A 57,671-nucleotide genomic window follows, 5' to 3' on the forward strand; every position below is an offset into this window, starting at 1 on the left:
CCAGTGTCACCAGTAGGCCCCGTAGGTCCAGTAGCCCCAGTGTCACCAGTAGGCCCCGTAGGTCCAGTAGGTCCAGTAGCCCCAGTGTCACCAGTTGGTCCAGTAGGTCCAGTTGGCCCCGTAGGTACAGTCGGCCCTGTAGGTCCGGTCGGTCCAGTCGGCCCGGTCGGCCCAGTCGGAAGGGTAAACGGTGGTATCGGTGGTAATGTAGGTCCTACAAGATTAGGGTCAAATGCACTAGCTGATAAAGATTCATCGGGATTTAATCCATTTGAATAATTATTATTTGACATAAATTCACCTCCATAAAGCGTTCATTATATAGTAGATGCAAAACCGAAAGAAAATGACACGGACATTTGAATTATTGAAAAGAAATCTTAAACTACTTGAACAATTTAAAAAAATGGAAAGTTTAGTATAGGTATAACATATGATTGATTTGGAAGAGGGTGATTATGTTGAACAAGCAAGGAATTACAATTAGTTTATGTATGATTGTTCGAGATGAAGAGGAGACAATAGCCCGTTGTTTAGACACAGTTGAAAAAATTGTGGATGAAATTATAGTAGTTGATACAGGTTCCGTCGATCGAACGAAAGAAATCGTAGAGAAATACACTTCTAACATATATGATTTCCAGTGGATTGATGATTTTGCAGCAGCAAGAAATTTTTCTTTTTCAAAAGCGACGCAAGAGTATATATTGTGGCTAGATGCAGATGACGTATTATTAGAAGATGCTCAAGAAGCGTTGAAACTTTTAAAAAGAGAATTAGATCCTAAAATTGATGCCGTTTCGATGTCTTATCACCTTGCAATGGATTCTAACGGGAAACCTTTATATTGTACAAAAAGAAATCGACTTGTAAAACGTGAAAAACAATTTCAATGGTTTGGAAAGGTTCACGAGTATTTAGCTATTTCTGGTGAGGTTTTTAGTAGTAATGTTGCTATTACGCATAAAAAAGAAAAAAAAGTAACAGATCGTAATTTGAGAATTTTTCAAAACACTGTAGCTGCAGGGGAAGAATTGAGTCCGAGGGATTTATTTTATTACGCAAATGAATCTATGGATAACCAAAAATATGATGATGCAGTTCTTCTTTATGAAACATTTCTTAATCAGGACGAAGGATGGTATGAAGAAAAAATTTATGCATGTGGTAAGTTAGGAGATTGCTATGCGAAGCTCGGAATGTGGGAGAAGGCAATTGAATCTTGTGTGAAGTCGTTTCGGTATGACGTCCCTAGAGGAGAGAATTGTACAAGAATAGGATATATATATATGGAACAAGAAAAATATAATGAAGCGATATTTTGGTTTAAACTTGCAACGGAAGTACCAATGGCAACGGAAAGTCCTTTCCATAGTCCAGCTAGCTACACATGGCTACCCTATTTACAAATGTGTATTTGTTATAGCAGGTTAGGAGAGCAGGATAAAGCATATTATTACAATGAATTAGCAGCTTCTTATGTTCCGAATAATGCTGCAATTGAATATAACCGTAAATATTTTCGGGGAGTTTTTGATAAACCATATAAAGCGTAATAGGTTTCGTTTTTTTAGAAATGATTTATCGTTATTCTAACTCTAATAGATTGGTTATATATTAGAGTATCAGTAACGTAACCAATATAGATAAAAATTTTTATACTGCTATTTGCGGGCTAATAATCAGTGGGGGATGAACAAAAACTACACTTTATAGAATTCATATGAGATTTATATTTCTAATTCAATTTGCATAAGGAGTGTGTGAAATGAATCGCGAAAAAAGTTCTTTATATGAAGAAAAATCCGAGCATTATTATAATGCAGCGAATCCGAATTTATTAAAGCATATAAAAAAGGAATGGAAAGAAGTTCTTGATATTGGTTGCTCGAGCGGTGCATTGGGAGCAGCTATTAAAGAAAACGGTACACGTGTATCAGGAATTGAGGCATTTCCAGAGGCTGCAGAAAAAGCGAAAGAAATACTAGATCATGTTATTTTAGGGGATATAGAAAAAATAGATCTTCCTTATGAGGAGGGGCAATTTGATTGCATCCTATTTGGAGATGTATTAGAGCATTTATTTGATCCGTGGGCTGTGATTGAAAAGGTTAAGCCATATATAAAGCAAAATGGTGTGATTTTAGCAAGTATACCAAACGTTGCTCATATTTCAGTATTAGCGCCCTTACTTGCCGGAAATTGGACGTATACAGAATATGGTTTATTAGATAAAACACATATTCGTTTCTTTACATTTAATGAAATGCTAAGAATGTTTTTAAAAGCAGGATATGTTATTAGTAAAGTAGATCGTGTATATGTTGATCATAAAATGTATGAGCCGCTTATTGAGGAGTTGTATGGAATTTGTAAAAAATATCGTCTTGGAAGTGGCTTCATGGCTGAGACAGTTGTATTTCAGTATATTATTGAAGCTGAAAAATCACAATTATGAGTGCTGCAGACAAAACAATATTATTTGTTACATGTATAAATGATCGGAAATTGTATGCAAACTGCGTGCGACATATATTGCAATTGTTAGTACCTCCAGGGTATATTGTTCAATTTATGCCGATTCGAAATGCGAAAAGTATGACGAGTGGATACAATCAAGCTATTTCGCATCCAGCGAAGTATAAAGTGTATTTACATCAAGATGTTTTTATTATAAATAGAGCTTTTTTATATGGATTACTTCAATTATTTGAGGAACATGAACACCTTGGTATGATTGGGATGGTTGGAGCGCAATATGTTCCTCCAACTGGTGTATGGAACGAAGGGCGTGGAATTGTAGGAAAGGTCATTGGTTATATGAATGATTTGTTTTATATGGCAAGTTTAGAACAACCGTATCATGAATCAAAAACATTTATTCCTGTAGAATGTATTGACGGTTTATTAATGGCGACACAATATGATGTTCCGTGGCGAGAAGACTTATTTGACGGATTTGATTTTTATGATGTATCTCAATCATTTGAATTTAAAAAAGCAGGATATACAGTCGGTGTACCTGTACAGCGCGATGCTTGGTGCATCCATTATCATTTTGATGTGAATATGACGAACTATGAAAAGTATCGAAAAATATTTGTAGAACACTATATGGCAGATGTAAATAAGGAAGAATAAAGGGGGGACAAAAATGAAAGATCATACAATATTAGTCGTTGTTTGTGTAAATAATGAGGAGCTTTTTAAACAATGTGAGAGCCAAATAAGAAACATTTTTGTTCCCCCTGGTTACGCTGTACAAATTTTTCCGATACGAGATGCACAAAGTATGGCAAGTGCATATAACCGAGCCCTTTCATATCCAGCGAAATACAAAGTGTATATACATCAAGATACATATCTTATTAATCGAGATATGTTTTATACACTTATATCTCTTTTTGAAGAAAATGAAAAGCTTGGTTTAATAGGGGTCGCTGGGGCTCAGTTTTTACCGAATAACGGGATATGGTGGGAAGGGAAAAATTTAGTAGGGAAAGTGATTGAATATAGAAGACGGAATTATCAATTATTAAATTTGGATCAGGTTTTTTATGGTAATCAACCATTTTTGTCAGTTCAGGCAATTGATGGTTTATTTATGGCAACGCAGTATGATATTCCGTGGCGAGAAGATTTATTTCAAGGGTTTCACTTTTATGATGTGTCACAGTCTTTAGAATTTCAAAGGGCTGGTTATTTAATCGGTATCCCAAATCAAGCAAATTTATGGTGTATTCATTACAACGGGGATGAGTTTGATGCGGATACATATGAGAAGTACCGGAAAGTGTTTGTAGAACATTACAAAGATATATTATCTCCATCATAAAGGAGAGATGCAGAGTGAAAGGAATTATTTTAGCAGGTGGTACTGGGTCGAGATTATATCCAATAACGAAAGTAACGAATAAACATTTACTTCCTGTTGGGCGGTATCCGATGATTTATCATGCGGTATATAAACTAAAACAATGCGATATTACAGATATTATGATTATTACAGGTAAAGAGCATATGGGGGATGTTGTTAGCTTTTTAGGAAGTGGTCATGAATTTGGCGTGTCCTTTACGTATCGTGTGCAAGATAAAGCGGGCGGGATCGCACAGGCGTTAGGGCTTTGTGAAGATTTCGTCGGGAATGATCGTATGGTAGTTATATTAGGAGATAATATTTTCTCAGATGATATTCTTCCGTATGTTGAAGAGTTTGCAAATCAAAAAGAAGGTGCGAAAGTACTATTGCAATCTGTAGAAGATCCCGAAAGATTTGGCGTAGCACATATTCAAAACCGAAAAATAGTTGAAATTGAAGAAAAGCCGAAAGAGCCGAAAAGTTCTTATGCTGTTACGGGAATTTATTTGTATGATTCGAAAGTCTTTTCTTATATAAAAGAATTAAAACCTTCTGCACGGGGAGAACTTGAAATTACAGATATAAATAATTGGTATTTAAAACGAGGGGTACTTACTTATAATGAAATGAGCGGTTGGTGGACTGATGCTGGAACTCATGCTTCTCTTCAAAAGGCGAATACGTTAGCACAGGATATTAACTTTGGGAAACAGTTTAACGGAGAATAGGTGAGAATATGAAAGTTATAGAAACAAATTTTACCGATGCAAAATTGTTAGAACCGAGGTTATTTGGAGATGAGCGTGGCTTTTTTTCAGAGAGCTATAATAAGCAGGTGCTAGAAACATTAGGGATTACGTATTCATTTGTACAGGATAACGTATCTTATTCGGTTAAGGCAGGAACGATACGGGGGCTACACTTTCAAAAAAAACCGAAAGCACAAACGAAACTCATTCAAGTTATGCAAGGAGCAATTTATGATGTTATCGTTGATTTGCGAAAAAAATCACCAACATTTAAACAATGGAAAGGGTATATTTTAAGTGCAGATAACCATCGGCAATTACTAGTGCCAAAAGGATTTGCCCATGGTTTTTGCACGCTTGTCCCGCATACTATCGTTATGTATAAAGTAGATGAATATTATAGTGCAGAGCATGACTCTGGATTACTTTGGGAAGATAAAGATTTAGCAATTCCTTGGCCGGTAACAGATCCCATATTGTCCGATAAGGACCGGATATTGCCATTACTAGAGGAATATGAAGATAGTTTTTAAGTAGGAGAGTTGTTTATGAATATATTAGTAACAGGTGGGGCTGGATTTATTGGAAGTAATTTCGTTCATTACATGCTACAAAGTTATGAAACATATAAAATTATTAATTACGATGCATTAACATATAGCGGGAATTTAAATAATGTAAAATCTCTTCAGGATCACCCGAATTACTCTTTTGTAAAAGGAGAAATTCAAAATGGAGAGCTATTAGAACACATCATAAAAGAGCGAGACGTACAAGTGATTGTAAATTTTGCAGCTGAATCACATGTGGACCGTAGTATTGAAAATCCGATTCCTTTTTATGATACAAATGTAATTGGGACGGTCACTTTATTAGAACTAGTTAAAAAATATTCGCATATAAAACTTGTGCAAGTGTCAACAGATGAAGTGTATGGTTCTTTAGGAAAAACAGGGAAGTTCATAGAGACAACGCCGTTAGCTCCAAATAGTCCATATTCTTCAAGTAAGGCGAGCGCGGACATGATAGCTCTATCTTACTATAAAACATATCAATTACCAGTTATAGTAACGCGTTGTTCTAACAATTATGGGCCGTACCAGTACCCCGAAAAATTAATTCCATTAATGGTTACGAATGCACTGGAAGGAAAAAAATTACCGTTATATGGTGATGGTTTAAATGTAAGAGATTGGTTACATGTAACGGATCATTGCAGTGCGATTGACGTTGTTCTGCATAAGGGACGTGTAGGAGAAGTATATAATATAGGTGGAAATAATGAAAAAACAAATGTAGAAGTTGTGGAACAAATTATTACTCTTTTAGGAAAAACAAAAAAAGATATTGAATATGTTACAGATCGTTTAGGGCACGATCGTCGTTATGCGATTGATGCAGAGAAAATGAAGAATGAATTTGATTGGGAACCGAAATATACATTTCAACAAGGATTACAAGAGACGGTGAAATGGTATGAAAAGAATAAGGAATGGTGGAAACCACTAAAAGATTAGTAAGGGGCATGTTAAATGAAAGAGAGGGTTATCATAACAGGAGCAAACGGCCAATTAGGAAAGCAACTATTTGAAGAGTTAAACTCTGAAGAATATGATATATATGCATTTGATAAAAAGTTACTAGATGTCACAAATATATCCCGAATACAACAAGTGGTACAAGAAATAAAACCACATATAATTATTCATTGTGCTGCCTATACGAAAGTAGATCATGCAGAGAAAGAACAGGATCTTGCATATAGAATAAATGCAATTGGAGCTCGAAATGTAGCGGTCGCTTCACAATTAGTAGGGGCGAAGCTAGTTTATATTAGTACTGATTATGTATTTCAAGGCGCCAGACCAGAGGGGTACGATGAATTTCATAGTCCTGCTCCGGTAAATATATATGGAGCCTCTAAGTATGCGGGGGAGCAGTTCGTCAAAGAGTTACATAATAAATATTTTATCGTTCGCACATCGTGGCTATATGGTAAATATGGAAATAATTTCGTAAAAACGATGATACGATTAGGAAAAGAAAGAGATGAAATATCTGTTGTAGCGGATCAAGTTGGCTCTCCTACGTATGTGGCGGATTTAAATATGGTTATTAATAAGCTCATTCATACTTCTTTATACGGTACATACCACGTATCAAACAGAGGTTCATGCTCTTGGTTTGAATTTGCACAAAAAATATTTTCGTACGCCAATATGAAAGTGAATGTATTACCTGTTTCAACGGAAGAATTCGGAGCTGCGGCTGCAAGGCCCAAATATTCTATCTTTCAACATAACATGCTACGATTAAATGGTTTTTTACAAATGCCGTCTTGGGAAGAAGGATTAGAGCGCTTTTTTATAGAAACCAAAAGTCATTAACAAATTTCTGTTAATGACTTTTTTGTTTGCCTTTAAGCGGTTTTATGTTACTATAATTATAGTATCAGGTACTAATAACAAGTATAAGTATTTCTGGGAGGATATATCATGGAACTATTACAAGGGAAAACATTTGTTGTTATGGGCGTTGCGAACCAAAGAAGTATTGCATGGGGAATTGCTCGCTCTTTGCATAATGCAGGTGCAAAATTAATCTTCACATATGCAGGAGAACGTTTAGAAAGAAACGTTCGTGAATTAGCGGACACATTAGAAGGGCAAGAATCACTTGTATTACCTTGTGATGTAACGAATGATGAGGAACTTACAGCTTGTTTTGAAACAATTAAACAAGAAGTAGGTACTATTCACGGTGTAGCACATTGTATTGCTTTTGCAAATCGCGATGACTTAAAAGGTGAATTTGTAGATACTTCTCGCGATGGATTTTTACTTGCACAAAATATTAGTGCATTCTCTTTAACAGCTGTAGCAAGAGAAGCGAAGAAAGTAATGACAGAAGGCGGAAATATTTTAACGTTAACATATCTTGGCGGCGAGCGCGTTGTGAAAAATTATAACGTTATGGGTGTTGCGAAAGCTTCATTAGAAGCGAGCGTGAAATATTTAGCGAACGATTTAGGTCAACATGGTATTCGCGTCAACGCTATTTCTGCAGGACCAATTCGTACGTTATCTGCAAAAGGTGTAGGCGATTTCAACTCAATCTTAAGAGAAATTGAGGAGCGCGCACCACTTCGTCGTACAACAACGCAAGAAGAAGTTGGCGATACAGCAGTATTCCTATTCAGTGATTTAGCACGCGGTGTAACAGGAGAAAACATTCACGTTGATTCAGGGTATCATATCCTAGGATAAATATAATATTAATTTTTAAAGGACAATCTCTAAATGCTGAGATTGTCCTTTTTATTTGTTCTTAGAAAGAACGATTTTTAACGAAAGTTCTTGCCACGTGATGAATATAACTATAATAGTACACGATTTATTCAGCTACGTATGGAAGTGGGAGGGACGAGTGTGAAGAATAAAAATAAAAGTTCAACAGTTGGAAAACCGTTGTTATATATTACGCAAGTAAGTTTAGAACTTGCTGCACCGAAAATAAAAAGGATTATCCTGACAAACTTTGAAAATGAAGATCAAAAAGAAAAAAGTAATAGACAAGAAAATATTGTAAGTAGTGCTGTGGAAGAGGTAATAGAACAAGAACAACAAGAAGAGAAGCAAGTGGAAGGAAAAATAGAAGAAGAGGAAAAAGAAGAACAAGAAGAACAAGAAGAACAAGAAGAGCAAGAGCAGGTAAGAACCGTCCCGTATAATAAATCATTTAAGGATATGAATAATGATGAAAAAATTCATTTTTTATTAAACCGCCCTCATTACATTCCGAAAGTAAGGTGTAGAATAAAAACAGCTACAGTTTCTTATGTTGGATCAATCATATCGTATCGTAATGGCATCGTATCTATTATGCCGCAAAATAGTATGAGAGATATTAGGTTGTCTATAGATGATATCCAATCGATTAGTATGGCCGGCTTTTAAATATGTAAAGGTGGTAGAAAGCTTCTACCACCCCAATAGTTTTTTAGTTCACTTCACATTAGATAGTAACGTCGCGTAAGCACTGAATCGCACAGAAACAGCTTAAATCAACAGTAATGCAAGTAGATGTCGATACTAGTCTTGCATTTGGTACAGCTAAAAACGTACAAATTGGGTCATCAGTAGGTGGTACAGGAGAGCTATCACCTAATACTACACTTAATACACGTAGTACAGCACAGCTATCATCATCTACACTTTCCACACGGAAAATTGGAGATCGGCAGCCAACAAGGCTTGCAGATGGTGCAAATGCTTCAAAAGGTTCTCCAGTTTTTGTGTATAAAATAAAAGGACGTGTATTTGCTACTGATGCAGTATTGTGTGCACCTAAAAATGGAATTTCACAACCAGATCCACACGTTGTTGTAGAACAATCTTGTAATTCATTGATGAATTTTACAACGTCAACTACACAATGAGAAGAGCCATGGTGTTTATTTTCGTTACAACTCATTAATGTCACTCCTTATCTTCTTGTTTGTATTTACATTAATAAGATATTGGAGTCGAGGAGATTTGGTCACAATCTCAAGACCTTTTTTTTTAAATAGGCGAAAGAGGATAAGGGAAGGTGGAATTATGCTGTTTACAAGCTGGCTTTTATTTTTTATTTTCGCGTTAGCAGCCTTTAGGCTCACTCGTTTAATTGTTTATGATAAAATTACAGCCTTTTTGCGAAGACCATTTATTGATGAATTAGAGATTACGGAGCCAGATGGAAGTGTATCAACGTTTACAAAAGTGAAAGGTAAAGGATTAAGAAAGTGGATTGGCGAATTATTAAGCTGTTATTGGTGTACAGGTGTATGGGTTAGTGCTTTTTTATTAGTTTTATATAATTGGATTCCTATTGTTGCGGAGCCGTTACTTGCATTATTGGCTATTGCAGGAGCAGCAGCAATCATTGAAACGATTACAGGATATTTTATGGGAGAATAATATATTTTCATAATAAGAGAAAAAGCGGAGTTTAAAAGAATGAGGGAACGGAAATAAAGAGTTGTTCATATAGTAAATAGACAGAATTGACAGTAGAGGAGATGTTTGCTGTGAGCAATAATCCAAGGCAAAATTCATATGACCTGCAGCAGTGGTATCAAATACAGCAACAGCACCATGCACAACAACAGGCATATCAAGAACAATTGCAACAACAAGGATTTGTGAAGAAAAAGGGATGTAATTGTGGGAAAAAGAAGAACACAATAAAACAATATGAAGAATGAAACACTCATGTTACTGTGAGTGTTTTTTATTATACATATAAAAAGCGGTATTTCTGTATTAGAAATACCGCTTTTTACTAGCTAATTTGTGCAACTGTTAATGCTGCTGCACGGACGTCTACAGTTCCAATTAACTCAACTGGTACAATTTGAATTAAGTCACCAGGATTTAAGTTAATAAGAATAACACCGCTGGATACGTCTACTTCACCAGTACCAATAACGTTAGAACGAACCGCTGTACCTGATCCAGGAATAATGTTAGCTGGCGTATTTAATGATAAGAAGAAACGACCAGCTTCTGGTGCTACAGGTGCGTTATCAAGACTAATCGTTAATGTATAACTGATTTGATAAATACCAGCTCGTAGAATTCGAATGCCATCTCCAACACTTACTGTATCATTTATTACTGGAACAGTAATATTTGGGTTTGGACTTACGCTAGGTAATAGTAGTGGTGTAAATAGTGAAGCGAACTGAGGTGCAGACGCGTTGAAAGCAAAACCGAAGGCAGGTAGTGTACTAGCTGGCTTTGCCTCACAATCAATTTTAGTAAATTCGCAATCAGAAGAGAACATGTTTTTCACTCCTTTATCTGTTTCTACTTTCAGTTAATGAAAAGGACAGGTTCTATGTTCTAGACAAGTTCCCAATTTTAAGAAATTTACATAATAATACTCTTTAAGCATGGATTGGGTGGCAGAATTATCTGCCACCCAATCCATACTTAACTCATTATTTAGTTTTAAATTGTAACATCGCGTAAGCATTGAATAGCACAGAAGCAACTTAAATCAACAGTAATGCAAGTAGAGGTTGATACTAATCTTGCATTTGGTACAGCTAAAAACGTACAAATTGGGTCATCAGTAGGTGGTACGGGTGAGTTATCACCTAATACTACAGTTAATACACGTAATACAGCACAGTCATCATCATCTATACTTTCTACGCGGAAAATTGGAGATCGGCAACTAGTAAGGCTTGAAGATGGTGCAAATGCTTCAAAAGGTGCTCCGGCTTTTGTGTATAAAATAAAAGGACGTGTATTCGCTACTGATGCAGTGTTATGTGCTCCTAAAAATGGAACTTCGCAACCAGATCCACATGTTGTCGTTGCACATTCTTGCAGTTCATGTATAAAGCGAACGACATTAGATACACAGTTGAAATCACAATCATGTTCATGATGGTCTTCGTTACAATTGCAGCTCATTATGTTCACTCCTTCTCGTGAGTTCTGACATACACTATTACAATATGAGTGGGATATGGCTGATATTACGTTAATTCTCACGATAAAAACAGGGAATTTATATAGGAGGGATGTACATAACGTGATATAAAAAAAGACATCCTTATTTAGTGGATGTCTTTTCAGGTAAATCTTTTCGCACAGTATATAAAAAACGAGATATATCTAATTTCTTTCCTCTGAAAAATTGCGGAGAAGAAATGTAAAGTTCTTCTTTTGCACGTGTAATGGCGACATACAGTAATCGGCGTTCTTCTTCTAACGCTTCAGAAGTTTCCGTAATACGATCATTTGCATCTTTTAAAGAAGAAGTATGGGGCAGGATTCCATCACTCGCTCCAAGTAAAAAGACACATGGAAATTCAAGGCCTTTTGCGTTATGGATTGACATAAGTGAAACGGCATCTTTTTGCGGCATTGTTTTTAATGCTTCCATTTCTTTTTGACCTTGAATCGCCTCGTCGATAAATTGTAAATAAGCTGGAATATCGGTGAAACGAGTTGCAGACTCCATTAATTCTTCCAACATTTCTTCTTGTATGTCTTTATGCATCGTAAAGGAAGAACGATCGTTACTTTGTAAGTACTCTAAATATTTTCCTTTACCATGAATAATTTCTTTTAATGCTTTTTTCGGTTCTAATTCTTTAATAAACTTAATAAAATCGATGCGCTCATTTACCTTTTTCACTTGAAAAGGTTTTAAGCTTGGATTTAATAGTAAGAAATGAAGAAGAGAAGGGAAGCGTCCCTCACCATATTTCCATTGTTCACGTTCAATAAATGAAATACAATCATCACGTCCGATATACATCGTCGGCAATATGTTTGAAAGTGATTCTAGCCGAAACGGCTCAATCACGAGTCTTAAATGATCTAATACAGGCTTAATTAAAGAATGTTCATAAAATGATTGGCTCGCCCCGTGTTTAATAAACGGGATTTTATGAATGGTAAGCTGATCAAGTAACGAACGACTTACAGAATGTGTGCGATACAGTAAACAAAAATCTTTATAGTTTCGGTCACCGCTATCTACTTTTTCTTGAATGAGCTGTAAAATTTGATTTGCTTCATCAAGAGTCGTAGCAGGTCGTGCATAAAAAGGTTGTACACCTTCCTCGCGAACGGAGTATAGCTCTTTATCAAAACGTTCTTGATTTAATTTTATAACTTCATTTCCAAGCCCGACGATAAAGGGATTGGATCGATAATTCGTATTTAGTGCAATAATTGTTGTGTTATCAAATTCTTTTGGAAAAGATAAAATAATTTGGTGACTTGCCCCTCGCCAGCCATAAATTGCTTGATCATCATCACCTGCGATGAACAAATTATTTCTTGGCGTGGCTAACAATTTTACAATTTCATATTGTGCATAGGATGTATCTTGAAACTCATCTACTTCAATGTAGTGAAAACGTTGTTGTAATTGAGTTAGTAAAGGAGCATTATTTTCTAACATATAATATGTTTCCAATAAGATGTCATCGAAATCAATATAATTGTATCGTTGTTTTACCTCTTCAAAACGTTCATATACTTCTTTAAATTCTTGTTCCACTGGTGTTTTCGCTTTTACATCTTTCGGACGATTTAATTTGTTTTTTTCAAGTGAAATCATCGCGAGCATCGTTTCAGCATCGTAATCGTCTTTTAAACGCAATTCTTTTAAGATTTTCTTTATCATAATTTGTTTATGTTTTTCATTTGCTAAAATTTGTTGATTATACCCTTGACTACGAAGCAATTTTAAGAAAACAGAGTGGAATGTACCAGCAACTACGTAGCTACTTGCTGCATGATTCATACCTGGTAACTTCGCAACACGACTTCGGATTTCTTCAGCAGCTTTTTGTGTAAATGTAAGTAATAAAATATTTCGTGGATGAACTTGTTTTACATTTACTAAATAACCAACGCGAGTTGTTAAAACAGATGTTTTCCCGCTTCCGGCACCAGCTAGTGTAAGAACAGGACCTTCTGTTGTGCGCACAGCTTCTAATTGTTTTTCGTTTAAAAAAACATTTTGTTGTTCTAGAGCGCGGAAATAAGCCGCATCTACATCTTCTTCCATAATTAAATGGGTAGATGTTTTCGGAATATGATATGTCGCACGCGGAATATCAGCGTGTGTTAACGATTTTTGTGAAAATTTTTCTTGTGTCATATGTTCACCTTCAAAACTATAGCATCAACATTTAACTTTAGCGGAAGAAAAAGAAAATAGCAATGTAAAAAAACAGGAGGGGTCACCTCCTGCTTTCAAATTACAATTCTTTTATCATTACGACGTGCGGGATATTTGCTTCCATAAATACATCAGAACTTGTTACATATCCAAGTTTTTTATAGAAATCTTCAGCATGTGTTTGAGCATGAAGTTTCAATTTCGGTAACGAATTTTCCTTTGCATACGCTTCAAGCGCATCCATAACAATTTTTCCGATACCTTTTTTCCGATGGGAACCTAACACGCAAATGCGTTCCATTTTTCCTATACCATCAAGGGTGCGAAAACGTCCAGCACCAACTGGAACATCATTGTCATATATAACAACGTGTGTGGAAGTTTCTTCAAACTCATCGTACTCTTCTTCAGCAGAGACACGTTGTTCATTTACAAACACTTGTTTACGTACAGAGAATGCATCTCTTAGTTGTTCGTCCGTTTGTACAATCTGTGCGTGCAAATTAGTTGTTCCCCTTTCCAAGACGGAATGTTTCGTGTACAGTCCATGTTCCATTTTCTAATTGATATAGAAGATGGAAACGATCAATTGGCTGTTCGTAATAGAAATCTTTCATACGTAATCGGCCCAAAACATCAGCATGCTCTGCATCTGATAAGCCTTGTCCGATTGTTAAATGAGGTACGAAAGCATATTCGCGTTCTTGCGTGAATAACCCGCTATGCATTTCTTCATTTAAGAAAGTAAGTTCAGGTGTTTTTTCTACTTTAAAGTAAAGGACGTTATTAACAGGTGCGAATGAACCAACTTTCCCAACATGAAGGGTGAAAGGGTTCGTTTTACTTGCGATTGTATGTAATTCGTTTACAATCGACTCTAATTGTTCATCTTGCGCCTCAAAGGGTGTTTTCAATGTAATATGTGGTGGAACTAATGCGTAGTGCGGGTCATAACGTTTACGCAATCCGTTCGCTTTATCTTGAATCATTTTAGATGGAAAAATTACAATGCCTAATTTCATGTTCCAATTCCTCCCTTTGTAAGTCTAGTTAGATTTTGAGATAAATAAATCTCTTTATCTATTATATCAAATTATTCTGAATACTGCTCTCTATTATTTCATTGCTAGAATATGAGAGAAGGCTTTCGGTAAATCAGTTTGCCAATATTTCCAAGTATGATTGCCTTCAAACTCCTCGTAATGCGTGATGAAATTTCTATCTGTAAGAAGCTTATTTAACTCACGGTTCGGCCCTACGAAATCCGATACTTGTCCATCAGTACGCTTTACAGCCGTTTCTTCTGTACCGATGACGTGATACAGTTCTAACGCCTGTGGATCTGTGAATTCTTTTGCTAAGTTCATCACTGTCTCATCCACAAATGGTGATTGCATAACGACTTTACCGAATGTATGCGGATACATAAGTGCAGTCATAAAGGAAACTGTTCCGCCAAGAGAATCACCAATTAAAACACGACCTTTTCCCATTTGGTACGTTGGATAATTTTCATCAATGTATGGTGCAAGTTCATGAGCAAGGAAACGAATATATGCAGCATTTTTCACTTCATTTGGGAAATATTTTTCTTTACGATCATGTACATTTTTATATGGAATACCGACAATAATTGTACGGTCAATTTCTTCGGTTTCACGAAGGCGCTCAATTACACGGTGCGCTTTACCGAGCTGAAAATAATCTCTACCATCTTGTGCAATTACAACTGTATGTTTGTGCAGTGGTGTGTAATTTACAGGTAAATAAACGAGAAGTGTAACGTCTTCTTGAAGTGATGCGCTATAAAATGAAATTTCTTCAATTCTCCCTATTGTTTGACTCATGTAGATCCCCCTAAATAAAAATTTACTGTAACGATTGTAAGAGCGACGCTTGTAGTGAAAAGGAAAGAAATATTCACTAATTGGCGCCTTAATTTCTATTTTACCATAATGGTACGAAGAATCTAAAAAATTAGTATTTAAGTTACGAAAGAAAACGGATATAATGAAGTGGGATTTTTGACAGGTGAGAGGGGAGACAGGATTTGAAACAAGAAAAATCAATCGCACTACCATTGGCTATTTCTATAATTGCCATTTCCTTTGCAGCAGTTTTTGTAAAGATGTCCTCAGCACCATCTTCAATATTAAGTATGTACCGCTTATGGATTATCGTACTTATTATGCTGCCTATCGTATGGAAAAAAAGAGAGGAATTTAATAGGATTCAAATGAAAGATTGGGGCTTTTTAATTGGATCTGGTTTCTTTTTAGCACTTCATTTTCTTTTATGGTTTGAATCTTTAAAGCATACAACAGTTGCTAGTTCAACAATTATTTTGGCACTTCAACCGATCGTATCTTTAGTTGGAGGTTTTTTTCTGTTTAAAGAAAGAACAACATATTCAGCCATTGCAACGATGGGAATCGCTATTTTAGGGGTAATGTGCATTGGTTGGGGAGATTTAGGGTTAAGTAAGCAAGCAATTTATGGAGACATATTATCCTTTCTAAGTGTAATAGCAGTTGTCGGTTATTTATTTATCGGGCAAACGACAGTAAAGAAAGTATCACACTGGATTTATAGTTTTACAGTCTTTGCGTTCGCAGGTTTTTTTATGGGGATTTATAATGTCATATTACAAGTACCTTTTACAGGTTATACGAAATGGGATTGGACCGTTTTTCTTTTACTTGCGGTTGTGCCGACAGTGTCACATGTAATTAATAATTGGCTGTTAAATTATGTAAATGCAACGACAATTTCAATGAGTATTTTAGGAGAACCTGTTGGAGCATCTATACTTGCGTTCTTCTTACTTGGAGAAAAATTAAATGCAATGCAAATTATCGGTAGCATGCTCGTATTGTTTGGTGTATCTGTTTTCTTACTGCAGCAACAAAAACGTACAGCAAAAAACGTCGTAAACGAGCCGGTGTATACACAGGAATTATAGTGTTAGGGGAGAAAAGAGAAGTTGTGATACTTCTCTTTTTGTTTTATAGAAATATGGGCATAGAAGGGGGATGGAAATCGAATTTCCATCAAAAAAAGATACATGGTTATATCCACTTGTTTTCATTGTTTTTGGTGCTTATTTTGCGACAATTTTTGTAGGGAGAGAATATTTTCTTTTGCTTTTTACAATTCCATTAGCAATGTTGTTTAGCTGGAGTTGGTTTTTGGCAAAATATATTGCCGGGGAAGAAATAATTACAATTAGATCGGGTCTCGTTACAAAACGTATATTTATAAGAGATATAAAACAAATTTCAAATACGAAAAATCCAATAGCAGCTCATGCATTATCATTTGACCGACTTGAAATTGTTTACGATACACATAAAACAGAAATTATTTCTCCAAGAAATAAAGAATAATTTATTAACCTTGTAAAAAGTAAAAACTTAAATATTGAAATCAAGTAAAAGAGTGGCTATGAAGCCACTCTTTTACTTTGGATTTGTCATATAAGGTTGTACATGAATGACACATAGGTCACGGAATTTGCCTTCAGCAGTTGTGACAATTACGACTGCTTTACCTGCACTTTTTCCAGTAATCGTCACGGTGTCACCTTTTGGATATATGGTGATGATATCAGAATTCATATTTGACCAAATAAGCTCTTTATTCGTTGCTTGTATTGGCAAAATGGAAGCTGCTAACACAATGTTTTGTCCCGTTTTTATTTTTAATTTATGTTTTTCCATATGAACACCGATGACTGAAATAACAGAAGGAGCAATTGAAATTTTAGGCGGGTTAGGTTGCATGTTTAAACAAGACGCAGAAGTATTTGTGATAGGTGAAAATTTTCGTGTTTGTTGTTGCTGGAAAGCTGCTAACATGTTGGAGTCCCCTTTCTGTATAAGTGCTGATACTCATACTATAAAGGAGTAGTGTTATGTTAAATTTAACGAAACATAAAGAATTTGTTAAATTTGATAAGAAGATTGTCGAACTGTAAAAAATCTCTGCTGTTACGATAACAGCAGAGATTTTTTTATAAATTATGACGATGTTGTTTTTCGAAATCCTCAAATTGCTCTTCAACTTCTTTTGAAGGTTGTGTTAGTAAACTAACAATTACGATGGCTAGTAAACTAATGGCAAAACCTGGAATCATTTCATATAAGAAATCTTTTAAGAATTTGAATTGAGTCCAAATAATGACTGTAGCGGCACCAGAAATCATACCAGCAAGCGCGCCCCATTTCGTCATACGTTTCCAATATAAGCTTAATAAAATAGCAGGTCCGAATGAAGAACCAAAACCAGCCCAAGCGTATCCAACAAGAGCTAAAATCGTATCATTTTGTTTAAACGCTAAAGCGCACCCAACTAATGCAATAACAAGTACAGCCATACGACCGACAAATACAAGTTCTTTATCAGATGCAGAACGTTTGAAGAATGTACGATATAAGTCTTCCGTTACGGCACTAGAAGTAACGAGTAACTGAGATGAGATTGTACTCATAATCGCTGCTAAAATAGCGGCTAATAAAAATCCAGTAATAAGTGGGTGGAATAAAATTTTCCCAAGTTCAAGGAAAATTGTTTCTGGGTTAGATAATGTTAACTCTTGTTGTGAATAGTAAGCAATACCAATAAGACCAGTAAACATAGCTCCAACAACAGAGAAAATCATCCAGCTCATACCAATTCTTCGTGCGCTTTTAAGTTCTTTTACAGAAGAAATTGCCATAAAGCGTACGATAATATGAGGTTGTCCGACATAACCAAGGCCCCATGCGAATAGAGAAATCATTCCTAAAGTAGAGGCACCTTTAAAAATATCTAGACGTGTTGGATCTACAGATCGAATTGTATCAAATGCAGGTCCAAGTCCGTTCGAATTCATAATTGTTACGATAGGAACAAGAATAAGAGCAACTACCATAATGATTCCTTGCACGAAGTCTGTCCAACTTACTGCTAAGAAACCACCAAATAATGTGTAAGCTACAACAACGCCTGCTACAATGAATAATCCAACATGATAGTTCATGCCAAATGAATTTTCAAATAATACAGCGCCTGAAACTAATCCTGAAGCTACATAGAAAGTAAAGAAAATCATAATAACAAGTCCAGATACTAAACGTAGCATATGAGATTTGTCGTGGAAACGGTGTTCCAAAAATTCTGGAATAGTAATAGAGTTATTTGCAATTTCTGAGTAGGTACGTAAGCGAGGAGCAACATAAAGCCAGTTTGCGTATGCGCCTAGTGTTAGGCCGATCGCAATCCAACTACTACTTAATCCAACGCTAAACATTGCACCTGGTAATCCCATTAAAAGCCAACCACTCATATCGGATGCTCCAGCACTTAATGCCGTTACTGCGGGTCCTAGTGTACGCCCGCCAAGCATATAATCTGTTAAGTTGGACGTTCGTTTATAGGCGAAATAGCCAATTACTAACATCCCGAGCATGTAGATAGAGATTGAAGTTAAAGTTAACATCTGCGTACTCATATAGTTCCCCTTCCTTTTGTCATGTCTTTTGATGCGTTATGCATATTTATCCCGCATTAACGGGTAGTAAAACTCCCACCTTAAAATTGGCTGTGCAAGGAAGTTAGGTGGGAGATCAACTGCCCGTAAATGCCCGATTGGTTCAACTAATAATCAGTGGGGATGAACACCCCCCACTGATTAAAGTTTCACTTTATAATCTATCATGATTATTCTGAAAAATCCATATAGAAATACGAATTTTCAGAAATGTAAGCGTTTTTTGGCGTCATTTTACTTTTTTAATATATAATATTCATACAAAAAACCTTATTTTTAATAGAGTATTTATTATATTTACATAAAAAGAGGTTGTTTTGTCAATATAATATTGAAAGGAAAGAAAAATAAAATTTTTAAAAAAGTATTGACTTGTGAAAAAAGTCAGGTCTATAATGAGTGCAACTTAAAAAAATGCAAGCGTTGATGAAGAAGAGTACACATGATGAACATGTCAGAGAGCTGATGGTTGGTGCGAATCAGTATGGAATTGATGTGGAATGGGCTTCGGAGCTTCCAAACCGAAACGAAAGAAGTAGGCTTTGGCGACATGATCTCATCGATACAAGAGACACGTATTGTTTTTGATACGGTAAAGTGCGTTACATTTGTAACGAATTAAGGTGGCACCACGGGAGTACCCGTCCTTTCTATAGGATGAGTACTCCCTTTTTGTGTATAAAAAATTAAATAAATGAAATCGTTTAAGTAAGAAGAGTACGTATATTGGAGACGTTACAGAGAGCCGGGAATAGGTGGGAGCCCGGTACGGTGCCATATACGGAATGGGCTTACGAGAGGTATGCTGAACAATTATATTCAGTAGGCAACCCGGGTTCCGCCGTTACAAGGATAAGGTATAAATTTTGTACCTGAACAAAGCGGGATGCTTTTGCATCCAACACGAGGTGGTACCGCGGTATATTTATCGTCCTCTACATATTTTCGATATGTAGAGGACTTTTTTATTTTTCAGGGCGAGGTGAAGGACATGATGACGAAAGAAGAATTTATAAAACAAAAAAGAGAGAGAAAGACATTTTTAGTAATCACTGAAGAAGAAGGAGATAGCATTACGCCAATTTCTTTATATAGACGTATGAAAGGGAAGAAGAAATTCTTATTAGAAAGTTCACAGCTTCATCAAGATAAAGGGCGTTATTCTTACTTAGGATGTAATCCTTATGGAGAAGTGAAAAGCGTTGGTACGGAAGTGGAACGAACGATTTTCGACCGCGCAGAAAAGTTACAAGGTAACGTACTACAAGTGTTAGAAGAAGTAGTTGCACCATCACAAGTAGACAGTCCATTTCCATTTTGCGGAGGAGCAGTTGGTTATATTGGATATGATGTCATTCGGCAGTATGAAAACATTGGAGCGGATTTACACGACCCATTAAATATTCCGGAAGTACACCTTTTACTATATCGTGAGTTTATCGTTTACGATCATTTACGCCAAAAGTTGTCGTTTGTATATGTATGCAGGGAAGATGATTCAGCAAATTATGAGGAAGTATACGAAAGACTACGAGTATACAAAGAAGAAGTGCTACAAGGAGAAGAAGCTGAAGTAAATGCAATACCATCCACATTATCATTCACTTCTTCTATAACGGAAAAAGAGTTTTGTGAGATGGTAGAAATGGCCAAAGAATATGTAAGAGCGGGAGATATATTCCAAGTCGTACTGTCACAGCGTTTACAAAGTGAATGTATTGGTGATCCATTCGCGTTATATCGAAAACTTCGAATTGCAAATCCATCACCATATATGTTTTATATCGATTTCCAAGATTATGTTGTACTCGGTTCTTCGCCGGAAAGTTTACTATCAGTAAGGGAGGATAAAGTGATGACGAATCCAATTGCTGGTACGAGACCAAGAGGGAAAACGAAGAGGGAAGATGAGGAAATCGCAAAAGAACTGTTAGGCAATGAGAAAGAGCGAGCAGAGCATATGATGCTTGTAGATCTTGGGCGAAACGATATTGGTAGAGTGAGCGAAATTGGCTCGGTTACGATAGATAAATATATGAAAGTAGAAAAATACTCTCACGTTATGCACATTGTATCTGAAGTTTACGGAACATTGCGAAAACAAATGAGCGGATTTGATGCGTTAGCGTATTGCTTACCAGCAGGGACGGTTTCTGGAGCTCCGAAAATTAGAGCGATGGAAATTATAAATGAACTAGAGAATGAAAAAAGAAATGTATACGCTGGTGCAGTTGGATACGTTAGTTTTTCAGGAAATCTTGATATGGCGCTCGCCATCCGAACGATGGTCGTAAAGGATGAAAAAGCATACGTTCAGGCAGGAGCAGGAGTCGTTTACGATTCAGATCCAGTAGCTGAATATGAAGAAACATTAAATAAAGCGAGAGCGCTTTTGGAGGTAATGAAATGATTGTACTTATCGATAATTACGATTCGTTCACATATAACTTGTACCAACTGTTAGGCGAACATGAAGAAGAAATTGTAGTTGTAAGAAATGATGAAATAACGATAGAACATTTAGAAGAGATGAATCCAAGAGGAATTGTACTTTCACCAGGACCAGGAAAACCAGAGGATGCTGGCATTTGTATCGACGTCATCGGTCATTTTTATAAGAACGTTCCTATATTAGGGATTTGTCTTGGTCACCAAGCGATCATAGCTGCATTTGGAGGAGACATTGTTAGAGCAGAACGTATTAGACACGGAAAAACATCGCGTGTGAAACATAACGGAACGTCAATCTTTTCATATGTGATGCAGCCGCTAACAGCAATGCGCTATCATTCCCTTGTTGCAGAGCAAACGAGCTTGCCAGAGTGTTTTGACATATTAGCGACAGCGATGGACGACGGAGAAATAATGGCAGTTCGTCACAATTATTATCCGCTCTTCGGATTACAGTTTCATCCGGAATCAATCGCAACAGAAGAAGGCGGAAAGTTAATACATGCCTTTTTAGGCGAAGTGAAAGAGGAGGAAAGAGTATGAATAACTATCTTCGTAAATTAGTGGAGGGGCAACATTTAACAGAAGAGGAAATGTATAAAGCAGGGCTTCTTTTATTAAATGAAAACATATTGGAAAGTGAAATTGCAGCTTTTTTAGTATTACTGAAAGCGAAAGGTGAAACAGCAGAAGAAATATACGGTCTCGTTCGAGCTCTTCGTGAAAAGGCATTACCATTTTCGAACCATATACAAGGCGCGATGGACAATTGCGGGACAGGTGGTGACGGTGCCCAAACGTTTAATATTAGCACAACATCAGCATTCGTACTGGCAGGAGCAGGTGTAAAGGTTGCAAAACATGGTAATCGCGCTGTTTCTAGTAAAACAGGAAGTGCAGATTTATTAGAAGAACTCGGTGTAAATATTAGTAGTACGCCAAACGAAATTGATTATTTATTAGAGCATGTGGGCATTGCCTTCTTATTTGCACCAGCGATGCATCCAGCATTAAGGCGCATTATGAAAATAAGAAAAGAATTAAATGTTCCGACGATCTTTAATTTAATTGGCCCTTTAACAAATCCAGTGAATTTAGAAACACAATTTGTGGGTATTTATAAACGAGATATGTTATTACCAGTTGCACAAGTATTACAAAAGTTAGGCCGGAAACAAGCGCTTGTCGTAAATGGAAGTGGTTTTTTAGATGAAGCATCATTACAAGGGGAAAATCACGTAGTTCTTTTAAAAGATAATGAAATAGTAGAAACGAGTATTGAACCTGAGAAATACGGTTTCTCAATAGTGAACAATGAAGAGATTAGAGGCGGGGATTCGAAAGAAAATGCAAAGATTACAGTCGGCGTATTGAGCGGAGAAAAGAGTGTTTACCGCGATACCGTTTTATTAAATGCAGGTCTAGCTCTTTTCGCAAATGGAAAAACGGAAACGATTGAAGAAGGAATTAACCTCGCGGCACATAGCATTGACTCTGGAAAAGCATTAGCCAAATTAAACTTATTAATTGCAGCAAGCAACGAAAAATTAGAAAGGGTGAACTAAAGTGGAGACGATTTTAGATAAAATTGTAGAACAGAAGAAAAAGGAAGTTGCGGAGTTATGTGAAATATATACACCAGTAAAAGCAAAAAGAAAGACACATTCACTCGTAGAATCATTACAGCAGTTTACTGTTATTGCAGAAGTAAAGCGAGCGTCACCATCAAAAGGAGATATCAATTTACACGTTGATGTACGAAAACAAGTGAAAACATACGAAGAATGTGGCGCAGGAGCAGTTTCTGTTTTAACAGACGGTCAATTTTTTAAAGGGTCGTTTCATGATTTACAAACGGCAAGAGAAGAAAGTAACATTCCGCTTTTATGTAAAGATTTCATAATCGATAAGATTCAAATTGATAGAGCATATGAAGCTGGCGCAGATATTATTTTATTAATTGTAGCAGCTTTAACGAAAGAGAAATTAAAAGAGCTATATAGCTATGTACGAGAAAAAAGATTAGAAGCAATTGTTGAAGTTCATGATGAAGAGGAATTAGAAATTGCAATCGAATTAAATCCGCACGTTATCGGTATTAACAACCGTAATTTAAAAACATTCGAAGTCGATTTAGGCCAAACAGAAAAGCTTGGAAAACGATTAAATGAGGAGAAATTACTTTGGATTAGCGAAAGCGGGATTCATTCAAAAGAGGATATTATCCGTGTTAAAAGAGCTGGAGCAAAAGGTGTATTAGTTGGAGAAGCACTTATGACATCATCTTCTATTCGTACCTTTTTTGAAGATTGTAAGGTGAACATATGAAAGTGAAAATTTGCGGCATCACTGATATGGAAACAGCAAAACGTGCTTGCGAATACGGAGCAGATGCACTCGGATTTGTTTTTGCAGAAAGTAAGCGAAAAATCACTCCAAAGAGAGCGGAAGAAATCATTCAGGAGCTTCCAGCCAACGTGTTAAAAATCGGTGTTTTCGTAAATGAATCAGTAGAAGTGATCCAGAAAATTGCAGATGAGTGCGGGTTAACACATGTACAACTACATGGGGATGAAGACAATTATCAAATTAGAAGATTGAATATTCCGTCTATAAAGTCGCTAGGAGTAACTTCAGAGAGTGATATGAAAAACGCCCAAGGGTATGAAACGGATTATATATTATTTGATAGCCCGAAGGAAAAGTTTCACGGAGGAAATGGAAAGACATTTTCTTGGGAATTACTTGGGTATATGCCAAAAGAATTACGAGAGAAAACGATATTAGCTGGTGGATTAAACGCTCTTAATATAGAAGAAGCAATTCAAACTGTTCGACCATATATGGTTGATGTAAGTAGCGGAGTAGAGACGGAAGGAAAGAAAGATGTAGAGAAAATAAAACAATTTATTAAAAAAGCGAAGGAGTGTTCCAAATGAATTACGCATATCCAGATGAAAAAGGTCACTACGGTATATATGGAGGACGATACGTTCCAGAAACGTTAATGCAATCTGTATTAGAACTAGAAGAAGCGTATAAAGAGGCGATGGAAGATGAAGCATTTCAAAAGGAATTAAATCATTATTTAAAAACGTATGTCGGAAGAGAAACACCGCTTTATTTCGCTGAGAATATGACGGAGTATTGCGGAGGTGCAAAGATTTATTTAAAACGTGAAGATTTGAATCATACAGGGGCTCATAAAATTAACAATACAATTGGTCAGGCGCTTCTTGCGGTACGAATGGGCAAGAAAAAAGTTGTCGCTGAAACAGGAGCTGGACAACACGGAGTCGCAACAGCTACTGTATGTGCTCTTCTCGGATTAGAATGCGTCATTTTTATGGGAGAAGAAGATGTAAGACGTCAAAAATTAAATGTGTTCCGAATGGAATTACTCGGAGCGAAAGTAGAAAGTGTAGCGGCAGGTAGCGGTACATTAAAAGATGCGGTAAACGAGGCGCTTCGTTACTGGGTTTCACATGTGCATGATACGCACTACATTATGGGATCTGTTCTCGGACCACATCCATTCCCGCAAATTGTCCGTGATTTCCAAAGTGTAATTGGAAATGAAACGAAAAAACAATATGAGGCGTTAGAAGGAAAGTTACCAGAAGCAGTCGTTGCTTGTATTGGTGGTGGTAGTAATGCGATGGGAATGTTTTATCCATTCGTACACGATGAAGAAGTCACTCTTTACGGCGTAGAAGCAGCCGGAAAAGGCGTTCATACAGAAAAGCATGCAGCGACTTTAACGAAAGGAAGCGTCGGCGTTTTACACGGATCGATGATGTATCTTCTACAAAATGAAGAAGGACAAATTCAAGAAGCTCACTCTATTTCAGCAGGACTTGATTATCCAGGTGTTGGTCCAGAACATAGTTTGCTAAAAGATATTGGCCGCGTTTCTTATCATTCGATAACAGACGAAGAAGCATTAGAAGCATTTCAATTATTAACGAGAAAAGAAGGCATTATCCCAGCGTTAGAAAGTTCACATGCTGTCGCATACGCATTAAAATTAGCTCCGAAAATGAAGGAAGATGAGGGACTTGTCATTTGTTTATCTGGCCGCGGCGATAAAGATGTAGAGAGTATAAAACGTTATATGGAAGAGGTGTGAAAAATGGGAGTAGAAAAAATTAAAGCAGCGTTTGAAAGTGGTAAGAAAGCATTTATTCCGTACGTAATGGGCGGAGATGGTGGTCTTGAAAAATTAAAAGAAAGAATTCGTTTTTTAGATGAAGCGGGAGCGAGCATCGTTGAAATTGGCATCCCGTTTTCAGATCCAGTTGCAGACGGTCCAACGATTCAAAGAGCAGGGAAACGAGCGCTAGATGGCGGTGTAACAGTAAAAGGCATTTTTCAAGCATTGATAGAGGTAAGGAAAGAAGTACAAATTCCGTTTGTACTCATGACATATTTAAATCCAGTACTCGCATTCGGAAAAGAACAATTCATTGAGAGATGCTTAGAAGCGGGTGTAGACGGCATCATCGTTCCAGATTTACCGTATGAAGAACAAGATATTATTGCGCCGCTCCTTCGAGAGGCGAATATCGCTTTAATTCCACTCGTTACCGTAACGAGCCCAATTGAGCGAATCAAAAAAATTACGAGTGAATCAGAAGGATTCGTATACGCCGTTACAGTAGCGGGCGTAACAGGAGTACGTCAAAATTTTAAAGAGGAGATTCATAGTTACTTAGAAAAAGTAAAATCACACGTCAACTTACCAGTAGTCGCTGGATTCGGCATCTCAACAAAAGAACATGTAGAAGAAATGGTTACAATATGCGACGGCGTTGTCGTTGGAAGTAAGATCATTGAGCTTTTAGAAAATGAAAAGCGAGAAGAAATATGTGAATTAATATATGCAACAAAACAAAAAGAAGAGGCGTAGTCTCTTCTTTTTGTTTTGCGTAATAAATGTTAAAATATACAGAAAATACATATAATTAAAGGGGAGAGAAGGCATGCTAAGACGTAAACTACTATATCTATTTTTAACTGTACCGCTATACGCTTGGCTAATTAGCATGACGAAAATAGAGTTAATGGCTCTATTTTTAGGATATGTATTCATCTTTTCCAACTTAAATCGCATTCAAGAACAGTCTATTTTAGAAATATGTCTATTTTCGATTAGTATAGAATTATTTAGTATCGTTTCGATTGTATTATTAAATGAATTATTTCTACGGATTCATTCATTTACATTAATGAAATTTTGGAATATTATATTGCAAGCAATATGTACTTACATTGTGTTTGTTGTGTTGAAAGAAATAGTCGGAAAGCAGACAGTTTTTCAAGATAATAGAAAATGGGAGTGAATGAAAAGGAGCCGTTTGGTTCCTTTTTTGAATCTGTTGTAAAAACAATTGAAAATTATAACATCTGTTATATAATAGTTAAAAATTGTATTTTAAACGAAATGAGATGATAACATGGCCATGTTGTTGGCGCTTATCCCAATTATGATGATTTTCATTTGTTTATTTTTATTTAAACAAACGTCATTAAGGTCCTCGTTAATTTCTTATGCAGTGTCTGTCGGAATCGTTTTACTCTCGCCAACGTTTCGATTAGGGATAAGTGAAACTGTGCACGCAACGATTAAAGGATGGTTAATTTGTTTTATTGTCGGGTACGTTTTATTTTTCGGTATTTTTTTATTTCACCTCATGAACAAAATGGGATACATCGATCAAGTAGCACGTTTTTTAGAAGAAATCACACATGATCGCTTATTACAAATGCTGCTTATGTGTTTTGGCATTTGCCCGCTTATTGAATCAGTAAGTGGATTTGGTATTGGATTCATGGTTGCAGCACCTATTTTTCTTTCGCTAGGCTATAAACCATTTCAAGCTGTACTGCTCTCATTCATCGGCTTACTAGCTAGTTCATGGGGCGCAATGGCAACGGGTACGATTATCGGTTCGCAGCTAATAAATATGCCTCTTACAACACTTGGTACAAATACAGCGCTATTAAGTATTCCGATGTTTGCTTACTTCGTTATTCTTTCTTTACACGTTGTTGGCGGCTGGCAAGCGGTTATAGAAAAGTGGAAAGAAGGAGCAGGGTTCTTTCTATTATTTTCTCTCGGAATATATCTTTCTAATGCGTACGTAAGTGTTGAACTAGCCGGGATATTAAGTTCTATCGTTACGATTACATTTGGCTTTCTTATCATTAAATTAAAAGGAAAAAGTGGGCAAAATCTTATAACAGAACATGCGGCTGCAACGGAGAGAGAAGTATCCATTATAAAAATTATTAGCCCTTATATATTTCTAACAGTTTGTATTTTACTTTCTCGCCTCGTTCCAGCATTACATGATTTGTTCAGATCATATGCGGTTCTTGATTTGAAATCATACTCTTACAAACTAGAGTTACTATATTCACCAGGATTTTGGCTCGGTATGACTTGCTTATTTACTATTATTTTCTTCCGCATTCCGTCTAATATTATTAAACAATCATTCTCACAAACGATCAAACAATGGATTCCATTTGCTATTACGACGACAATGTTTATCGCCATTTCAGAACTAATGGGTGCATCTGGCATGCATTCATTACTTGCAAAAATAGCTGGTGAAACATTTGGAAGCTTTTTCGTTTTTGTTGCTCCGTTTATTGGCGCTATTGGTGGATTTTTAACAGGTAGTAACGCAGGATCAAATGCAATGTTTATAAAACTACAAATGCAAACCGCACAAAACGTAGCACTCCCGTGGCAATATGTCACAACACTTCAAAACACCGCATCATCAGTAGCGACAATCGCTTGTCCATCACGGATTACATTAGGTGCTTACTTATGTAATATCCCTTACCGTGAAAATGAACTATTAAAGAAGACGACGTTAATGATCTTTGGTGCGGTTTTACTTGTAGTGGTAGAGGTTATTGTTTGGTATATGTTGAGAAATTAAAAATCCCCCTAACATAGGAGGATTTTTTTTATGAGTGTATAATGATTTAAATATGAATAGCTTCTACTAAATGAATAGGAGATGAAATGTATGCCCCTAAAAAACTACGGTGTGTTAAAAGGTACAGTTATACAATCAAAGATTGGAAAAGGGAAAACACCTCATTATCAAGTTCATTTACAAGATGAAGTAGGAGTAGATTATCGTATTGCAATTAACGTAAAATCGCAAAGTTATCCGTCAGAAGTTTTATATTTTGCGAGTAACAATATTAAATCAGAAGCAATTCATATTTTACCGACATTACCATTCGGTTTTACAGAAATAAAAAACAATGAACCGAAAGTGGCTTTAGATTATGTAAGAGGAAATCTATTTGATTCAAAACAAATGATTCCTTTGCCTCCCGAAAAAGCAGGAGCAGATAATGATTTAAACGAAAAAATAGAACGTTATATAAAGCGAGCGATAGAAGAAAAAGCGATTATTTACGCGTTTGGTGAAAGATGGGGATCAGAAGAAAATACACCAGATTCCTATTTTCATTTCAAACCAGGAAACGGTATACATGATATTCACATGAATCAAGGGAATGTAGAGAAATGGAAAGGTGATAATGGCATATGGCAAGACGGAGGGATACTCATTCACTTTGAAAAGGAAGAAGAATGGATTGGTATCTTTCTTGCATTCCAATCACAGTCATGGTGTACCGATGAAGAAGGGCATGCTCGCGTTCCGGTTGAGCATTGTGATTATAAGGGGAATAATTAATAAGAAGAGGGCGTTTAAAAAGAACGCCCTCTTCTTATTTTATAAAACGAAAAACTAACAAGTGTAGAAATACAAGAGAAAAGCAGTGCTACACTAGAAAACGCAATGAGATACATATTATATTTCATAACCTGTCCAATTAGCTGGTTACTGTCGTATTGAAACAGTCCCGCGATGATGTTGAATAAAAATAAAACGATAAACATGACGATAACACCGTCTATTGATCCTTTAATGTCTGGTTTACTTAAAGCGATATGTGCGGAAATGCAAATGGCGATAAATAAAAATAACCAAAAGGAAGGATTCAATAAATTGCCGATTGTAAATAAGCTTTTCAATAATACAAACGTCGACAAGAGCATGTTTTGGATCATTTCTACATTAATAGAAGTAGAAGCAATCGTTTTTTCGAGAGTTGTATTAAATAAAAAATATGATTCTGGTACGAAATAGCGCATTAAAAGGATTAGTGCAGTAATACCAGAAATAATAGGCCCAATGCCGATGAAGAAATTCCCAATCCGTTGATACACACTTTTTTGATTGTATTGATGTTGTACGTAACCTAAAGCCCCTTGACTTGTATCTGTCGGGAAGAACTGCGTTGCTACAATTTTATGACGGAACAGCACGCACATAATGGCATGTCCAAGTTCGTGAATAGGAACACCAATCCAAGCCGTTAATAGGAATCCTTTTCTTCCAAAAGCTCTCGACCAATACATGCGTGTGAGAGATTCTAAATAGCCTAATAGAAATCCAATTACAATGATAACGCCAATTAAAGATAATAATTGGATTACGCTTGTAAGGAGTATTTGAAAAATTGAGTTTACCAATTCCATTGCCAGTCATCCAATCTGTTAAAAATATTATTTATTCTGTTTCATAATAGCATTTTTTTTCAAGATTACTAGCACATATATTTTCTTTCGGAAGAAGGATTTCAGAATCTTTTTCTTGTAGTCATGTTTTATGTCCAAAGTCATATATTGAACTTGTAACACCCTATATGGTATATGCTTAAGGAGGGATAAGAGAATGAAATGTCCGTCATGTCATACAGAAAATGCAGCGGAGGCAAAATTTTGCGGGAATTGTGGACATTCGTTAACGGAAGAGGTAGTGGCAAGTAGTGGTCAAGAAGAAGGGCCGGAACAAGCACGTGCGGCACAAGCGAAGAAAACTGGGCCAAATGAAACGGTAGAACAAGCGAAGCGGTTTGCGAGCGGCTATTTTCAATTTTTTAAACATGCATTACAAGCACCGACAGCGATTATGAAAAGCGGCGCTATTGAAGTGCGAAATGGAATTGTAAGTCTTATTCTTATTTGTTTTTTAGGAGCATGTATTTTTTATAGAATGATGAGTGCAGCATCAGCAGTTACGAGAACATTTGCACCAGATATATCTACTCCTACGTTTTTTGGAGCATCTATAACGGTCTTTTTCTTTTTATTAATTTTAACTTTATTTGTCGGATTTATTATTTTTGTAAGTGGTAAGATGATGAAATCATCTTTTTCGTTTCTTGAAGTATTCGGTATATGGGGAACGATAGCGACGCCGGCTATTGTCATATTAGTCCTTTCTTTTCTTTTTAGTTTCTTATTAATCTTTTTCTTACCGATATTATTATCGGTAGCTACAACTTATATAGGGATTAGTATAACTGTAGCGGTATTAAAACTAGCCAATGGCGGATTAGATCTCGTTTACACACTTATTATTGCGAATGTTTTAATTGGAATTGCAACATTCATTGTACTTTGGTCTTACATTAGCACGATAATTCAAGCCTTAACACAAGGAATAACTGGCTTCTAATGAAAAGGTGGTTGACTGGATGAAGGTATGTACAAAGTGCGGAGTTCAGTTTGAAGATGGTGTGCAATTTTGTCAAAACTGCGGGACGAAGAGGGGACGTTCTGTAGTAAAGAAGAACATGAGCGGTGGTGTAAAAGTTGGCATTACACTGTTAGCGCTATTTGTTATAGCGATTATTGGATTGTATTTGTACGGATCGTCGTATTATACGCAGGTGGCACAAGTAGACCGGATGATTACGATTTTACAAGAGAGGGACGGAGAGAAATTAGCTGAGATCGTTACGGCAGATGATCCATCGATTATGATAACGAGAGAGAGCGTAACGCCTCTATTTTCATATATAAAAGAAAATCCATCTTACGTAAATGAATTAAGAGAATACTTGAGACAAGGTGAAAAACAACGGGATGGAATAGAAAGAGCTGATTTTTCATTAACGAAAGACGGAAAGTATTTCTTTATATTTGATCGCTATAAATTGAAAGCGAAGACGTACTATACAACTTTGCTTACAAATGAAAAAGACGTATCGTTAAAAATGAACGGAAAAGAAATTGATAAGACAGATGACAAAAAGTTTGAGAAGCAATATGGGCCATTTCTTCCGGGAAATCAATTGTTTCAATCAGAATATAAAAATGACTACGTAAAACTATTGCGTGAGGAAAAGGTTGTACTTATGAAACAAAGCCAAAATAACGTAACGGTAGATTTAACGTTGCAAGGTCAATATATTACAGTTCAAACGAACGCGCCTGGTGCAACATTGTACGTAAATCAAAAACCAGTTACAGCGCTGGCAGGAGAAGAAATTACATGGGGGCCTGTAGCGACTGATGGAAGTGCGACGATTTATTTAGAACGAAATGGAGAAAGTGGACGGGAAACGACAAAAGTAGAGACGGTAACGGCACTCTCGTCTTATAATCTTCCATTCCAAAAGAAAAGTACAGAAAAACCAGTTGTTTATAATGTTACCCCGCCACCTACGACTGAGTATGTATATAATGGTTTCATCTTTCCTGATAGTGATATTCGAAAATTAACGAGCGCAGATTTAACATATTTATCGAAAGAGCAGTTGAAAATTGCTAGAAACGAAATATATGCAAGGCATGGCCATATTTTTCAAACGAAAGATATGCAAGCGTATTTTGCAAAACAGTCTTGGTATAGAGAGAATCCTTATTTTACAGGAACGTTAACAGATATCGAAACTTATAATATTGAACTAATCAAATCAAGAGAATAGAGCGCTTGAAAAAGGTACAGTGTATATTGCTGTACCTTTTCTATCGTTATTTAGCTGGACCAGGATCCCTAGAGAAAAAGATATGAAAGAGAAATGTGACTTTACTTGCTCCCCCGGATGTACTGGCTTGCACATCAGATAAAGAACTAGACGTTAAGGCAGCTTCAGAATGAGGAGGAACGACTATTTTGAGTGTATCATCTGATTCTGATGATATAGTAACCGTTATTGTATCATCAGAAACATTTACAATTTTAATAGTACCGACGGGGAAGATGGACTTACCAGCATGTGATGCAGAAGCAAAGCGAGTGGCTTTCCAAATAGTTTGAGAGAAAGTATCATTGTCTGATAACCAAGCGCGAGCACTGTATAATGTTGCATTAACGGTAAATTCTTGTTCAAGCGGGAGGGCGGCTTTCGGTTCTTTCGGTTCCTCTGGAAACTGAGCGAGAAGACCAGCGCACATGTATGTTTCACCTACTTTCAATAGTTACTGTTATAGCATATTAAACATGTTGTTTATAAGACACGACAGTTACCTATTCATACATAAGTTTGTGCACCAAATTTGAAGATGAAATTCTCTTTCTTTACAATGGAAGTAGGTGTTATTTCTATAAAATATGGAAAACGTAAAGAATATGTAAAAAAGAAGGAGTGGTAAAGTGAACTATGTCATTATTGGCGGAGATGCAGCTGGTATGAGTGCAGCTATGCAAATTGTTAGAAACGATGAAAATGCAAATGTTGTAACTTTAGAAAAAGGTGAAATTTATTCATACGCTCAGTGTGGATTACCGTATGTCATTAGTGGTGCTATCGCTTCAACTGAAAAGTTAATTGCGCGCAACGTGAAGACGTTTCGTGAGAAATATGGAATTGATGCGAAAGTGCGTCATGAAGTAACGAAAGTAGATACGGAAAAGAAAATGGTGTATGCAGAGCATACGAAGACGAAAGATGTCTTTGAATTTCCATATGATCGATTATTAATTGCGACTGGAGTGCGTCCTGTTATGCCAGAATGGGAGGGACGGGAATTACAAGGTGTTCATCTTTTAAAAACAATTCCTGATGCTGAGCGCATATTAAAAACGCTAGAAACGAGTAAAGTTGAAGATGTAACGATTATTGGAGGTGGTGCAATCGGACTGGAAATGGCAGAAACATTCGTCGAACTTGGTAAGAAAGTAAGAATGATTGAGCGAAATGATCATATCGGTACGATTTATGATGCGGATATGGCGGAGTATATACATAAAGAAGCAGATAAACATCATATTGAAATTTTAACGAATGAAAATGTAAAAGCGTTCAAAGGGAATGAACGAGTAGAAGCAGTTGAAACGGATAAAGGTACGTATAAAGCGGATCTTGTTTTAGTATCTGTCGGAGTGAAGCCGAATACTGATTTTCTTGAAGGAACGAACATACGTACAAATCATAAAGGGGCCATCGAGGTAAATGCATATATGCAGACGAATGTGCAAGATGTATATGCAGCTGGTGATTGTGCGAAACATTATCACGTGATAAAAGAAATTTATGACCATATTCCAATTGGAACAACTGCAAATAAACAAGGGCGACTTGCCGGGCTGAATATGCTGGATAAACGAAGAGCTTTTAAAGGAACGTTAGGTACAGGCATTATTAAATTTATGAATTTGACGCTTGCAAGAACAGGCTTAAATGAAAAAGAAGCAAAAGGACTACATATCCCGTATAAAACAGTCAAAGTAGATTCCACAAATATGGCAGGCTATTATCCAAATGCGAAACCACTTTCCTTAAAATTACTATACCGTTCTGACACGAAACAATTATTAGGTGGACAAGTAATTGGAGAAGAAGGCGTAGATAAACGTATTGATGTGATTGCGATGGCGCTTTTCAATAAAATGAGTATTCATGATTTAGAAGATGTCGACTTAAGTTATGCACCACCATATAACAGCGTGTGGGACCCAATTCAGCAAGCGGCAAGGAGAGCGGAATAGCACTTTTTAAAGTGCTATTTTTTTTACAATGAGGGAGTAAATAAAGTTTCACTTTATTTTGAATATACCGTGCCCCCTTGAAAACATCGTACGTATCGCTTATATTTTCATATAGTATTTATTTTTTAAACGAAGCAATGAACGAACCAGGGGGCGCAGTATGGCAATTAACATGAAAACAATCGAAGAATGGATTGCTGAATCAAATGCAAGACATGAAGAAGACTTTGGACACGTTGTGGAAGAAATGAAAGAAGTATGTGTCGGACTTGATAACGCGACATTAATTTATACGAAAAACGTATTTTGTTTCGGTAAAAAAGTAGAAGTCTTTTTCTTCTTCCAAGACCATGTCGTGATTGGACAAGAAAAAGACGAATATGTTGAGATTGAAAAATTAAAGTATGATGCCATTACCAATAGTAATTTAAAAACAAATGACAAAAATACTACGTTAGAATTAAAGTTTGCTAACGGACAATCTATTAATTTAGATAGTTTAAATGATAACTACGGTACGAAAAATTGGTTATTTGCTAGACAAATTAAGAGTATTTTTAAGTTAATCTAGTAAAAAAGCACGCCGTCCATCGGCGTGCTTTTAACTATGCAAAGCCCCTTTTAACCAATTCCGCGCCCGATATGCCCCAACTGGAACTTGAATAAGAGATGTTTCATTCCCAGCATCAATACCGTACAATTGATCACATGAATTTGTATCAAAACTTAGTAACGGATGCCCGCCCATCCCCATAGCAGTTGCAGCGAAAATGAGTTTATGAACGAGTATACCTGCTTCCATTTGGTGAATGCGGTATCCTCTATAGCCTAATGCACGTGTATAGTAATCTTTCTTTCCGACTACATGTAAGCAAAGTGGTACTTGAAAAAGGTTAACGTTATCCATCGTCATACTAGACTGAAGTGGGTAGCGAAGGTCTCCATATCGAATTGGTTGTATGGAATGTGTTTTACTGTTATAAGCGTAAGCCCCGTTTTTAATATTTTTCACGTTATAAAAACATCCATATAAGGAGATGCGTGTATTTTCATTTGTATACTTACCGTCAAGATCGTTGTAATAGGGGAAGGAGAGACTCGCTTCTTGTAGTAAAGTAGCGAGCTCGGCTGCATCCCATTTCGTTAAAATAAAGTCCGCATCAGGAGAATATCGTTTTCTGCAAAGTTGCAAGAAATCATACGATAACCGTTCTACTTTTGGTAGCTGTACAGCGTACGTATTATGTTGATAGTGCTCTTCATGATGTAGTGTTTGGAAGTGTGCTGTCGATTCGATCATAGAAGCTTCATTTATTTTTGTTATCATCGGATATTCATCTACATGTTTTGAGCGAATGAAATGTTCATGTGCGAGCGGCGGAATTTGTTGCAACAACTCATGAGAAGTAACTGTTTTATTTTCACGGTAATCATTGTGAAACCAATTAGTTTCTGGCTCTGTACTTAAAGGAATAACGGCATACAAACTTTCTTCACCTTCTGACAATCCGAGTAAATGGTTCAGTGCACGGTCTAGAAATTGAAAGTATACGCCGTTCGTATAACCGAACTGTTTTGCACATTCTAGTAATTGTCCAATGAGAACCCCGCTATCTAATCCTTGAAGTCGATATGAAAAGTTATTGTATTTAAAGAAGTTTTTCCAAAACATAGTCGATACGAATGCAGCACCGAAACAATCATGTATATTACAGCGATTACCGAGTGCGTCTGTTAAATAAGAATCGAAATTTCCTTCGCGAAGTAAAATAAGTCGGTGATGTGCGGCGTCATAATGGTAAATGCCGTCTGGATAATCGTCAACCTTTAAATAGATATACAATTCATTCGGGTATAAGGCACCGCCTGAAGGAATGGATCTACGTAATACATTTCTCTCGCTATTTAGCTGACATAATTGTGTTACACCAAATGAATACCAAAGGTAATAACCAATCTCATTTAGAGTAGGTGTAGTAGAAGAGTTCGATAAAGATAACGGGATTTCTAAGGAGAGCGGGATGGTAGGTACATTTCGATATAATTTATAAGGAAGCGGTGCGTCTTTCCAGTCCACCTCATGATTCGGCATAATTTCATCGATAGAGAAATGGAGATGATGTAAAAAAGTATCTAGCTGCATGAAATCCCTCCTTTACTATGGAAACGGATGTGGATGTGGATTTAATTTTTCATTCGTTAAAGGTTCGTCTGTATATCCAAGTGTCATCGGTACGGTATATACCCGGTCCAATCCTGTAACCCGAGTAAGATGGTGTCCGAACGTCATCGGTAACATGCCTGGAATAATAACTTTTACACAGTATAGTCCGTTCTTTTCTATAAGGGGAACGGTTTGATCTACAACAATTATTTCCAGATTAGATTGATGCAAACGATTTAAAAGTTGGTGGAGATCGGATGTTAAATCCATATCAAATGATTGTGATACATTCATTTCTTGGAACGTTTGCACCGGTGCATCTTCTCGTAAAAGGAAGTGAAGACGTTCTTCCGTTTCTTTCAATCCATACAGCATACTATGGTCTTCCATTTTATTAACGAAATAAGGATCTTGTAAGCATTTTTCGTAGTATTCTCTTTTGTGCTCGAGCTCATCGTCTGTTATAAGTAACATGCCTGCTATTTCTTGAATGGCGCTTTTTAAGGCTCGAATAGGATCTAAATGAGCGCCTCCCGCACAAACAACGTTCATTCCATTTTCACGCGTATTTTTTGCAATTACCCATAAGCTCGGGATGCCGTGTTCCATCGTCGCATTAAAAGCGTATAATTCATATCCGGTAATCGTACGTAACCGCTGGATCATTAATTGTAATTCTGTATCATTTGCTGAATTAAGATCAAGGCGGGGAAGAGGTAATTCGGCATACCAAGTGAGTAAGAAGGCATCACGCTCTACAATTTCTAAAATGCCGTGAAAAATCGCTTCTTCTAAACTACCGCCAATTGCACATCCATTTGATGTTTCATACACGAAAGCATCTCGATGACCGAGGCTGTAATAAGCAATTGATTCAGGAACTAAAAGCGGTCTGTTTTGTGATAAAGAATATCCCCATACCCAGTTTTGCTCATAATCAGGATCAAACGGTTTAAATGGAAAATTATTACGATTGTAATGTTCATTTGTATGTACACCGAGTGTGAGGGGATTTAGTGCATGTTCCTCTAAATCATGAAAACTACCATGCACATTTGTTTTTTTTCCACGAGGCGACATACCGCAATATCGTTCTAAACCTTCTAAAATGGCAGTTGCTTCACTCACTGCAAATGAATGAGTTCGGCCTGCAACACCTTCATTTCCAAACATTAATGGCATGTTTATAATGACGTCAGCGAATGGTAATAAAGAATGCTGTATTTTGCCGTTCAACATACCGACCCGATAATCTAAATAGTCTCTTGTTAAAAATGTGTTTAATTCATGAATGGAACGGCAGCGATACGTTTCGGTGCTTACTTTTAAACTCGGTTGTAAAGAAACTTCCGCCGCATCCGCAGTATCATCAGGTAAATTACTACATACAGGACAGAGAGGATCTGGAAGAAAAGAATGCCGCGTACATTGTAATGTTTGTAAGTTTAGTAAAATAAGTTCATTTTCTAAAGAGGAATGGTTATGAGTTAATATTTTTTCTGTTTCTGCGCAAATAATATGGCACATTTGCAACATTCCATTTTGGGTGGCACGTACATCACGCCTCGTTACATTATCTGCTTTAAAGGCATATTTCCGCTGTAGTTCCCACATTTCTTTTTGATCAAAGCCAGCGATAAAACGGCGTCCATCAGAACAATGGGAACATCCGGGCGCAAGAGGATGAATGTAAGGACCGATAATACCTTCGCCAAATGAAGTAAAACCACGTAGCCACGGGATATGTTTTGACCGAAAAATTAGCTCAGCATCATGATGAATAGTAGAAGGAGATCCATCATGTAATACGAGAGCGAGATGAATATTTTCAGGAAGTTCTTCTGTAAGGGTATGCTGGCGAATGATGGAATATTGTTTGCATAATTGATCATGTACATAGTCTGCAAGAAGGCCATCTCCTATAAGCAATATATTTTGAGTCATAGACCGTCCTCCTTTGCAATTAATACTCCGTATACACCGTCTAAGCTTTCTTTCAAAAATGGTTCAATTGCTAAATCAAATACGAATGGGTAAAAATTATGTTCTTCTAAATGTTGTAAGGCGAGTTGTAAAGATTGTACGCTTGGAATGTCTTCTTCCGCTTGTATTTCCACTCTAAAAGAATCCGTGTCATATAAAATAATAGACGATTCAGGCAAGATATTAGCTCTGTAAGGAGTCTCTTCACTTTGAATGTGGAGCAGTGATAGTTGTAGTGCGTTCCGTAACGCTAACGTCATATTAATATTAGATGCACCGTACCATCTATCATTTATACCAACCCAAACGACTGGAAAACTAAGAATCTCTTCGCTCATTGCGATTTTAGGTGTTTCATGAATTGTAGCAAGGGCATCGTAATAAAATCTACAATGTTTATCGTGAATATCAGTTAAATCAATCGTTGTAAGTTCTTCTAGCATATGTGATTGCCGCTCATACAATTTATTGTTTAAATGTTGTTGTAGTGCCCGGTAAAATCCTTCTGTCATCGTTTCTCCAGCCCCGATACCGATATCGTTATGTTCAGGAATAAGGCGGTGAATGATTTCTGCTACATATGTTTCAATTCCTGTTAAACCAGCTTCTCGGCGTGCTTCATTATGAGTCAATCCACTGCGAGTCATAAGAGGCAGAAGGGGAGCTGGGCCATCTGATAGTGGATTGGCTACTTGAATATAGCACTGTGATAACGGTAATTGATATGAATCTTGTTCATCCCATACATGGAATATACCGGATTCTTTAGAAGTTAATGAGTCAAAAAATCGGAATACATCAGTTGAAGTATGTTGGTTCGACCGATGCTCAAGTTTTTCAGAAAGATTTTCTATCGTATCAATTGTAAAACTTTCATCAGTTGCAAGAGGGTGTTTTATAAAAGGATGCCACGTTCCTTCAAGTGTTTCATAGTTTAATAAAAAGAATTGTGATTCTTTTTCACGATATGAATCATCCGCGACATGTTTAAACAATTCAAAAACGATTACATTTGCTAACATGGCAGATGTAATTGGTGAGAAGGAATCCGATGAATTTTCATTTTGCAAAGTCGTTTCATGTAGCCGATGCCATGCGGATTCCCAGCATTCATCACGATTTTCCGTTACGACAGGTCCAGCTATACCGAGTGTTGATAAACAAATAGCTGGTATAAAATTCTTTTTCGTTTCTCTACAAATAGTGTGAACTGTTTTTAAACCGTCAATGTCTCCATTTTGAGAAACATATAAAATCCAATCAAAAGGTTCGAATACTTCATGCAAGGGACGGTCAATTGTAGTATCGATTTCTTGAAGGAGTACACTATTATCAACTTCATATGCACGTTCTATTAGCTCATGTATTCTGTCATAGTTTGTTTCATCTCGATCTGTAACGAGGTAATGAAATGTAGGTAAACCAGATTCTAATAAAGAAGAAACTAAAGAAGTAAGCATATCTCCGGAGCCAAGTACAAGGACATTTGCTCCGCGGTATGTTTCAAATTTTAAAGCACCTGAATGAGAATCAGCTTCTAAAAATTCAATTTGTGAAGCATATCTGTCGAGTAATGTACTGTTTAATTCATGAGGTGCATCTTGATTTGCATCGCGAACGAAACCATTTTCATATAAAATCTCTCCAATTTCAAATACTCGATTTTGATAGGGGAGAGGGAGGCCATCGGTTATTTCTGCTAAAGAATAATTCCCGTTAAACATTGGCATTAATTTTTCAATCCAGTCATAAATTCCATCACCGTCCATGCGAAATGAACTGGCGTTATTTCGAAAATAGACACCCCCGTTTGAATCGGGGAGGAAGAAAGTATCCTTATTTACTTTAAGTTTTGCATGAATTGGAAGGTTATTCATTTTAATCCTCCTTACGTTTAGGCATACATTATTACCTTATGTCATGAAATTTGTCCCGTATGAACACAATAAAAAAAGGCTGTAGAATGAATCATTCTACAGCCTTTAATAGATTTTTAATCTATCAACCTTCTAATAATAATGACTTTGGATCTTCAAGCATATCTTTAACAGCAACAAGGAAGCTAACTGCTTCTTTACCATCTACAATACGGTGATCGTAAGATAAAGCAATGTACATCATTGGGCGGTTTTCCATACGCTCGTTATCAATTGCAACTGGGCGTACTTGAATTTTATGCATTCCTAAAATACCAACTTGAGGGCTATTTAGGATCGGTGTTGACATTAGAGAACCGAATACACCACCGTTTGTAATTGTAAATGTACCACCTTGTAGTTCTTTTAATGAAAGTTTGTTATCGCGTGCTTTTTTACCTAATTCACGAATCTCGCTTTCGATTTCAGCGAAGTTTAATTGGTTAGCATCGCGTACAACTGGAACAACTAATCCATCTGGAGCTGCTACTGCAATACCGATATCATAGAATTTTTTAATGATAAGCTCGTCACCTTGAATTTCAGCATTTAATAGTGGGAATTGTTTTAATGCTGCAACAACTGCTTTTGTGAAGAATGACATGAAGCCAAGACGTACATCATGTTTTTTCTCGAAAGCATCTTTGCGTTCTTTACGTAATTCCATGATCGCACTCATATCAACTTCGTTAAATGTTGTTAACATTGCAGATGTTTGTTGAACTTCTACAAGACGTTTTGCAATTGTTTGACGGCGGCGGGACATTTTCACGCGCTCAACTGGTTTTTCGAATTCCGTTTTTGCAACTGGAGCAGGAGCTGGACTCTTTGGAGCAGCTGGTGCTTCTTTTGGTGCTGCAGCATGAGCTTGTACATCATGTGGTCTCACGCGTCCAAGTGGATCTGTACTACGTACGTCGTTTAAGTCGATTCCTAATTCACGAGCCATTTTTCTAGCAGCTGGTGATGCGATAGGACGGTCTGTATTTGGTAAACCTTGTAGTGTTGCAGTTTGCTCACCATTTGGTGCCGCAGCTTTCGGTGCTTCAGCCGTTTCTTGTTTTGGTTGCTCAGCAGCCGGTGCAGGTGTACTTACTGCAACTGGTGCTCCATTAGCATCTAAAATTGCGATAGTTGCTCCAACTTCAACTGTATCCCCAGGTTCGCCTAGTAACTTCGATACAATACCTGAATCTTCTGCAATGATTTCTACATTGACTTTATCAGTTTCAAGCTCAACAACGCTGCCACCTTTCTCAACTTTGTCGCCTACGTTGATAAGCCATTGTGAAATAGTTCCTTCAGTAATAGATTCTGCAAGCTCAGGTACTTTAATTTCGATCATTTTAAATGTCCTCCCCTTATTTGCCTAACGGTGTGTTTTTTCTTCTTTTGTCTTCGGTAATCTCCATTTGTTAGCCTGGCCTTGGGCAGATATTCTGCCCAAGGAACAAGCTAGAAACCTTCATTGTTACTTTTTAGTTGCTGTAAACTTCAATTTCTTGTTTATCTTGACGGAAGTTATACTTCACATCTAAAGCATGTGCAACAATTAGTTCTTGCTCAGCTTTGTGAGCGAATGGATCGCCGCCAGATGGACTAGAGCGATCAGGACGTCCAATGTAACCTGTTTTCACTTTATCTCCAGCAAGTTCGAACAGAATTGGAGCCATGTAATGCCATGCGCCCATATTACGAGGTTCTTCTTGAACCCAAATGATTTCTTCTAAGTTTTTAAAGCGTTTAATAATAGATTGAACTTTCTCAGCAGGGAATGGGTACAATTGCTCAATACGAACGACATGAACTTCGTCTAAGTTGTACTCATGTTTACCAGACTCGATTTCTGCTGCTAAGTCAATTGCCATTTTACCTGTGCTTAAAACAAGACGTTTTACTTTATTTGGTTTCATGCCAAGGTTTTCTTGTTCTAAAGCAGGTTGGAAACGTCCTTCGCTTAACTGACTAGCAGTTGAAAGCGTAAGTGGGTGACGTAATAAACTCTTCGGCGTCATCAATACTAATGGTCGAACAGCTTCTGTTCCTAAGATAGATGCTTGACGACGCAGGATATGGAAGTATTGAGCCGCGCTCGTTAAGTTTGCAACTGTCCAGTTATTCTCAGCAGCTAACTGTAAGAAACGCTCTGGACGTGCACTAGAGTGCTCTGGTCCTTGACCTTCATAACCGTGTGGTAATAGAAGAACTAAACCAGATTTTTGACCCCATTTTGCTCTTCCAGCTGAAACATATTGATCAAATAATGCTTGCGCAGTATTTGAGAAGTCACCATATTGCGCTTCCCACATAACAAGAGTTTCTGGAGCGAATACGTTATAACCATATTCGTAACCAACAACAGCAGCCTCTGATAACGGACTGTTATGAACAGAGAACGAAGCATTAATGTTTGGTAAGCGATGTAACGGTGAATATGTTTCATTTGTATCAGTATCGTGTAATACGATATGACGGTGTGCGAATGTACCACGCTGTGAATCTTGACCAGTTAAACGAATTGGCGTACCTTCTTGTAAAATAGAAGCGAATGCTAATGATTCAGCAAGTGCCCATTCAATTTTACCGTTCTCTTCAAGAGCATCTTTACGGCGCTCAAGAATTTTCTTCACTTTTGGATATACGTTAAAGCCTTCTGGCCAAGATAGTAGACCTTCATTAATTGCACGAAGTGAGTCAATCTCAACACCAGTATCAATTGACTGAATACCTTTTGCAACAACATCTGGTACTTTAACGTGAATTGTTGCATCACTCGTATCAGCTGGTGGTACTTGTGCATAGTCGGATTTTAATTGCTCTTGTGTAAACTGTGTAATTGTTTCAACCTCATCTGCATTTAGAACACCAGCAGCTTGTAATTGATCTGCATAAATTGCTCTTACAGTTGGATGGTTTTTAATTTTTTTGTACACTTGTGGTTGCGTAACTGCTGGATCATCCATTTCGTTATGACCGTAGCGGCGGTAACCAATTAAATCGATTAAGAAATCTTTTTTGAACAACATGCGATATTGAATCGCAAGGTTAGCAGCTGCAAGACAAGCTTCCGGATCATCAGCGTTCACGTGAACAATCGGAATATCGAAACCTTTTGCAAGGTCACTTGAATATTTCGTAGAACGAGAATCATAGCTATCAGTCGTAAAACCAACTGCATTGTTTGCGATAACATGAATCGTTCCGCCTGTTTGATACGCGTTCAATCTGCTTAAGTTGAGTGTCTCAGATACAATACCTTGACCAGGGAATGCAGCATCACCATGAACTAAAATTACGAATGATTTTGAAGTATCTTGATCTGGAAGACCAGATTTTTTACGATTCTCTTGAGCAGCACGTGCGAAACCTTCTACTACAGGATTCACGAACTCAAGATGACTCGGGTTATTTGCTAATGTAACGCGAGTGCTAACTTCTTCGTTACTAACGACTTGTTCTCTACCTAGGTGGTATTTCACGTCGCCAGTCCAGCCAGAATTGGCTACTGCGCCTTCTATTTTTGCATGTTTGAACTCAGCAAACATGTGACTATATGGTTTTTCTAATACGTGAGCAAGTACGCTTAGGCGACCGCGGTGAGCCATACCAATCATGACATCCTCTACGCCGTTTTTAGCACCTTCTAGAACAATTTCATCTAAAACAGGTACAAGCATATCAACGCCCTCGATAGAGAAACGTTTTTGCCCAACGAATGTTTTATGCAAGAATTGCTCGAAACCTTCAACAGCTGTTAAACGTTTTAAAAGAGCAGTTCGTTTTTTATTTGATAGTGGTTGACGCAATGAATTTGATTCCACCATTTGATGCAACCACGCGCGTTCTTCACTATCTTGTATATGAGAAAATTCATAAGCTAAAGATTTTGTATAAACGTCTTTTAATCTATGAATTACATCAAGTGCAGTGTGAATACCTTCTGGTGCATCTGGCCATACTGTTTTCGCTGGAATCGCTTTCAAGTCAGCATTGCTCAGTTCGTTCATTGCTTTCTCAAGAAGAGATTGTCCATTTGCAGCATCTTCCATCGGGTTGATGTGAGCCAACGTGTGCCCGAAAGAACGAATCTGCTCAACAAGTTGAACGACTTTAAGAATTTTTTCAATGTTACCTGTGTTTTGAGGAGAAAAATGTGTTGCTGTGTTGTCCCCTGTTACGACATCATCTTGAAACGAAGGAGCTCCAAAAATTTCAAAAAGCTCTTGTAATTCCGGATCAACAGAACCTGCTCCAGTTACGTAAAGATCATACTGCTCAATAACATAACCAAGGTTCGGACCGTGGAACTTGGCCCAAGGGTTTGTCGTTGTATTCTTCCTCGTCATTTGTTTAAACCTCCCAATGCATATAATCCTTTTCCATACAAAGGTGCATTTTGCTCTTTTTCAATAAGTAATGAATCAGTAATCAATGTAAATGTTTTCTTTACTCTTATGTTATTACAATAATTTACATAATACCAAACACTATTACTTATCTGTTTTGTAAAAAAACATTCACAATAACTTATCACCCAAGTTAATCTTTCATGTTATAAAGTAATTTTACAGAAAAATGGGGTGGATATATTTGGTATGCCTATACTAATAGCTATAATTGTTGCATTTAAATATAGGTATAATAGTTAGAATGTTTCGATAAAAATAGTTTGAATTATGTATATTGAAATAATAAGCGCTTTCATAGATATTATACAACAATATAACGGAATATAGTATAAAAAATAAAAAATTATGAATTTACCGTAAACTTTATTTAGATAGTGTTAAATATTGAAAGGAAAGTGAAGGATTTCTACAAAAAAAGTTGCTAAACATAAAAAATGCTTCATAAACAGTTAGTTTCTATAAATATGACGAAAAACACCGTAAAACAAATAACGCATTTCGTGGAATAAAGAAATAAATGAAATATTTTAAAAGGATAAAACAAATATGGAGATATTAAATTTTAAAAAAAGAAGTGAGGAGATATAGTAACAGCTATTTACAGTGTTCCGTGTTTCGCTTCAAAATAGACGTGCTGAAATTTAAAAAAGTTTCTTCTATATAAATAGCGTGAATAATAATCAAAATATATGTAAAGGGAACTTGACGTAAAGTTTCCTTTACATATATACTCGGTATATGGAAGGAGGGAGAAATTTCCTTGGAAAATAAAATGGTCGAATACCGGAAAAAATTTGGACTATCTCAAGAAAAGTTGGCTGAGAAACTTGGAGTTTCCAGACAAACCATTATCTCAATTGAAAAAGGGAAATACGATCCATCACTTCCGCTAGCATTTGAAATAGCGAAAACATTTCAGACAACAATAGAACATGTATTTATTTATGAAGGAAAAGAAGAGGGGGAATAGGGATGAATTATTCACAAAAGTACTTTGTGATTATGGGAATTACTTTTCTATTTATGAGTGGATTTATGATATTAACAGGTATAATGACGCATTCTGCACCGCCAAGTCCTACTTATACGTTACTTGCAATGATGATTATGTGTTTCTGCCTTAGTTACTTGCACCCACAATTTAAAGAAAAAGATGAGCGAATGAAACTTATTCGTTATAAAGGAATGTTTGTAACCTTTTTTGCATTAACGGCATATTATCTTCTTTTCTCTATCGGCTTAAACTTAAAAATACTTACACTATCAGCTACTGAATTATTGAATATACTTATGGCACTTACAATGAGTACCGTCTTTATCTCATTTGTTGTTTTAGCAAAAAGATATTAAGATGGAGGAGAGAAAGGAAGATTAAGATATGCAAATGATGTATGCTTTTGGCATTGGGCTTGTATTATTTTTAGCCGTATTCTTATTTATTCGTAAAGACGTTCAAGGTGGGACGTTAACGAAGCGAGGATTTTATAAATTAATCGGCTGTTTAGTTGTTATGCTTATAGCAATTATTGTAATGATCGTATTAATTAATCAGTCACTATAGAATGTAAAAACGGAACCTTACTTCGGTAAGGTTTTTTTATTATTAAACCTAAAAATTACCACCTAATCCATTTACCGTAAATAATTTGTGTTATATAATCCAATGAAATGATAGATAAGGAGTGTAGTATATGAATAAAAGAACTATCTTCTATTTATTAACTTGTATACTACTTGTTGCTAGTACTACTTATATAATATGTAACAAAAGAGAACAAGTGCCACCTATATTAGTATGGGACGAACAAGAATAATATGTTACGAATGAACCTGCCAAAGTAGAAGAAGTTGGGCAAAAACTTGGCGAAGTAACAAAGAAAATTAAAACAAGTAGAAAACCTACTAAAAATAGTGAATCTAATACATTACAAGAGAAAACAGAAGTATTCATAATGATTGAGGAAGAAAAAAGTGATTACCCGCCTTTAATCATAAAGGAAGCTTATAGTGATGAATATAGGGTAGTGAGACCGATGTTGAAGCAAGTATTATGATGAAAAGGGGATTCATATGCAGACAGTAACTTTGTATCCGTGGTCGTTAAGAAAAATATTTGTCTTTTTCCTCCTATCGGTGCCGCTTACATTTTGATGAATAGAGGAGCAATACAAAAGAGAGATTACATTTTATATTTATTATTTACTGATATTAATATATCACTTTGGTTATTGCTTATGATTTTTGATTGGAGTATGTGGATGGTGGCGGGTAGTAGGGAGCAGAAAATGTGGTTCATTTGTGCTACGGATATAGATTGATAGAAGAGGGACCTTGTAGGAATGCTGCAAGGTCCTTTATCTTTTGGGAATTAATAGGGAACGAATCATATAAATGCTATACTAAAAAATGTTTGTAATGTAAGTTTCATAATATTGTATGATGCTGACTTACTAGAAAAGATAAGAGGAGAATGAGTGTGCAAAAGATAAAGAGATTATTGCTATTAATGATGGTAGTAGGATTAACAGCAGGTGTTTTAGCAGGGTGTGCAAATCCGAAAGATACTACAGAAGAATTTTTAACAGCGATACAAAAAGGTGATGTAGAAAAAGCTCGTACATTTGTTGAGAGTGACAAGGAATTTAATAAACTAAATGAAAAAACAGATGATGCTGAGGCAAAAGCAATGCTAAGTGCAATTACAAAGAACTTTAAATTTGAAAAGCTAGAAGAAGTATCGAAAAAGGATGACAAAGCAGAAGTGAAAGTGAAAATTACATCTGCTGATCTATCCGTTGCTGTAACAAAAGCAGTGGGAGAAGTTGTGCCAATGGCCTTCGCTAGCGCATTTAGTGAAGACAAAGAACAATCTGAAAAAGCAATCGAAAAAACAATGACCTCAACTATCATCAAAAACTTAACAGATAAAGATGCAGCAATGGCAACTCGCGAAGTTACATTGAACTTAAAGAAAGACAAAGATGGCGACTATAAAATCGTTGCTGACGATAACTTGAAAGAAGTATTGTTTGCAAATGCGAAGTCTTTGGAGAAGATGTTTGGTGGGAAGTAATTGAATGAGATAAAAAAGAGACGCCATATCACGTAGAAGGTTGATATGGTGTCTCTTTTTCATATGACCCCGGAGAGGCTCGAACTCACGACCTCCACCCTGTCAAGGTCGGGAGTATAATTTCCCTTAGTGTTCAAAAATGTCCAAAAATGACTTTATATTAAGGGTTTAAGGAAACTTTTAAAATTTAATTGAACTGTAGTTTTCGTTGGTTTTCGCTAGTGTGTGACCATTAGGTGACCAGCAACAATAGATTACTGCAAAAATGAATTTCATGGTGCAAAGAAAATTATTAATAAACAGTTGGTGGAATGGGAGCAAAGAGACGTAGAGGATCTAAGTTTGAAAAGTAAGCAGTTGATGAAGTAATTAGTGACTTGGAAGAGAAGCTTGACTGAATATAGCATTCTTGGTTAGAAAAACGGCTATGTCTAAATGGTCGCAAGAAAAATTTATGGAAATTGAAGTTAAATAAATATTTAATGACTGTTATAATTAATTTAATTAGAAAATTATAGTAGATTTAGAACTGAGGTGAAATTTTTGGCAGATGTATTTGAAACAGATTCGAGTGGAATACATACATTAGGTGGTTTCTCTTATCAAATAAGAGTCTTTGTATTGTATCTTGTAAAATTAAAATCAAATATGCAGCTAGAATTTGAGACGTATGATGATGTAACTATAAAAGAAACAGATATAGACACACTTGATTCAAATGAAAGTTCCTTTAACCATACTCTCTTTAAAGAAAATAAAATTGAAGCTATTCAAGTAAAGAGAACAAAAATAGATAATGGAACAGCTTTAAAAGTTTTAATGAATTGGATTTTATTAGAGAGTTATAAGAGTAATATTTCCAAATATACCTTAGTGACACCAGAGAGTTATGGCAATAAAAATATTCTATTTAATATGACAGCAGAAGATTTATTCTTAAAAATTGATCAAGAAGAATTAAAAGATAAACCAAGATCTATAATTGGAAAGTTAAAAAAGCAATTTATAAATAATAAGACATTATTTATAGATACATATAAAGCTGTTGAAGGTAAAGTTGAATTTAAACCTGTAGAAAATATTGATGATAGCATAATGAAGGCATATGAAGATTTATTTAGAAAAAGGGATGGAGAAGATAAAGAAAAAGTTTATATTTATCGTATTAAAACACTTTTAGAAAAGATAACATATGAAATTTTAGAAAAAATCAATAATCAGCAAGCTTATACTATAAACCGTTCTGAGTTTCTAGAATTAGTTGAAAAGATATCGTGTGAAATTAATGATAAACATGTGGAGCTTGATTACTCACAATATAAAGAAACTAAAAAGGCTTTGAATATAAAAGATGAAAAAATAGTTGGTAGTAGGGAGTATATACAGCTCAATGAATGTGAACTTGATTCAAGGGAAATGAAAGATCATCTGATATACATGCTGTACTATAGTCGTTATCGTTTAATGATCCTAGGGAGACATAGAGTACAAAAAATTGAATCTATTGAAGATACGACTTATGCTAATTTTTCATCGGTTAAACGAAGATTAAGGCTTGAAAAAAAAGAGCATCCATTTTTTAGATTAGATGGAACTAAAAATGAGTCTAATTCCTATGCTAATAATGAACAAATAAGATGGGGTTCAGCTATTTTCCTCACAAAAGAGAATACAGATGATGATAAAAAAATTTCATGGAAGGATGAGGAATGTGAGTAATTTAAAGCTGCAATCAGAGGTGTTGTTATTAAGCAGCTATTGTAAAATTTTAAATGAATTATTTCATGTCCAAAGAGAGCTAACATTACCTAAAACTGTAGTTTATGCATATTTGATAAAAAAGGAAGATGTAGAAAACTTTAAAATATATAACGCTAAGAATACAAAGGATCTTATGTATAAGAGCTTATCTATACTAGCTGGTGATGAATATTTTTTTTATGAATTGAAATATATAATAATGGCTATAGATTTATTAGTGAAAAATGATATTTTACATTTCGGAAATGGCATACTTCATGTATTAAAAGATAAGTATAGTAGCGGGGAGTTTGAAAGTAACACGTTTTTAATAAAAGCTATTAAAGAAAGTGAGAAGATATCAGATAAACAATTTTTGAAGGAGGTTCTATCCAGTGTTTAAAATTATCGAATTACAAATATATTCTCCTAGTAATGAATGTTTCACTTATGAGTTTAAAACAGGAATAAATTACTTTAAAGGTGGAAACAGTACCGGTAAAACAGAGTTTTATAAATTTATTGATTTTATGTTAGGCTCTTCTGAAGATATTTCTAAAAAAGTATGGTATAAAGATTCCTTTGAAAAAGCTTTAATGATTTTTGAATATAAAAAAATTAAATATAGTGTTGTAAGAACATTGGATAAAGAAAAAAATTATTTTTATTATCAAAAGGATTCTTTTGACGAAAAGGATTATATAAATTTAAAAGAGTATAAAGAAAAGCTAAACGCAGTTTTTGCAAACGACGATATACTCAAGGAATTAAAACAATTTACTAATGAGCATTTGACTTTTAGGACATTTACTATGTTTAATTTTTTGGGAGAAAAAGGACAAGGATTAACATATAATTTTTTAGATAAATGTAGAGATGTAAAATATTATACAAAGTTGAGTTCAGTATTAAATTACATATTTAATAAGAATATTGAAAAAATCTTCTTATTACAAGATCAACTAAAAATTCTTCAAAAGGATATAGCCAAGCTTAAAGAAAAGGCTTCTAAATATTCTTTTATTAAATCCCAGGTTAATAATAATTTAAAAAAATTAAGCTCTACTAGAATTTATAATGGTAAAAATACATTGGAAGTTTTGGCGTTTATCAAAGAGTATAAACAATTAAATGCTAAAAAAAAACCAATCAAATCTAAAGTTATATCAGAATTAGAAGCTTCTTATAGCGAGCTTGATGAACAAATAAAAATTTATGAAAATAGACAGCATGATTCTAAGGAAATGCTTAAAGAATATGAAAATAGGAAAGTGATGTTACAAGTATTAAACGAATTATTAAATGATAATAAAGAGTTAACGTATTTAACGAAGCCTCTAACTGAACTTTTAGAAGAAATGGATGATGCGATATCATTTTCTAAATATTTAATTAAAGATGAGGCTATCTTAAAATTGAAGGATAAAAGGGAACAATTGAAAAAACAGTTACAGGATAATGAATCTAGATTTCAAGTTTTTTCAGTTGATGAAAAAATCAAAGCGATAATGCTGATCGAAGAATATCTTAGCGATGATGTATATGATGTTGATAAAGAGTTACAAATCAAGACCCAAAAAATGAAAACTTTAAAGGAAGATTTGAAAAATCTTCAAAATGCAGATGATATTAAAAAAACAGATCAATTTTCTAACTATATAACAGAACTTTATAAATCAGCATATAGAGTTTCAGAGATAGTAAATACAGATATAAATGAAAAAGGATTCAGAATCAAATATATTAAAAGGGGTAATGTACTACAGTCTAGAAAGAGGATAAAAAATAAGGACAAATTAGAAGAAGTAAATTATGTTATGGGAAGTATGGCAAGACATACGCTAGTTCAATTATGCGGATATTTAGCCTTTATAAAACTTTTGATCTGTGAAGAACGAACACCAATAATCCCAATTTTGGTTCTTGATCATATTTCAAAGCCTTTTGATAAAGAAAATATAAGTTCGATAGGAACAATTATTTCAAAATTTTATGAAGACGTTTCAAAAGAAGATGTGCAAATATTTATATTTGATGATAAAAAATACGAAGAGCTGGGGTTAAATGTGGATAAGTTTGATGAGCTAAATAATGAAAATAAAACTGGATTTAATCCTTTTTATATGGGAAAAGAAAATAATAAATAGTTTCTGCAACTATTTATTATTTTCTTTGTTATTTGCCATGCATATTTAACAATAAGTTATTTATTATAGTATTATTTTTTCCTTCAATAATCATATAGTAACTCGGTAACTTCGGATCTAGACGCTCTTTGAAATATGCAATAACCTTTTTCGTATCACTAATGAATCCCTTCTATTTGAAGTCGTATTCCATTAACGAGTAGCACCGGTTTAATAAGGAGCAAACCAAAGAATACAAAAGTCCTTTGGTTTTGCTAAAAAATCAATAATATTGTTTAGCAGAGTCTCTATATAAAATCATAATGAGAAGGTTACAAGGCTATTTTTATAAAGAGAAGATTTTTACCTTTATAAAATGATTTAGAATGAATTTCTAAATTATTTTATAGAGGTCAGCAAGCGAAGCGCGGTAGGAATTGCTTATATACTAGGAGTGGCCTACTAATTTCATTCAAAAGGCTAATAATTAAGCATTAGAGACTATATAGCTTTTTATAAGAAAAAATGATAATTAAAATGTGATTAAGGGGGATTATTAGACTGTTTAATAATCCCCCTTGAAAAATTTAGATGTCTGATTGAATATAAAAATATTGTATCTGTATTTAAGGAGAATTTTATTGATACAGTACCTTAATCAGATTAAGGATTTTTTGTTTATCGGAATCTGTTAGAACTTGTCCGTTAAAATTAAGTTTTATATTTGAATTTAATAGCTCTTCAATATTTAAATTATTATTAAAAAATTGAACTACTATGTCGTCTCCATAAGTTTCTGCAAAGTTTTGAACCAATGTACTGATTGCCATTGTCCCTGTAAGATAGTTAGCTATTTCTTCTTTATTATGACTGGTCAGAATCATATTTGTATTAACATTAAATGCTTTTGCAAGCATTGCAATATCCTTAGCGGTAGGAGTTGTATACCCTCTTTCCCAGTTTGATATTACTTGAGAAGAAACATTAATATTTTTTGCTAGTTGTTGTTGAGTCCATTTTCTTTCTTTTCTTAGTAATTTAATTTGTGATCCGATTGAAAACTTCTCTAGTATTCCTTTCTCCTTCATAGATAATGTTCTCTCCATTCTCTGTTATATCTATGTGTATTTTAACATTATTAACGGATTTTGAAAAAAAATATAAAATAAAGTTGAAATTAACGGATTACGTTAGTATAATCTAACTAAATCCGTTAATTTTGTTTATATATTTTTTGATTATAACTAACGGAATCCGTTATTGGGTGGTGTTTCATATTAGTGCAAATAGATTTATAGAAGAGGTTGAAAAATATTTAAAGCAGTTAGAAAAAACAAGAATAATTCAACGGAAAGTTGAGAAGAAACTTGTACAAAGAATTATAGAAATTCGGCGAAGCTTAGGTACAAGCGAAGCTGATACCGACGTGGAGCGAAGCGGAGGGTCGGCTAGGTCTTGATTTGGAGAGGTAAGCTCTGCCAGGCTTGTCTTAGCTGGACAGGCCTCTTTGAGGACTGGCCGCAAAGCCTGTCTAGCAGGGCTTACAGAGGCTCCATGTCAAGACTGAGGCATTACATCGGTTAGGAACCCAGCACCCATATAACATGCTGGGTTCAAATTACAAACTTAGGGGGATTCACCATGATAGTTAAAGGAATTGATACAGTAGAATTTGGTTTAGAATTATCCGGTTATTTTGAGAATTTTAAAGAGTTTTGGGAAGTATTATCATCTATGAAGAATGAGGCGCAAGATACTGGAAGGGAAAGAGAAATAAATATTAATAATGTGAATTTAAAGGTACATAGAAAGGGCATCCCTTTTTATGAGTACCAATTATCTTGTGATGATTTTCTTATATATTTTATGGATCAACCTGTATTGAATACACCACCAATTAAAGTTCGTTTTCTTTCATCTTATTTATGGTCATTCGGTTTTCAAGGAGCTGTTGAGAGATTTTATAAATGGTTTGAATGTTTTAAAGGTGAGATTAATTGTACGAAAGTATCTCGAATTGATATTTGTGTCGATACTGATGAGATTGAATTTTTAGAAGAAGATATAGGTCAAATTATTACTAGAGCTAAAGGAAAGACAAAGCATTTTGTGAATGACGAATATTACAATGGAAGGAATTTTAGTGGTTTTACAATTGGGCGAGGGCAACCACTATTAGGTCGGATTTATAATAAAACGCTTGAAATTAAGACATCACAAAAAACATGGTTTCATCAAGTATGGAAAGAAAAGAGCTGGAATGAAGAAAAAGATGTCTGGCGAGTGGAATTCCAAATTAGAAGGAAAGGTTTAAAAGAATTTGGTGTTAATTCGCTTGAAGAATTCATTAATGAAGAAGATGGAATATGGATGTACTTAACAACAAAGTGGTTGACACTGAAAATTCCAACTGAAGATGCGAATCAAACCAGATGGGAAGTATCGCAAAAGTGGTTGGTTATTCAAAAGGCGTATATAAATCAAGATACCTCTTCAGCAGTAAGAGAGAGAGTAAAGATAGGAAATACAGCACAACTATTAGATCAAGTTACTGGTTTATTTATTACAATAGGTGCTTTAAATAACCATGTTGATATTGAAAGCACAATCGAGATGGCTAAACAGTGGCTTGAAGATAAGTTACAAAAAAATGATACAACCTTTATAGAGCAAAAAGAAATTAGAAGAAGAAAGTTTTTAGATGCTTAATAAGTGTATAGGAGGAATTTGAGATGAAAAAAATGATAGAGCAATACCCACCAGTGTTAGATGTGATACATATTCAAGAAATACTTGGAATTGGTAGAAGACAAGCGTATGAATTAGTTAATTCTAATGAGTTCCATATAGTAAGAGTAGGGAAACGTATTAAGATTTTGAAAAAGGTATTTATTGGCTGGCTTGAAGGAGATATAAGTGAAGAAAACTAATGTTAAGTATATTTTATTGAAGGAGTGAGAAACGGTTGGCTGGTTCCGTAAAGAAAGAGGGTAACACATGGTATTATATTTTAGAGCTAGGGAAGATAAATGGAAAACGGAAACAAAAGAAAAAACGTGGTTTCAAAACAAAAAGAGAAGCACAACAAGCTTTAGTAGAGGCTGAACATTCTTTATTGAAGCATGGTACATATAATGAGCCTTCTAAAGTATTGTATAAAGATTATCTTCATGATTGGCTAGAGGATAAAAAAATTACTATTAAGGATTCTACGTTTAAAACTTATAGTTGGTTAGTAGAAAAATATATTATTCCCTATTTAGGTGAATACCAAATTTCTCAATTAGGGCCAAATGATATACAAAAGTTTTATAGTTTGTTAATTGGAAAGAATGAGTTGTCTAGAGAAAATATACAAAAAATCCATTCACTTATTAATAACTCACTAAATAAAGCTGAACGATGGGGGATGATTAAAAGAAATGTTGCTTCATTAGTAGATCGTCCAAAAGCAACGAAAACAGAATTCAAAGTATGGGATGTTGAAGAGGTTAAGGGGTTTCTAAAAGTCGCAATAGAAAGTAGATATTATGTTGCATTTTTATTAGCATTGACAACAGGTATGCGCCAAGGTGAAATATTAGGAGTCAGATGGAAAGATATTGATTTTAATAATGATTCGCTGTCGGTAAGACAGACTTTAAGCCATGATGGTAAAACAATTGTATCTGGGGCAAAAACAAAATCTAGTGTAAGGACTATAATGTTACCTAAAGAAACAATTAATGTATTAAAAGAACATAAAAAGATAATTATGAATGAGAAGAAATTGGGAGACATTCTGTATAATAACAATGATCTTGTTGTATGTACTAATATTGGTACACCATGCAGTCCTAGAAATTTATTACGAGTATTTTATAATTTAATAACAAAAGCGGAAATTCAGCGTATTAGATTTCATGATTTGAGGCACACTCATGCTACTTTATTATTAAAACAAGGTGTTAATCCTAAAATTGTAGCTGAAATATTAGGTCATTCTAATATAAGGATTACTTTGGATACATATAGTCACGTATTACCAAGTATGCAAATAGAGTCTGCTGATAAAATTAATAAATTATTTTTTGAATAGTCGGTAGTCAAGAGTTAAAAAGTAAAAACAGCATCCAAGGGGTGCTGTTTCATTTTTTGTTCAATAATTTAAATGTTAAGAAGCCTAATAATGTATGGAAATAATAACATCGTTTAGTTTTATCTTCATAAAACAACCCTCTTCACACAATCTCATGTTGGAAAGGGATTTAAAGCTGTTTATTATAGTTCTGATTGAGTTTCATTCGTAGAAGATAATGATAATAAAATTGTTTAATTAGGATGATTATCATCCATGTCCTTAATCTTATATGATGATTACTAATCTACTCTACTCTCAATCTGGGCACTATTCTATAAGGAGATTCCACATCTACAGCAACTAAATCTAGTATGTCTCCTTTTGATGGATGTGGTGGATTCAAGAACTGTTTAGTCAAATTATAAATTTCTCCTTTTAGCGATTTCATTTTAAAAACATATACATTATCATTTGAGTGTTCTAAAGTCTTAAGTACTTTCGCAGCTTGCTCAAAATATAAAGGAAGTGGGAAATTCTCGGGCATTCCCCAAGCTAATACTATGTAATGGGAATTTTCTATTTCTTTCCTTATTGTCATAATATTACTTTCCAATATATTAAGGAAGTAGTTGCTAGAAAATTCCAATATAATGGTATTCATATTATTTAAAAGTTCTTTATTATTCGGGTTATAGATTGGCAACAAGTTTAATATATTTACATACTTAACATCATTAGCTACCTCTTGGAATGATGCCTCGTAAAATTTTTTAATAATTTTATTTACAGTACTATCAGAATGATTAGAATCAGCTTTGGATGGATTCATCATTATTACAGATACTATTTTGTCACCTTGTTTATTTAATTCAACTTTCAATAATTCTCGCTTTTCAATAAACAAATTATCGTTATCTACTATTCTTTCTTTTTTACAAATAGGCTTACCTACTTTATGTTCATCAACATACTTCACCATACTCATCACCTACAAATTATATATTAATTTATCTAATGCCTGTCCTAGTGTTGAATATTCAGTAGTCGAATATTCAATATAATTCATTATAAACTAAATAAAAAATATTAAATCCAAATATTAGTTTTACATTTTAATGACTTTATTGTCTTTTAAATGATTTTGATTGTAAATCAAACAAATAACAGTCTTTACACCATTGTCCTCTCATGACTTCATAAGGTCTTTTCATAAAATGATGTCCAGCACTACATATGAACTCTACTTTAGTATAGCGATTTTTATATTCTGTGGAGATACATCTACCGTTATGTGTTTGAGCTATTTTATCAAGCATATCGAGTTCTTGTTGTTGCTTAGCATGCGAATGAGGGCTAGTTTTTCTTAATTCTAAATAACATTGCTTACACCATTGTCCTTGTATTACCTCATAAGGTCTCTTCATAAAATGGTGTCCTTTAGAACATACGAACTCCAATTTAGTTTTACGATCTTTGTATTTTAAAGAAATACACTTACCACCATGTGTCTCAGCAATTTTATGTAGGTCATAAAGAGATTGTACTTTTTCAGCGTTCATGTAAGAATCATCATTTCTGGATTCTAAGTAACATTCTTTGCACCATTGTCCTTGTTTTACTTCGTAAGGTCTTTTCATAAAGTAATGTCCTTTAGCACATACAAATTCAATTTTTGTTTTACTTCCTTTGTATTCTGAAGTCGTGCATTGTCCACCGTATGTTTTTGCTATTTCATTAAGTTCATAAAGTGAAGACATGTATGTGGTATATAATGTACGACTGTCAATAGAATGAATATTTTGTTTGATCGGTATGTTCTGTGTGAGTAGTATATGTGTTATGTATTGAATGAGTTGTTCATCATTCGTTTTATCTGATATGTCGTGTGTAGGAATAATAAGTAATTTAATTCCTTTTTGCTTACATAATTGTTTTTTCTTTGTATCATGTTCAATGCGTTCTATTAGCTCATTTTCATTTTTGATAAAGAATCCATCTATTTTATAATGTTGAATTCCATTATATTCAAATCCAATGTTTAGATATTCATTGTATCCGTCTAATTCATAAGGCGCTATGATTTCACGATTAGATTTAAA

General features: G+C 35.3%; 57 protein-coding genes, 3 pseudogenes and 2 other annotated features (1 of these 62 only partly in view). Of the genes and pseudogenes, 40 read left to right on the forward strand and 20 right to left on the reverse strand.

Features of this window, described 5'->3' with window-relative positions; genetic code table 11:
- A pseudogene (gene bclA, locus BAQ53_RS26585) lies at positions 1-293 on the reverse strand (collagen-like exosporium glycoprotein BclA); the annotation flags it as partial.
- Between the two features lie 165 nt (positions 294-458).
- On the opposite strand from bclA, the gene BAQ53_RS05885 reads away from it, so the two are divergent.
- From BAQ53_RS05885 to BAQ53_RS05930, 10 genes are all read left to right on the forward strand, one after another.
- Positions 459-1,556, forward strand: a complete 1,098-nt coding sequence (locus BAQ53_RS05885) for a glycosyltransferase (RefSeq protein WP_208906599.1) — start codon at positions 459-461, stop codon at positions 1,554-1,556.
- A 212-nt stretch (positions 1,557-1,768) separates the two neighbouring features.
- Positions 1,769-2,458, forward strand: coding sequence for a class I SAM-dependent methyltransferase (locus BAQ53_RS05890; protein ID WP_001078429.1), 690 nt, complete (start codon positions 1,769-1,771; stop codon positions 2,456-2,458).
- The gene (locus tag BAQ53_RS05895) at positions 2,455-3,141 is read left to right on the forward strand and encodes a glycosyltransferase family protein (protein WP_001271182.1); all 687 of its coding nucleotides are present in this window, start codon (positions 2,455-2,457) and stop codon (positions 3,139-3,141) included. The genes BAQ53_RS05890 and BAQ53_RS05895 overlap by 4 nt, the downstream gene beginning before the upstream one ends.
- A 13-nt stretch (positions 3,142-3,154) precedes the next feature.
- Complete coding sequence (locus BAQ53_RS05900) at positions 3,155-3,835, forward strand: glycosyltransferase family protein (protein ID WP_000651519.1); 681 nt, start codon at positions 3,155-3,157, stop codon at positions 3,833-3,835.
- A 14-nt stretch (positions 3,836-3,849) separates the two neighbouring features.
- Positions 3,850-4,587: a sugar phosphate nucleotidyltransferase gene (locus BAQ53_RS05905; protein WP_000676158.1), complete on the forward strand. Its 738-nt coding sequence runs from the start codon at positions 3,850-3,852 to the stop codon at positions 4,585-4,587.
- Positions 4,588-4,595: 8 nt separating this feature from the next.
- On the forward strand, positions 4,596-5,141 hold the full coding sequence (gene rfbC / locus BAQ53_RS05910) for a dTDP-4-dehydrorhamnose 3,5-epimerase (RefSeq protein WP_000864167.1): 546 nt from the start codon (positions 4,596-4,598) through the stop codon (positions 5,139-5,141).
- Positions 5,142-5,156: 15 nt separating this feature from the next.
- A complete protein-coding gene (gene rfbB / locus BAQ53_RS05915) occupies positions 5,157-6,125 on the forward strand; it encodes a dTDP-glucose 4,6-dehydratase (protein WP_001024167.1) in 969 nt (322 codons plus the stop codon).
- Between the two features lie 15 nt (positions 6,126-6,140).
- Positions 6,141-6,995 carry a dTDP-4-dehydrorhamnose reductase gene (gene rfbD / locus BAQ53_RS05920; RefSeq protein ID WP_000664658.1) on the forward strand — a complete coding sequence of 285 codons (855 nt, stop codon included), beginning with the start codon at positions 6,141-6,143 and terminating at the stop codon, positions 6,993-6,995.
- Between the two features lie 108 nt (positions 6,996-7,103).
- Positions 7,104-7,874 (forward strand): enoyl-ACP reductase FabI, encoded by a 771-nt coding sequence (fabI, locus tag BAQ53_RS05925; protein ID WP_000421886.1) that lies wholly within the window; start codon positions 7,104-7,106, stop codon positions 7,872-7,874.
- A 141-nt stretch (positions 7,875-8,015) separates the two neighbouring features.
- Complete coding sequence (locus BAQ53_RS05930) at positions 8,016-8,564, forward strand: spore coat CotO family protein (RefSeq protein WP_208906936.1); 549 nt, start codon at positions 8,016-8,018, stop codon at positions 8,562-8,564.
- Between the two features lie 58 nt (positions 8,565-8,622).
- Here BAQ53_RS05930 and exsY read toward each other — a convergent pair whose 3' ends face one another.
- Positions 8,623-9,081 carry an exosporium assembly protein ExsY gene (gene exsY / locus BAQ53_RS05935; protein WP_001277741.1) on the reverse strand — a complete coding sequence of 153 codons (459 nt, stop codon included), beginning with the start codon at positions 9,079-9,081 and terminating at the stop codon, positions 8,623-8,625.
- Positions 9,082-9,206: 125 nt separating this feature from the next.
- On the opposite strand from exsY, the gene BAQ53_RS05940 reads away from it, so the two are divergent.
- Positions 9,207-9,566, forward strand: a complete 360-nt coding sequence (locus BAQ53_RS05940) for a DUF1360 domain-containing protein (protein ID WP_000899662.1) — start codon at positions 9,207-9,209, stop codon at positions 9,564-9,566.
- A gap of 101 nt (positions 9,567-9,667) precedes the next feature.
- Positions 9,668-9,853: a hypothetical protein gene (locus BAQ53_RS05945; protein ID WP_033672524.1), complete on the forward strand. Its 186-nt coding sequence runs from the start codon at positions 9,668-9,670 to the stop codon at positions 9,851-9,853.
- 77 nt (positions 9,854-9,930) lie between these two features.
- Here BAQ53_RS05945 and exsF read toward each other — a convergent pair whose 3' ends face one another.
- The 6 genes from exsF to BAQ53_RS05975 all read right to left on the reverse strand — a co-directional run bounded on the left by exsF (position 9,931) and on the right by BAQ53_RS05975 (position 15,149).
- A complete protein-coding gene (exsF, locus tag BAQ53_RS05950) occupies positions 9,931-10,434 on the reverse strand; it encodes an exosporium protein ExsF (RefSeq protein WP_000492936.1) in 504 nt (167 codons plus the stop codon).
- Positions 10,435-10,601: 167 nt separating this feature from the next.
- A complete protein-coding gene (cotY, locus tag BAQ53_RS05955) occupies positions 10,602-11,072 on the reverse strand; it encodes a spore coat protein CotY (RefSeq protein ID WP_001277698.1) in 471 nt (156 codons plus the stop codon).
- Between the two features lie 142 nt (positions 11,073-11,214).
- On the reverse strand, positions 11,215-13,281 hold the full coding sequence (locus BAQ53_RS05960) for an ATP-dependent helicase (RefSeq protein WP_000191198.1): 2,067 nt from the start codon (positions 13,279-13,281) through the stop codon (positions 11,215-11,217).
- A 100-nt stretch (positions 13,282-13,381) separates the two neighbouring features.
- Positions 13,382-13,804 (reverse strand): GNAT family N-acetyltransferase, encoded by a 423-nt coding sequence (locus tag BAQ53_RS05965; protein WP_000543305.1) that lies wholly within the window; start codon positions 13,802-13,804, stop codon positions 13,382-13,384.
- A gap of 1 nt (position 13,805) precedes the next feature.
- Positions 13,806-14,324, reverse strand: a complete 519-nt coding sequence (locus BAQ53_RS05970; RefSeq protein WP_000765863.1) for a YjcG family protein — start codon at positions 14,322-14,324, stop codon at positions 13,806-13,808.
- A 93-nt stretch (positions 14,325-14,417) separates the two neighbouring features.
- On the reverse strand, positions 14,418-15,149 hold the full coding sequence (locus BAQ53_RS05975) for an alpha/beta hydrolase (RefSeq protein WP_208906600.1): 732 nt from the start codon (positions 15,147-15,149) through the stop codon (positions 14,418-14,420).
- Positions 15,150-15,352: 203 nt separating this feature from the next.
- Here BAQ53_RS05975 and BAQ53_RS05980 point away from each other — a divergent pair, with 203 nt between their 5' ends.
- Positions 15,353-16,264 (forward strand): DMT family transporter, encoded by a 912-nt coding sequence (locus tag BAQ53_RS05980; protein ID WP_208906601.1) that lies wholly within the window; start codon positions 15,353-15,355, stop codon positions 16,262-16,264.
- 76 nt (positions 16,265-16,340) lie between these two features.
- Positions 16,341-16,688, forward strand: coding sequence for a PH domain-containing protein (locus BAQ53_RS05985; protein WP_046945139.1), 348 nt, complete (start codon positions 16,341-16,343; stop codon positions 16,686-16,688).
- Between the two features lie 72 nt (positions 16,689-16,760).
- Here BAQ53_RS05985 and BAQ53_RS05990 read toward each other — a convergent pair whose 3' ends face one another.
- Both BAQ53_RS05990 and putP read right to left on the reverse strand, forming a co-directional pair.
- A complete protein-coding gene (locus BAQ53_RS05990; protein WP_000878730.1) occupies positions 16,761-17,159 on the reverse strand; it encodes an Ig-like domain-containing protein in 399 nt (132 codons plus the stop codon).
- Between the two features lie 155 nt (positions 17,160-17,314).
- Positions 17,315-18,793, reverse strand: a complete 1,479-nt coding sequence (gene putP, locus BAQ53_RS05995) for a sodium/proline symporter PutP (protein WP_000107210.1) — start codon at positions 18,791-18,793, stop codon at positions 17,315-17,317.
- A 453-nt stretch (positions 18,794-19,246) separates the two neighbouring features.
- Positions 19,247-19,484 (forward strand) — a binding site (T-box leader).
- Positions 19,485-19,526: 42 nt separating this feature from the next.
- Positions 19,527-19,771: a binding site (T-box leader), on the forward strand.
- 52 nt (positions 19,772-19,823) lie between these two features.
- Between putP and trpE the strand changes: the two genes are divergently transcribed.
- The 10 genes from trpE to BAQ53_RS06045 all read left to right on the forward strand — a co-directional run bounded on the left by trpE (position 19,824) and on the right by BAQ53_RS06045 (position 29,013).
- The gene (gene trpE, locus BAQ53_RS06000; RefSeq protein WP_002181772.1) at positions 19,824-21,242 is read left to right on the forward strand and encodes an anthranilate synthase component I; all 1,419 of its coding nucleotides are present in this window, start codon (positions 19,824-19,826) and stop codon (positions 21,240-21,242) included.
- On the forward strand, positions 21,239-21,826 hold the full coding sequence (locus BAQ53_RS06005; protein WP_208906602.1) for an anthranilate synthase component II: 588 nt from the start codon (positions 21,239-21,241) through the stop codon (positions 21,824-21,826). Before trpE ends, BAQ53_RS06005 begins: the two co-directional genes overlap by 4 nt.
- Positions 21,823-22,848 carry an anthranilate phosphoribosyltransferase gene (gene trpD / locus BAQ53_RS06010; RefSeq protein ID WP_208906603.1) on the forward strand — a complete coding sequence of 342 codons (1,026 nt, stop codon included), beginning with the start codon at positions 21,823-21,825 and terminating at the stop codon, positions 22,846-22,848. Before BAQ53_RS06005 ends, trpD begins: the two co-directional genes overlap by 4 nt.
- A 1-nt stretch (position 22,849) precedes the next feature.
- Positions 22,850-23,611, forward strand: a complete 762-nt coding sequence (gene trpC, locus BAQ53_RS06015; RefSeq protein ID WP_208906604.1) for an indole-3-glycerol phosphate synthase TrpC — start codon at positions 22,850-22,852, stop codon at positions 23,609-23,611.
- Positions 23,608-24,222, forward strand: coding sequence for a phosphoribosylanthranilate isomerase (locus BAQ53_RS06020; RefSeq protein WP_000865119.1), 615 nt, complete (start codon positions 23,608-23,610; stop codon positions 24,220-24,222). The genes trpC and BAQ53_RS06020 overlap by 4 nt, the downstream gene beginning before the upstream one ends.
- Positions 24,219-25,412 (forward strand): tryptophan synthase subunit beta, encoded by a 1,194-nt coding sequence (gene trpB / locus BAQ53_RS06025; protein ID WP_001105002.1) that lies wholly within the window; start codon positions 24,219-24,221, stop codon positions 25,410-25,412. The genes BAQ53_RS06020 and trpB overlap by 4 nt, the downstream gene beginning before the upstream one ends.
- A 3-nt stretch (positions 25,413-25,415) precedes the next feature.
- A complete protein-coding gene (gene trpA / locus BAQ53_RS06030) occupies positions 25,416-26,192 on the forward strand; it encodes a tryptophan synthase subunit alpha (protein ID WP_000537841.1) in 777 nt (258 codons plus the stop codon).
- A 73-nt stretch (positions 26,193-26,265) separates the two neighbouring features.
- Complete coding sequence (locus BAQ53_RS06035; protein WP_000946131.1) at positions 26,266-26,625, forward strand: DUF4029 domain-containing protein; 360 nt, start codon at positions 26,266-26,268, stop codon at positions 26,623-26,625.
- 114 nt (positions 26,626-26,739) lie between these two features.
- The gene (locus BAQ53_RS06040) at positions 26,740-28,239 is read left to right on the forward strand and encodes an L-lactate permease (protein WP_208906605.1); all 1,500 of its coding nucleotides are present in this window, start codon (positions 26,740-26,742) and stop codon (positions 28,237-28,239) included.
- A 90-nt stretch (positions 28,240-28,329) separates the two neighbouring features.
- Positions 28,330-29,013, forward strand: a complete 684-nt coding sequence (locus BAQ53_RS06045; protein ID WP_208906606.1) for a DUF2278 family protein — start codon at positions 28,330-28,332, stop codon at positions 29,011-29,013.
- A 14-nt stretch (positions 29,014-29,027) separates the two neighbouring features.
- On the opposite strand, the gene BAQ53_RS06050 is transcribed toward BAQ53_RS06045, so the two are convergent.
- On the reverse strand, positions 29,028-29,861 hold the full coding sequence (locus tag BAQ53_RS06050; RefSeq protein WP_000424529.1) for a hypothetical protein: 834 nt from the start codon (positions 29,859-29,861) through the stop codon (positions 29,028-29,030).
- Positions 29,862-30,057: 196 nt separating this feature from the next.
- Here BAQ53_RS06050 and BAQ53_RS06055 point away from each other — a divergent pair, with 196 nt between their 5' ends.
- Positions 30,058-30,843: a zinc ribbon domain-containing protein gene (locus tag BAQ53_RS06055; protein ID WP_208906607.1), complete on the forward strand. Its 786-nt coding sequence runs from the start codon at positions 30,058-30,060 to the stop codon at positions 30,841-30,843.
- A gap of 19 nt (positions 30,844-30,862) precedes the next feature.
- The gene (locus BAQ53_RS06060) at positions 30,863-32,098 is read left to right on the forward strand and encodes a TcaA 3rd/4th domain-containing protein (protein WP_208906608.1); all 1,236 of its coding nucleotides are present in this window, start codon (positions 30,863-30,865) and stop codon (positions 32,096-32,098) included.
- A 46-nt stretch (positions 32,099-32,144) separates the two neighbouring features.
- On the opposite strand, the gene BAQ53_RS06065 is transcribed toward BAQ53_RS06060, so the two are convergent.
- Positions 32,145-32,567 (reverse strand): hypothetical protein, encoded by a 423-nt coding sequence (locus BAQ53_RS06065; protein ID WP_000332395.1) that lies wholly within the window; start codon positions 32,565-32,567, stop codon positions 32,145-32,147.
- A 199-nt stretch (positions 32,568-32,766) separates the two neighbouring features.
- Between BAQ53_RS06065 and BAQ53_RS06070 the strand changes: the two genes are divergently transcribed.
- Positions 32,767-34,101 carry an FAD-dependent oxidoreductase gene (locus BAQ53_RS06070; protein ID WP_208906609.1) on the forward strand — a complete coding sequence of 445 codons (1,335 nt, stop codon included), beginning with the start codon at positions 32,767-32,769 and terminating at the stop codon, positions 34,099-34,101.
- Positions 34,102-34,261: 160 nt separating this feature from the next.
- Positions 34,262-34,672 (forward strand): DUF3908 family protein, encoded by a 411-nt coding sequence (locus tag BAQ53_RS06075; RefSeq protein ID WP_000996782.1) that lies wholly within the window; start codon positions 34,262-34,264, stop codon positions 34,670-34,672.
- A 30-nt stretch (positions 34,673-34,702) separates the two neighbouring features.
- Here the strand turns inward: BAQ53_RS06075 and BAQ53_RS06080 are convergent, their stop codons facing one another.
- From BAQ53_RS06080 to odhA, 5 genes are all read right to left on the reverse strand, one after another.
- Complete coding sequence (locus BAQ53_RS06080; RefSeq protein WP_001175551.1) at positions 34,703-36,244, reverse strand: SagB family peptide dehydrogenase; 1,542 nt, start codon at positions 36,242-36,244, stop codon at positions 34,703-34,705.
- Positions 36,245-36,259: 15 nt separating this feature from the next.
- Entirely contained in the window at positions 36,260-38,209 is a 1,950-nt protein-coding gene (locus BAQ53_RS06085) for a TOMM precursor leader peptide-binding protein (protein ID WP_000192987.1), read from the reverse strand.
- Complete coding sequence (locus BAQ53_RS06090) at positions 38,206-40,125, reverse strand: putative thiazole-containing bacteriocin maturation protein (RefSeq protein ID WP_001061558.1); 1,920 nt, start codon at positions 40,123-40,125, stop codon at positions 38,206-38,208. The genes BAQ53_RS06085 and BAQ53_RS06090 overlap by 4 nt, the downstream gene beginning before the upstream one ends.
- Before the next feature lie 124 nt (positions 40,126-40,249).
- A complete protein-coding gene (odhB, locus tag BAQ53_RS06095) occupies positions 40,250-41,509 on the reverse strand; it encodes a 2-oxoglutarate dehydrogenase complex dihydrolipoyllysine-residue succinyltransferase (RefSeq protein WP_208906610.1) in 1,260 nt (419 codons plus the stop codon).
- A gap of 133 nt (positions 41,510-41,642) precedes the next feature.
- Positions 41,643-44,510: a 2-oxoglutarate dehydrogenase E1 component gene (gene odhA, locus BAQ53_RS06100; RefSeq protein ID WP_000197156.1), complete on the reverse strand. Its 2,868-nt coding sequence runs from the start codon at positions 44,508-44,510 to the stop codon at positions 41,643-41,645.
- Positions 44,511-45,333: 823 nt separating this feature from the next.
- Here odhA and BAQ53_RS06105 point away from each other — a divergent pair.
- The 9 genes and pseudogenes from BAQ53_RS06105 to BAQ53_RS06140 all read left to right on the forward strand — a co-directional run bounded on the left by BAQ53_RS06105 (position 45,334) and on the right by BAQ53_RS06140 (position 51,533).
- On the forward strand, positions 45,334-45,543 hold the full coding sequence (locus BAQ53_RS06105; protein ID WP_000428506.1) for a helix-turn-helix transcriptional regulator: 210 nt from the start codon (positions 45,334-45,336) through the stop codon (positions 45,541-45,543).
- Positions 45,544-45,545: 2 nt separating this feature from the next.
- Positions 45,546-45,923, forward strand: coding sequence for a permease (locus tag BAQ53_RS06110; protein ID WP_208906611.1), 378 nt, complete (start codon positions 45,546-45,548; stop codon positions 45,921-45,923).
- 28 nt (positions 45,924-45,951) lie between these two features.
- A complete protein-coding gene (locus BAQ53_RS06115; RefSeq protein ID WP_001178294.1) occupies positions 45,952-46,134 on the forward strand; it encodes a DUF3976 domain-containing protein in 183 nt (60 codons plus the stop codon).
- A gap of 130 nt (positions 46,135-46,264) precedes the next feature.
- Positions 46,265-46,627: pseudogene (locus tag BAQ53_RS06120) on the forward strand (hypothetical protein).
- A 16-nt stretch (positions 46,628-46,643) separates the two neighbouring features.
- Positions 46,644-46,891 (forward strand): annotated as a pseudogene (locus BAQ53_RS26180) (hypothetical protein).
- 158 nt (positions 46,892-47,049) lie between these two features.
- Positions 47,050-47,646 (forward strand): DUF4878 domain-containing protein, encoded by a 597-nt coding sequence (locus tag BAQ53_RS06125; RefSeq protein WP_001169497.1) that lies wholly within the window; start codon positions 47,050-47,052, stop codon positions 47,644-47,646.
- A gap of 543 nt (positions 47,647-48,189) precedes the next feature.
- The gene (locus tag BAQ53_RS06130; RefSeq protein ID WP_208906612.1) at positions 48,190-49,365 is read left to right on the forward strand and encodes a hypothetical protein; all 1,176 of its coding nucleotides are present in this window, start codon (positions 48,190-48,192) and stop codon (positions 49,363-49,365) included.
- Positions 49,358-49,789, forward strand: coding sequence for a hypothetical protein (locus BAQ53_RS06135; RefSeq protein WP_142327519.1), 432 nt, complete (start codon positions 49,358-49,360; stop codon positions 49,787-49,789). The genes BAQ53_RS06130 and BAQ53_RS06135 overlap by 8 nt, the downstream gene beginning before the upstream one ends.
- Positions 49,782-51,533 carry a coiled-coil domain-containing protein gene (locus tag BAQ53_RS06140; RefSeq protein ID WP_208906613.1) on the forward strand — a complete coding sequence of 584 codons (1,752 nt, stop codon included), beginning with the start codon at positions 49,782-49,784 and terminating at the stop codon, positions 51,531-51,533. Before BAQ53_RS06135 ends, BAQ53_RS06140 begins: the two co-directional genes overlap by 8 nt.
- Positions 51,534-52,150: 617 nt before the next feature.
- Here the strand turns inward: BAQ53_RS06140 and BAQ53_RS06145 are convergent.
- On the reverse strand, positions 52,151-52,600 hold the full coding sequence (locus BAQ53_RS06145) for a helix-turn-helix domain-containing protein (protein WP_244161471.1): 450 nt from the start codon (positions 52,598-52,600) through the stop codon (positions 52,151-52,153).
- Positions 52,601-53,153: 553 nt separating this feature from the next.
- On the opposite strand from BAQ53_RS06145, the gene BAQ53_RS06150 reads away from it, so the two are divergent.
- From BAQ53_RS06150 to BAQ53_RS06160, 3 genes are read left to right on the forward strand one after another with little or no spacing between them, the layout of a single operon-like run.
- Positions 53,154-54,221, forward strand: a complete 1,068-nt coding sequence (locus BAQ53_RS06150) for a replication initiation factor (protein ID WP_208906615.1) — start codon at positions 53,154-53,156, stop codon at positions 54,219-54,221.
- 23 nt (positions 54,222-54,244) lie between these two features.
- Entirely contained in the window at positions 54,245-54,442 is a 198-nt protein-coding gene (locus tag BAQ53_RS06155; RefSeq protein ID WP_130067334.1) for a helix-turn-helix domain-containing protein, read from the forward strand.
- Between the two features lie 35 nt (positions 54,443-54,477).
- Complete coding sequence (locus tag BAQ53_RS06160; protein ID WP_208906616.1) at positions 54,478-55,590, forward strand: tyrosine-type recombinase/integrase; 1,113 nt, start codon at positions 54,478-54,480, stop codon at positions 55,588-55,590.
- Between the two features lie 286 nt (positions 55,591-55,876).
- Here BAQ53_RS06160 and BAQ53_RS06165 read toward each other — a convergent pair whose 3' ends face one another.
- Together BAQ53_RS06165 and BAQ53_RS06170 are read right to left on the reverse strand one after the other, a co-directional pair.
- The gene (locus BAQ53_RS06165) at positions 55,877-56,548 is read right to left on the reverse strand and encodes a DUF1643 domain-containing protein (protein ID WP_208906617.1); all 672 of its coding nucleotides are present in this window, start codon (positions 56,546-56,548) and stop codon (positions 55,877-55,879) included.
- Positions 56,549-56,693: 145 nt separating this feature from the next.
- A protein-coding gene (locus BAQ53_RS06170) for a PDDEXK family nuclease (protein WP_208906618.1) crosses the window boundary here: on the reverse strand, positions 56,694-57,671 show its 3' portion. The gene runs 627 nt beyond the window's last position; only the last 978 of its 1,605 coding nucleotides appear in the window; the start codon falls outside the window, past its right edge; it ends in the stop codon at positions 56,694-56,696.

Source organism: Bacillus sp. B25(2016b) (assembly GCF_001679765.1).
Classification (GTDB): domain Bacteria; phylum Bacillota; class Bacilli; order Bacillales; family Bacillaceae_G; genus Bacillus_A; species Bacillus_A thuringiensis_K.

What these genes read in the sequence shown, in the direction of transcription:
- BAQ53_RS05885 (WP_208906599.1), top strand. Translation starts at nt 459, where the DNA reads ATGTTGAACAAGCAAGGAATTACAATTAGTTTATGTATGATTGTTCGA.
- BAQ53_RS05890 (WP_001078429.1), top strand. Translation starts at nt 1,769, where the DNA reads ATGAATCGCGAAAAAAGTTCTTTATATGAAGAAAAATCCGAGCATTAT.
- BAQ53_RS05895 (WP_001271182.1), top strand. Translation starts at nt 2,455, where the DNA reads ATGAGTGCTGCAGACAAAACAATATTATTTGTTACATGTATAAATGAT.
- BAQ53_RS05900 (WP_000651519.1), top strand. Translation starts at nt 3,155, where the DNA reads ATGAAAGATCATACAATATTAGTCGTTGTTTGTGTAAATAATGAGGAG.
- rfbC (WP_000864167.1), top strand. Translation starts at nt 4,596, where the DNA reads ATGAAAGTTATAGAAACAAATTTTACCGATGCAAAATTGTTAGAACCG.
- rfbB (WP_001024167.1), top strand. Translation starts at nt 5,157, where the DNA reads ATGAATATATTAGTAACAGGTGGGGCTGGATTTATTGGAAGTAATTTC.
- rfbD (WP_000664658.1), top strand. Translation starts at nt 6,141, where the DNA reads ATGAAAGAGAGGGTTATCATAACAGGAGCAAACGGCCAATTAGGAAAG.
- fabI (WP_000421886.1), top strand. Translation starts at nt 7,104, where the DNA reads ATGGAACTATTACAAGGGAAAACATTTGTTGTTATGGGCGTTGCGAAC.
- BAQ53_RS05930 (WP_208906936.1), top strand. Translation starts at nt 8,016, where the DNA reads ATGGAAGTGGGAGGGACGAGTGTGAAGAATAAAAATAAAAGTTCAACA.
- exsY (WP_001277741.1), bottom strand. Translation starts at nt 9,081, where the DNA reads ATGAGTTGTAACGAAAATAAACACCATGGCTCTTCTCATTGTGTAGTT.
- BAQ53_RS05940 (WP_000899662.1), top strand. Translation starts at nt 9,207, where the DNA reads ATGCTGTTTACAAGCTGGCTTTTATTTTTTATTTTCGCGTTAGCAGCC.
- BAQ53_RS05945 (WP_033672524.1), top strand. Translation starts at nt 9,668, where the DNA reads ATGTTTGCTGTGAGCAATAATCCAAGGCAAAATTCATATGACCTGCAG.
- exsF (WP_000492936.1), bottom strand. Translation starts at nt 10,434, where the DNA reads ATGTTCTCTTCTGATTGCGAATTTACTAAAATTGATTGTGAGGCAAAG.
- cotY (WP_001277698.1), bottom strand. Translation starts at nt 11,072, where the DNA reads ATGAGCTGCAATTGTAACGAAGACCATCATGAACATGATTGTGATTTC.
- BAQ53_RS05960 (WP_000191198.1), bottom strand. Translation starts at nt 13,281, where the DNA reads ATGACACAAGAAAAATTTTCACAAAAATCGTTAACACACGCTGATATT.
- BAQ53_RS05970 (WP_000765863.1), bottom strand. Translation starts at nt 14,324, where the DNA reads ATGAAATTAGGCATTGTAATTTTTCCATCTAAAATGATTCAAGATAAA.
- BAQ53_RS05975 (WP_208906600.1), bottom strand. Translation starts at nt 15,149, where the DNA reads ATGAGTCAAACAATAGGGAGAATTGAAGAAATTTCATTTTATAGCGCA.
- BAQ53_RS05990 (WP_000878730.1), bottom strand. Translation starts at nt 17,159, where the DNA reads ATGTTAGCAGCTTTCCAGCAACAACAAACACGAAAATTTTCACCTATC.
- putP (WP_000107210.1), bottom strand. Translation starts at nt 18,793, where the DNA reads ATGAGTACGCAGATGTTAACTTTAACTTCAATCTCTATCTACATGCTC.
- trpE (WP_002181772.1), top strand. Translation starts at nt 19,824, where the DNA reads ATGATGACGAAAGAAGAATTTATAAAACAAAAAAGAGAGAGAAAGACA.
- BAQ53_RS06005 (WP_208906602.1), top strand. Translation starts at nt 21,239, where the DNA reads ATGATTGTACTTATCGATAATTACGATTCGTTCACATATAACTTGTAC.
- trpD (WP_208906603.1), top strand. Translation starts at nt 21,823, where the DNA reads ATGAATAACTATCTTCGTAAATTAGTGGAGGGGCAACATTTAACAGAA.
- BAQ53_RS06020 (WP_000865119.1), top strand. Translation starts at nt 23,608, where the DNA reads ATGAAAGTGAAAATTTGCGGCATCACTGATATGGAAACAGCAAAACGT.
- trpB (WP_001105002.1), top strand. Translation starts at nt 24,219, where the DNA reads ATGAATTACGCATATCCAGATGAAAAAGGTCACTACGGTATATATGGA.
- trpA (WP_000537841.1), top strand. Translation starts at nt 25,416, where the DNA reads ATGGGAGTAGAAAAAATTAAAGCAGCGTTTGAAAGTGGTAAGAAAGCA.
- BAQ53_RS06035 (WP_000946131.1), top strand. Translation starts at nt 26,266, where the DNA reads ATGCTAAGACGTAAACTACTATATCTATTTTTAACTGTACCGCTATAC.
- BAQ53_RS06040 (WP_208906605.1), top strand. Translation starts at nt 26,740, where the DNA reads ATGGCCATGTTGTTGGCGCTTATCCCAATTATGATGATTTTCATTTGT.
- BAQ53_RS06045 (WP_208906606.1), top strand. Translation starts at nt 28,330, where the DNA reads ATGCCCCTAAAAAACTACGGTGTGTTAAAAGGTACAGTTATACAATCA.
- BAQ53_RS06050 (WP_000424529.1), bottom strand. Translation starts at nt 29,861, where the DNA reads ATGGAATTGGTAAACTCAATTTTTCAAATACTCCTTACAAGCGTAATC.
- BAQ53_RS06055 (WP_208906607.1), top strand. Translation starts at nt 30,058, where the DNA reads ATGAAATGTCCGTCATGTCATACAGAAAATGCAGCGGAGGCAAAATTT.
- BAQ53_RS06060 (WP_208906608.1), top strand. Translation starts at nt 30,863, where the DNA reads ATGAAGGTATGTACAAAGTGCGGAGTTCAGTTTGAAGATGGTGTGCAA.
- BAQ53_RS06065 (WP_000332395.1), bottom strand. Translation starts at nt 32,567, where the DNA reads ATGTGCGCTGGTCTTCTCGCTCAGTTTCCAGAGGAACCGAAAGAACCG.
- BAQ53_RS06075 (WP_000996782.1), top strand. Translation starts at nt 34,262, where the DNA reads ATGGCAATTAACATGAAAACAATCGAAGAATGGATTGCTGAATCAAAT.
- BAQ53_RS06080 (WP_001175551.1), bottom strand. Translation starts at nt 36,244, where the DNA reads ATGCAGCTAGATACTTTTTTACATCATCTCCATTTCTCTATCGATGAA.
- BAQ53_RS06085 (WP_000192987.1), bottom strand. Translation starts at nt 38,209, where the DNA reads ATGACTCAAAATATATTGCTTATAGGAGATGGCCTTCTTGCAGACTAT.
- BAQ53_RS06090 (WP_001061558.1), bottom strand. Translation starts at nt 40,125, where the DNA reads ATGAATAACCTTCCAATTCATGCAAAACTTAAAGTAAATAAGGATACT.
- odhB (WP_208906610.1), bottom strand. Translation starts at nt 41,509, where the DNA reads ATGATCGAAATTAAAGTACCTGAGCTTGCAGAATCTATTACTGAAGGA.
- odhA (WP_000197156.1), bottom strand. Translation starts at nt 44,510, where the DNA reads ATGACGAGGAAGAATACAACGACAAACCCTTGGGCCAAGTTCCACGGT.
- BAQ53_RS06110 (WP_208906611.1), top strand. Translation starts at nt 45,546, where the DNA reads ATGAATTATTCACAAAAGTACTTTGTGATTATGGGAATTACTTTTCTA.
- BAQ53_RS06115 (WP_001178294.1), top strand. Translation starts at nt 45,952, where the DNA reads ATGCAAATGATGTATGCTTTTGGCATTGGGCTTGTATTATTTTTAGCC.
- BAQ53_RS06145 (WP_244161471.1), bottom strand. Translation starts at nt 52,600, where the DNA reads ATGAAGGAGAAAGGAATACTAGAGAAGTTTTCAATCGGATCACAAATT.
- BAQ53_RS06150 (WP_208906615.1), top strand. Translation starts at nt 53,154, where the DNA reads ATGATAGTTAAAGGAATTGATACAGTAGAATTTGGTTTAGAATTATCC.
- BAQ53_RS06155 (WP_130067334.1), top strand. Translation starts at nt 54,245, where the DNA reads ATGAAAAAAATGATAGAGCAATACCCACCAGTGTTAGATGTGATACAT.